A 56,120-nucleotide genomic window follows, 5' to 3' on the forward strand; every position below is an offset into this window, starting at 1 on the left:
GTCACCTTTTAGGCCTTGGATACCTTGTTCACCTTGGTCACCTTTGTCACCTTTTAGGCCTTGGATACCTTGTTCGCCTTGGTCACCTTTGTCACCTTTAGCACCGTCTTTACCGTTCTTGATGTCAAAGGTTTTTTCGCCAGTAGCATCAGTGATGGTGACGGTTGAGCCTGTGTCGTTGGTGTCAACGGTTACAGTTGGGCTAAAGCCGTCAGCACCTTTTTCACCTTGGATACCTTGTTCGCCTTGGTCACCTTTGTCACCTTTTAGGCCTTGGATACCTTGTTCGCCTTGGTCACCTTTGTCACCTTTAGCACCGTCTTTACCGTTCTTGATGTCAAAGGTTTTTTCGCCAGTAGCATCAGTGATGGTGACGGTTGAGCCTGTGTCGTTGGTGTCAACGGTTACAGTTGGGCTAAAGCCGTCAGCACCTTTTTCACCTTGGTCACCTTTGTCACCTTTTAGGCCTTGGATACCTTGTTCACCTTGGTCACCTTTGTCACCTTTTAGGCCTTGGATACCTTGTTCGCCTTGGTCACCTTTGTCACCTTTAGCACCGTCTTTACCGTTCTTGATGTCAAAGGTTTTTTCGCCAGTAGCATCAGTGATGGTGACGGTTGAGCCTGTGTCGTTGGTGTCAACGGTTACAGTTGGGCTAAAGCCGTCAGCACCTTTTTCACCTTGGATACCTTGTTCGCCTTGGTCACCTTTGTCACCTTTTAGGCCTTGGATACCTTGTTCGCCTTGGTCACCTTTGTCACCTTTAGCACCGTCTTTACCGTTCTTGATGTCAAAGGTTTTTTCGCCAGTAGCATCAGTGATGGTGACGGTTGAGCCTGTGTCGTTGGTGTCAACGGTTACAGTTGGGCTAAAGCCGTCAGCACCTTTTTCACCTTGGTCACCTTTGTCACCTTTTAGGCCTTGGATACCTTTTTCACCTTGGTCACCTTTGTCACCTTTTAGGCCTTGGATACCTTGTTCACCTTTGTCACCTTTTAGGCCTTGGATACCTTGTTCGCCTTGGTCACCTTTGTCACCTTTAGCACCGTCTTTACCGTTCTTGATGTCAAAGGTTTTTTCGCCAGTAGCATCAGTGATGGTGACGGTTGAGCCTGTGTCGTTGGTGTCAACGGTTACAGTTGGGCTAAAGCCGTCAGCACCTTTTTCACCTTGGATACCTTGTTCGCCTTGGTCACCTTTGTCACCTTTTAGGCCTTGGATACCTTGTTCACCTTGGTCACCTTTGTCACCTTTTAGGCCTTGGATACCTTGTTCGCCTTGGTCACCTTTGTCACCTTTAGCACCGTCTTTACCGTTCTTGATGTCAAAGGTTTTTTCGCCAGTAGCATCAGTGATGGTGACGGTTGAGCCTGTGTCGTTGGTGTCAACGGTTACAGTTGGGCTAAAGCCGTCAGCACCTTTTTCACCTTGGTCACCTTTGTCACCTTTTAGGCCTTGGATACCTTGTTCGCCTTGGTCACCTTTGTCACCTTTAGCACCGTCTTTACCGTTCTTGATGTCAAAGGTTTTTTCGCCAGTAGCATCAGTGATGGTGACGGTTGAGCCTGTGTCGTTGGTGTCAACGGTTACAGTTGGGCTAAAGCCGTCAGCACCTTTTTCACCTTGGATACCTTGTTCACCTTTTAGGCCTTGGATACCTTGTTCGCCTTGGTCACCTTTGTCACCTTTTAGGCCTTGGATACCTTGTTCGCCTTGGTCACCTTTGTCACCTTTAGCACCGTCTTTACCGTTCTTGATGTCAAAGGTTTTTTCGCCAGTAGCATCAGTGATGGTGACGGTTGAGCCTGTGTCGTTGGTGTCAACGGTTACAGTTGGGCTAAAGCCGTCAGCACCTTTTTCACCTTGGATACCTTGTTCGCCTTGGTCACCTTTGTCACCTTTTAGGCCTTGGATACCTTGTTCGCCTTGGTCACCTTTGTCACCTTTAGCACCGTCTTTACCGTTCTTGATGTCAAAGGTTTTTTCGCCAGTAGCATCAGTGATGGTGACGGTTGAGCCTGTGTCGTTGGTGTCAACGGTTACAGTTGGGCTAAAGCCGTCAGCACCTTTTTCACCTTGGATACCTTGTTCACCTTTTAGGCCTTGGATACCTTGTTCACCTTGGTCACCTTTGTCACCTTTTAGGCCTTGGATACCTTGTTCGCCTTGGTCACCTTTGTCACCTTTAGCACCGTCTTTACCGTTCTTGATGTCAAAGGTTTTTTCGCCAGTAGCATCAGTGATGGTGACGGTTGAGCCTGTGTCGTTGGTGTCAACGGTTACAGTTGGGCTAAAGCCGTCAGCACCTTTTTCACCTTGGATACCTTGTTCGCCTTGGTCACCTTTGTCACCTTTTAGGCCTTGGATACCTTGTTCGCCTTGGTCACCTTTGTCACCTTTAGCACCGTCTTTACCGTTCTTGATGTCAAAGGTTTTTTCGCCAGTAGCATCAGTGATGGTGACGGTTGAGCCTGTGTCGTTGGTGTCAACGGTTACAGTTGGGCTAAAGCCGTCAGCACCTTTTTCACCTTGGTCACCTTTGTCACCTTTTAGGCCTTGGATACCTTGTTCACCTTGGTCACCTTTGTCACCTTTTAGGCCTTGGATACCTTGTTCGCCTTGGTCACCTTTGTCACCTTTAGCACCGTCTTTACCGTTCTTGATGTCAAAGGTTTTTTCGCCAGTAGCATCAGTGATGGTGACGGTTGAGCCTGTGTCGTTGGTGTCAACGGTTACAGTTGGGCTAAAGCCGTCAGCACCTTTTTCACCTTGGATACCTTGTTCGCCTTGGTCACCTTTGTCACCTTTTAGGCCTTGGATACCTTGTTCGCCTTGGTCACCTTTGTCACCTTTAGCACCGTCTTTACCGTTCTTGATGTCAAAGGTTTTTTCGCCAGTAGCATCAGTGATGGTGACGGTTGAGCCTGTGTCGTTGGTGTCAACGGTTACAGTTGGGCTAAAGCCGTCAGCACCTTTTTCACCTTGGTCACCTTTGTCACCTTTTAGGCCTTGGATACCTTTTTCACCTTGGTCACCTTTGTCACCTTTTAGGCCTTGGATACCTTGTTCACCTTTGTCACCTTTTAGGCCTTGGATACCTTGTTCGCCTTGGTCACCTTTGTCACCTTTAGCACCGTCTTTACCGTTCTTGATGTCAAAGGTTTTTTCGCCAGTAGCATCAGTGATGGTGACGGTTGAGCCTGTGTCGTTGGTGTCAACGGTTACAGTTGGGCTAAAGCCGTCAGCACCTTTTTCACCTTGGATACCTTGTTCACCTTTTAGGCCTTGGATACCTTGTTCGCCTTGGTCACCTTTGTCACCTTTTAGGCCTTGGATACCTTGTTCGCCTTGGTCACCTTTGTCACCTTTAGCACCGTCTTTACCGTTCTTGATGTCAAAGGTTTTTTCGCCAGTAGCATCAGTGATGGTGACGGTTGAGCCTGTGTCGTTGGTGTCAACGGTTACAGTTGGGCTAAAGCCGTCTTTACCATTTTTGATGTTTAGTTCCTTTTGACTACCATCTGGCTGAGTGATAGTAATAATGTACCCATCATCAGTTTCTTTGGTTTCAAACAATGTACCTTTGATGGTAATTTCACGCACATTATCTTTGGTTTCGCCATTTACAATGATGCCTTGCTCACCGATGAATTTGACTTCATTGGCATTTTTGACCACATCGTTGTAACGGTTACCAGAAGCAGAAACAACCCAACCCATATTACGCAAGTCACCCACAGTGGCAACAGTACTGTCCACAACACTAGTGTTAGCTAAGTTAAGTAGTGGTGCAGTGCCTCCTGTTATACTGATTGGATTGATTGATACATGATTGATGCCAAGTCCGCTTTGTACATTACTAATACTAATCGGATTGCCGATGGTATTTGGTTTGGCATTTGGATTGATAGCATTGACAACAATGTTGTCTTTTTCAATTTTCTGATCGGTTGGGTTGCCATTTTCGTCTAACACATAGTATTCATCACCCACTTTGGCAACTGGCTTACCATCTTTGGTGGTGTAAGAGACTGGCAGACCAATCACATTGACCTTGATATCACTTGAATTTTTGTCAGAATTAGTGGCGATGGTAACTTTGGTATTAGCACCATCAACAAAATTAACTTTATCACCAAACTTCACATCATCTTTATCAGTGGCATTTTCTTGTAGTTTCCAGCTGCCATTTTGAAGCACAGAATAAATCTGCGAGCCATTGATGGCGTCAGTAGAGCGAGCAGAAATCTCACCTGCGGCCACATTAATCAGGCGGCGTTCGCCATCTAAGCCATCACCATAGACATGGTCGGCTTTATCACGACCGATTGATACCACGCCCGCTGCCCTTTCGCCAGCAAATCCGCCATAGGTAATATCACCAATCGTTGCTTGGTTAATCTTGTCTTTGATTTGACCATCAGCATCATAACTGTCATTGTTGATGGTTGCCGAGTATTCAGACGCACGAGAACCCAAAATCACATTGTCCGACTTAGTCAGCGTATCAATTTCACGACCCAATACCACTGTACGGTCAGCCGTGTTACTGATTTGAACTGCATCGCCAATTGCCACTGAGCCACTACCTGCGTTGATGGTATTACGACCAATAGAGATTGCGGTAACATCGGTCGCCTGTGAATTTGTACCAATAGCAATGGCGTCATTCGCCAACGCTTTGGCAGTATGACCGATGGCGGTTGAGCGGTAGCCTGCATTTGCCAAATCGCCTGCTTGGGCTTGATAGCCCATTGCTACGCCAAACTGGGTATTTGCTTTACTTTCTGTACCGATGGCAACTGTATTGGCAGCGTTAGTGGTCGCACCTGTACCTACCGCAAAGCTGTTTGTGCCTGTTGAATTGGCTCTTGTACCAATGGCATAACCGCTTGTACCATTTGCGATTGCAGTCGTACCGATGGCAGTGCTGTCCACGCCTTTGGCATTGGCTTTATTGCCCAATGCCAATGAGCGGGCAAGCTCGGTACTTGCATTATGACCAATGGCGATTGCACTAGCACCCTGTGAGTTTGCATCAAGACCCACCGCCAAAGAACGGTTGCCAATTGCATTAGCACGATTACCGATGGCAATTTCAGCATATCCGCCCTGTTTGCCTGCGGTTGCAGATTCGCCCAATGCCACTGCATTTTGACTCAAAGCTTTGGCTTTATAAGCAATGGCAGTACTGCCATAGCCTTGGGCTTTGGCAGTAGTACCGATGGCAGCGGCATACTGGTTGGTGGTCTCAGCTTGGTCGCCAATCGCCATTGCTGAACCTTGACCTGCCACTTTGGTTTTTGCTCTATGACCCAAAGCAATGGAGTTTTTACCCCTGACGGTTGCTTCATCGCCTAATGCAATTCCTGATGCTGCATTGTAATTATCGGCTGACACATCCGCCTTAAAACCAATAGCAACTGATTTTTGACCATTTACAATAGCATTTGTACCCATTGCAATACTGTTAGAAGACTGCTGTGCATTGGCGACACCTGTTTTGGTGACAGCATTATAACCCACTGCAATGGCATTCTCGCCCAATGCTCGGGCATGGACGCCCGCCGCCAAAGCTTTTGCACCTGATGCACCACCTGTGCTATCAACAGTATCTTTGTTGGTTGCGATAGGTGTTGCTGTTTTGTTTGTATCATTAACGTGGAAGTAGTTTCGTTTTGCTGTTGTTGCATCTATCGTGGGAAGATGAGCATTTACAACCGGCAAGCCGGTATTCACATCAACAAGCTGCTTTGCATCCAGATTATAGGCATAGCGATCGTCATTTATAGTTCTAAGGGCATTTAGGTACAGGTCCCCAAAATTTCTAGGATCTGAAGGAATGTATTGAAGATTATTTGTAATCCAGTTATGCGCCACTTCAATTCTCTGTGTCGTCGATAGCGAAGAGATAGGAACTAAATTTGGTTGTGCACCAGGAAAGAACTGAGCCTGTGCCACAGAGGCAGTTAATACCACTGCGGTGGCAATGGTGGCTACCTTGATGGATTTGGTCTTGCCTTTGGCTTTGGCGTACTCGGCAACTGCTGTCCATGTTTGTGTAGCATGATTAAATACAACACGATAAAACTTGTTCATAAATTCCTACCTTGGTTAATGAAACAATCAATCAAAAAGTGCACATAAATAATACAAATATACTATGTGATGTCATAAATATGACCCATATTTCCCCATTATAACTATCTTTTGCTAAAAAATAAATAAACTAACAGGCATTTTTTTATATTTTATTTTTACATCAAATAATTTATATAAGTATTGAAATTACTTATTTTAATTAAGAATATATATAATGATTGTTTTTATTTATCGATATAACCATTAGTTTTATTAAATTGTATATAATTTACCCATCAAATATATAAGAAAATCACCTAGAAAAATTAGATAATCCAATGATTGTCATCAAAAATAAATATTATAAATATTTTCTTAATTATAAAAAAATAATAAAATTTTGATAATATCATGATAATTGTATATATATTAAGCACTTAGCTCAAAATTTGACCATAGGGGGGTAGAAAGGACTTTTATTTTTGGATAAAAAATTGATGAATGATTTTTAATGATTGTGATATAAAATGTATAAAATTTATACAAAAAAATGGCGAAATTATCGCCATTGTCGCCAGCCAAATCGCTCCATCACTTGCCCAAATTGCTCATCAATGGGGGCGGTGATGCACATCTGATTGCCTGATATAGGATGCTCAAATGATAAAGTGCGTGCGTGTAACAACAATCGCTGCACCCCCAGATTGGCGGTGATGGCACGATTTTGGACTTTATCACCATAGGTGGTGTCGCCCACGATTGGGTGAAAGATGTGCTTCATATGCCGCCTAAGCTGGTGCTTGCGTCCTGTGATGGGTGTCAGCTGTCCCAACGAATACCGAGAAGTCAAAAAGCGTTGGCATGACACAAAGGGCTGTTCGGTGGTCGCAAGACAACGATAGTCTGTGATGGCATCTTGGGCAGGCTTCTCACTACTGGCGAACTTATCGGCTATCTTATCAAGGCGTGGTTTGAGCGGATAATCAATCCGTCCACACTCTGGCAAATGCCCACGAAGCACCGCCCAATAGGTTTTTTGTACATCATGACGCTCAAACTGCAACGATAATGTGTGTGCCGTTTGGCTATCCAAAGCCATGAGTAGCACCCCTGAGGTTGGGCGGTCAAGTCGATGTACGGGATAGACCAGTTGTCCGATTTGGTCTCGCAGGGTTTGCATCACAAAAACACTTTCGTGCTTATCCAGCCAAGAACGATGCACCAACATACCCGCAGGCTTGTTGATGGCGACAATGTGTTCGTCTTGATATAAAATAGGCAAGACTGTCATAAACGCACCAAATATAGTAAATTAAGCTCAAAACACATGATATTAAGTTTTCCGTTCGCCCTGAGCCTGTCGAAGGGTAGGAAAACTTTCACCCGCAGGCAAACTCGGGGCGAACGGTTTTGATGATTTTTGAAGTTAAATCACTATAATACCTATCTACAAAAAAACCAAGCATAAAAACCACTCGCAACAAACCAACCATCACGGTGGCGATTACTTTTATAAAAACTTAGTTTTGCAGAAGATTGATTGATTTAAAAAAATCACCTCATGCAGCCACTCAATCCCATCAATCATCATAATTGACATAATCATCATCAATTAGGATTGTCTTAATAATATTTTTATGCTACATTAGTGATTATCCACTAAGGGATTAGCATAGCATTTTTTGGCAATCATTACACCAAAAAATCAAGTCATCATAAGGAAATCATATGGCTTTAACAGACAAAACCCCCTACAAATCCTACACCCCAGACGATACAGGTCTCATCAACTGGACCTGTGATGAAAATCATGTTTGGCATGACCTCATCACTCGTCAGCAACAAAGCATCATCGGCAAAGCTTATCAAGGCTATCTGGACGGGCTAGACACACTTGCCCTACCAACCAAGTGTGTGCCACAACTGCCTGCATTAGACACCATCTTGCAACAAGCGACAGGTTGGCAAACAGCTGCCGTCCCTGCCTTGATTTCTTTTGGCAAGTTTTTTGACCTGCTGGCAAATCAACGCTTTCCTGTGGCGACTTTCATTCGCACTCGTGAGGATTTTGACTATATCCAAGAACCTGATATTTTTCATGAGATTGTTGGTCACTTGCCACTATTGACACACCCAGAGTTTGCCAATTTTACCCATATTTATGGCAAATTGGGTCAAAAAGCAGACAAAGCGGCACGGGTATTTTTGGCTCGTTTGTACTGGTTTACGATGGAGTTTGGACTCATCAACACCCAAGATGGACTGCGTATCTATGGTGGTGGTATTCTTAGCTCGCCTGCCGAGACTGATTATGCGGTCAGCGGTCAGCCTGAATATCGTCCATTTGTGCTTAACGATGTACTACGCACCCCTTATCGCATCGACAAAATCCAGCCGATTTATTATGTCATTGATAATCCAGAACAGCTATTTTGTCTGGACGAGCATACATTGATGAACGCTGTCAATCAAGCGATGGAGCAAGGGTTATTTGCCCCGCATCCAAGCCTAATCGACCCTGTCTAATCTATCAAAAAAAATCATCATCAAGGAGTAAACCGATGAGCGACTTAAAAAATGCCTTTTGTGAAGCCTGTCAAGCAGACGCACCCAAAGTCACTGACGAAGAACTTGCCGAATTTATGAAACAGCTACCAGATTGGGCGGTTATTTCCGAACCCTTGAAAGACGCTTATGTTTTGCAATTAAAACGAGTATTTAAATTCAAAAATTTCAAAGAAGCAATGGCATTTAGCAATCGCTTGGCAGAGTTGGCAGAAGCAGAAGGTCATCACCCTGGTATTTTTACCGAATGGGGCAAAGTGACTGTCACTTGGTGGTCGCACAGCATCAAAGGCTTGCACAAAAATGACTTTGTGATGGCGGTCAAAACAGACGAATTATTTGCTTAATCTGCTCAATCAAACACGCCCAATCTGATGATGGATTGGGTGCAAAAAAACCCAAGCATCTCTCATCACTAGTATGATGGGGGATTTTTTTATACATCAATTCTCTTAACATCACAAAAAACGACATATCCCAAACCCATCACAGGACAATGATGAGTTTGGATTTTTCAAATTCATCAAAAAATGGCTTTTGATGAGATTTTTGGGCAATCTTGTCATGCCTGAACAGCCATTGCATTCGCTCAAATAAAATCAAATCCCATAAAAAACCGCCCTTATCCGAGCGGTTTTTTTATCCAGTCCAATCAACCTGTAAACACAGGCACCAGACCAAAATACACACCAAGCTGAGCCAAGATATTGATGACACCAAAAATGATGACAAAATAAATCATGAATGAGCCACCAAATGCTCGATAATCACTTTGTCCACCATGTTTAATACGGCTGGCACGGGCAAGCATCGCAGGAACAATCACGCCCCACACCGTCAAGGCAAGACCTGCAAACGCAATGGCGGTCACAAAGCCAAACGGTGCAATCAGACTGGCAACCAATGGCGGTAAAAAGACCAATGCCACCGTCTTGGTGCGTCCTGCCTTATCATTGCCAAATCCCAAAGCATCTGCCAAAAAGTCAAACAAGCCCAATGCCACGCCCAAAAATGAGCTGGTCAATGCCATATAAGCAAATGCTGATAGCGTCGTACCAATGATACCTGACTTGCCAATCACTGCCAGCAAAGTCGCCACATCGCCATCTTTGGCAATCACAGGCAAAAAGTCTGCTCGTGCCAAATTGCCCTGCACCACCACCTGCCAAATCAGATAGAACACCAACGCAAGCATAGTACCAATCAAGACCGCTTTGGCAACTTTTTGGTTATCGCCCTCAAAATACTTAACCATACTTGGTACAGCAATCTGATAGCCAAACGAAGTCAATAGTGTCGATAACGCCACCCAAATATAAGGTGTATAGCTGGTATTGGCGATGGGGTTGGCGTCAATCAGATGGTCAATCGAAACCGTCCCAGCCAAACCAAATGCCGACACAAAAAAGCTGACAATCATGCCAATCATCAAAATCGTCGCCACTCTATCCACAGCACGAGTCGATAGCCAGACAAACACACCAAACAAGCCTGTCAACACCAACGAACCGACTGGCGTACCAACCTCAGCTCCCGTCAAAGTGCTTAGGTGATTAGCCGTCAGACCGCCACCACTGGTGATGTACGCATACAACAAGATATACATCACAAAGATGAGCGACAAGCTGTTCACGAAGTTCCAGCCTTTGCCAAGCAGCTCTTTGGTTAGCGTTGATAAGTTTGCCCCACTTGGAAAATGCGTACTGGCTTCCAAAATCATCAAACCTGATGCGTAAGTACACAACCAAGTATAAAACAACACAGGCAATGACCATAAAAACCACAAACCAGCCGTTGCTGTGGGATTGGCGAGCATACCTGCTCCAATGGCAGTACCAGCGATAATCATCGCTCCGCCAAATACTGTTGGTTTTGAATGAGCCATATCCAATATACCTTGTGCTTAATCAAAATGGACAATGGGCGGTAGTATTGACAAGCACGCCCAACAAAAAAAACATTCGTGGATAAGACAAACCAAGTCGCCATCATGTCAATCTTCTTGATTTAACCAAAAGCAAACTATCTGGACTTGTCACACTTGATACAAACCACCGCCAAAATAAAAGTAAAGCACATTGGCTTATTGACACCATTGTACCCACCTGTTTTGCGATTGTATGCCAAATAATCCACAAAAATCAATAGAAATCTTGGTATAATTTGGATAAATTTATCAATATATCGGTAAATACCATCAATCTGATGGCACTACTGAGTATGTTTTGAGCAATTTTTATCACAAAGAGGCTTGCCTGAATAGATTTTTTCATCACGATACGCCAAATTATGCTACAATAAAATAAATCCTTCCACATAATACTTATCATATGATTTATGATATTATCGGCGACATACACGGACAAGCAGATAAACTCATCGGACTACTTCGCCATCTTGGTTATCAGGACAATGGTCGATTTTGGCAAGCACCACAAGGTCATCAAGCGATTTTTATCGGAGATTTGATTGACCGTGGACATCGCCAACTTGATACACTAAATATCGTCTTTAATATGATTGATGGCGGTTCGGCATTGGCGGTGATGGGCAATCATGAATACAACGCCATCGCTTATGCCACACCACACCCAGATGGTGGTTTTTGTCGCCCACACACCGAGCGAAATACAGGACAGCACCAAGCATTTTTGGACGAAGTCGGCTTTGGTACAGACCTGCACCACTTTTGGCTAAATAGACTATATCAGCTGCCCTTATGGCTGGATTTGCCAGAAGCTCACATCATACACGCCTGCTATGATGCAGCATCAATGGCTGTGTTACGCCCCATCTTGACCAATAAAAATACCCTAACCCCCCAAGCGGTCATCGCCAGCAGCATGGACAATACACCAGAATTTCATGCCCTAGAAAGACTACTCAAAGGCATCGAATGCCCACTACCAGAGGGTGTGCTTTTGACCGATGGGCATGGCATTATCCGTACTCGTACTCGCATCAAATGGTGGATTGACGATTGGCAACACCAGCCACTTGCCAAAATCGCTCAGCTTGGCAGTCATGCCAGCATTAATCTGGCTGATGACTCGCCTGTTTTGCCCACGCCATGCTCGTTTGCACTCACCACCGACAAGCCAATTTTTATTGGGCATTATTGGCTGGACGGAACGCCTGCTCTGCTTTGTCATCAGGTGGCTTGTACGGATTATTCGGCAGGCAAAGATGGCTTTTTGACCGCTTATCAATTTGATACTAACAAACCTGCATTAACGAACGCAGGCTTTGTTCAATACCATCATCATCATGATACTTTGTGTAGATTTGATTCGTTTTTTATGGAAAACAAATAAGGAATAACCATGTCAAACCACCCTCAACCAGCTCCCATCGCCTCGCCTGCTGGCACGCCAAAAGTCGGCATCATCATGGGCAGCCAGTCTGATTGGGCAACGATGAGTGAAGCTGCCAATCTTTTGGCACAATTTGGCGTACCCTTTGAATGCGAAGTTGTCTCGGCACATCGCACACCTGACAAGCTCTTTGACTATGCCAAATCCGCCAAAGATAAAGGACTTGCCATCATCATCGCAGGGGCAGGAGGGGCAGCCCATCTGCCTGGTATGTGTGCCAGTCAAACCCCCTTGCCTGTGCTGGGCGTGCCTGTCAAATCCAGCACGCTAAGTGGTTGGGATAGCCTGCTTTCTATCGTGCAGATGCCCAAAGGTGTGGCGGTGGGGACGCTTGCCATTGGCACGGCGGGTGCATTTAACGCTGGACTTTTGGCGGTGCAAATCCTTTCTTTGCACGATGAGACTTTGGCAGCAAAATTAGACAACTTTCGCCAAACACAGACTGATGGCGTGCTTGCCAATCCAACACCAGGCTTGATTGGCTGACATTCATCTTGATAGTTAAGATGATTTTTTGATAATTTTTTGGCTAAGGGATTTTTTATGACAACAACCATCAACACCATTGGCATCTTAGGCGGTGGGCAACTGGGCATGATGCTGGCACAATCCGCCTTAAATTTGGGTCTGCAATGCGTATTTTTGGAAGATGCTGACAATCCGCCAGCGTCTTTTTATGGCAAAGTATTCAAAAGCAGTCAGCTTGATGAATTCATCAACGCTGCCGATGTATTTACCCTAGAATTTGAAAACACACCTGTCGATACCGCTCAATCTTTGGGCGAGATTACCAATAAAGCAGGCATTTATCCACCTGCCATCGCTCTACGCACCACCCAAGACCGCCTACACGAAAAGGCACTATTTAACCAACTTGACATCGATACCGTGCCTTTTTTGGCGGTCAATGACTTTGATGAATTGCAACACGCCTGTCAGCATCTAGGCTTGCCTTTGGTGCTTAAAACCAGCCGTGGTGGTTATGACGGTAAAGGTCAGTTTGTCATCAAAAATCAAGCCGACATCCATACCGCTTGGGACGAGCTGGGTCAAGCGTGCCAAACTGCACCGCTGATTGCCGAAGGTTTTATCCAGTTTAGCCGTGAAGTCTCCATCATTGCCGTGCGTGGCAAAGATGGACAAATTGGCTACTATCCTTTGGTAGAAAACACCCATCATCATGGCATTCTTGCCAAGACCGTTGCTCCTGCACCTGATGCCAACCATCTGACCGAGCAAGCCCAAAACAACATCAAAAAACTCTTGGAGCATTTTGATTATGTGGGCGTGATGGCACTAGAATTATTCGTCACCGAAACAGGGGTGCTTGCCAACGAAATCGCCCCACGAGTGCATAATTCTGGGCATTGGACGATTGAAGGGGCGGTGTGTAGCCAATTTGAAAACCACATCAGGGCGGTGGCAGGTTTACCGCTTGGCGACACCCGTATCGTCAAGCCGTCAGTGATGCTCAATGTCATTGGTACCTATCCAGTCATCAAAGACATTTTGGCGGTCGATGGTGTGCATTATCACAGCTATCATAAAGAGGAGCGAGACGGTCGCAAAATCGCTCACATCACCGTGATGCCAGCAGACAGCAACACATTGGACGAGACGGTCGAAAAAGTGGTGAAACTACTGCCCAATAAACTTGGCATGTAGGCTGCCGACCACAAGGGTTTGTCAAAATGCGTTTTCTTTTAATAATGGGATTTTAATAAGTGGTATGGTGTTTTCTACCACTTGGGCAAATGAAGTTAATCGGCTTGATTTTATTTATTTTAAGCCAATTAACCAAGCCCAAAGAACCGATTTTGACAATCCTGTCAATATCATCAAATATCACGGCATTTATGACACGACTTATACGCCAACTTATACAGGATTATTTAAGCCGTATGAGCCATCTGATGAATGGGTGCTGACTTTGGCGGACAATCACGAAAGTCTAAAAATCAGATATGGCAACAATACGGCAGGTAAATTCGCCAATGCCAACATTACGCCCTTAGACAATGGCGACTATATTGTCAGTTATGAAAAAGTGCCTTTAAAGTCCAATCAAAGTCCATTAATTATGAAGCATTACATTCAGACATTTGATATTGCGGGAGAATTTTTACGGACAGAAGCTGATGGCAAGCCCAAAACCTTGTTTACCTCCTTTACCAATTATCATGCTTTGCCAAAAATATTAAATTTCCCCAAAGGCTCAAAATGCTATCAATGGCAATTACACGAAAGTACGCCAGAGTTTTATGAATTTTCTCGCAGGGCATCATTTGAGTTATTTAATTTAGACAATAATATGCCAGAATATTGGAGTGATAGAACTCCAAGCGAATATTTGGGCGAAAATAATCAGGTAGCAATTTATCCATTGGAAAATGAAGCAGAAATGCTTACTGATTATGAATTGACTTTTTATTTTGACACCATTTATCAAAACAAATACTATTCTGATGGCATTAAGTTCACTCCCAAAAATGCAATGAAAATTGATGGGCAATCTTGCACCTATTTAAATCCCATTGCGTCTGATTATATTGAAAGCTTATTAAAAACTCATCAAGATAAGATTATTAAAAAAGACACCACCCAATGATTATCTATGCTGACGCTGACGCTCTACCCACCATCGCCAAAGACCTCATCGTCAAAACTGTGGGTCGCACGCAAGTTCAAGCGGTTTTTGTGGCAAACAAACCCATCAAGCTACCGCCATCGCCTTATCTACGCATGATGGTCGTGGCACAAGGTTTTGATGTGGCAGACAACTTTATCGCAACCCAAGTACGCATGGGCGATTTGGTGATTACAAGCGACATTCCTCTTGCTGATGAAGTGCTGGCAAAAGGAGCAAAAGTCTTAACGCCACGAGGCGAGGAGTTTACCGCCAGCAACATCAAGGCAAAACTGAATGCCCGTGATTTTATGGAAAGTTTGCGTGGTACAGGCGTCCTAGACCCCAATCAAATGGGCGGTCAAAAACCTTATGGCGACAAAGACAAACAAGCCTTTGCCAATGGGCTAAATCGTCTGGTTCGCCCTAATTTATCGCCTAATAACAGCCCATCTTAAATCAGGCAATCCATCTTTTGATGATATAAATCATAAAAAATCATCAAAACTGACGAGCTATTTTTTCAAAATTGGTGCATAATAAGACACCTATCACAAAAAATCGGTCAAGCCCCTATGATTGAGCATTGGACAAAAGAACTGGTACTACAACGCCTGCTGTCGGCAGTACTGCTGACGGTGTTGGTGATTTTATGTTTTCAAATCGTGCAATTTTTTATCTCGCCTGCGATTTGGGCGGCGATTTTGGCTTATGTTACCTTTCCTTTGTATCGATTTTTTCATCACAAGGTTCATCTTAGCCCAACGCTCAGTGCTTTAATTATGACGGCAGCGGTGTCTTTGACCATTGGCGTGCCATTGATTATCGGTGTGCTTTTTCTGCAACAAGAAGTCATCAGTTTCTATGGCACGATGGTGCATCGCTTACAAGCAGGCTATGTGGATTTGCCAGAAAGCATCAAAAATCTACCCATCATCGGTCAGCAGATTCGAGATACACTCTGGGAAATCAACAAAGACCCTGAAAGCTCTATGGCAGCCGCTCGTGCATGGGTGCAATCACATCTGTACTATGGCAAGCTGGCGTTGGACGCTGTCCTAAAAAATTTGACCAAACTGGGTATGGCGTTGATGACGCTGTTTTTCTTTTATCGTGATGGCATGAGTCTGATGAAACAGATTCGCCAAGCCATGAAAAACATCATTGGCGACCGTATCGACCACTACATCAACTCAGTGGCAGCCACTACTCAGGCGGTGGTGTATGGCATCGGACTGACCGCACTTGCCCAAGCGTTGCTGGCGGGTCTGGGCTATGCTGTGGCAAATGCACCCAACCCCATTTTATTGACCATCATTACCTTTATGGTGGCGTTAGTGCCTTTTGGTACGCCATTTGCTTGGGGTGGTGTGTCGCTGTGGTTATTGTCTCAGGGATACACCACGCAAGGCATTGGCTTAGGCTTATGGGGAATCTTGGTCATCAGCTGGGTGGATAATCTGATTCGCCCCATCGTCATTAGTGGTGCAACCAAAATTCCATTTATCCTGATTTTTATTGGCGTGCTTGGAGGTCTGACTGCTTTTGGCTTTGTAGGATTATTCATCGGTCCTGTGGTGCTTGCCATCGTGCTGGCAGTCTGGCGTGAATGGATTAGCCAGCATAGAAGTGAAATTTTTGCCAACCAAAATGCTCAAACCACCGCAAACCAGCAAGCCCTACCTTGCGACACCAATAAGACATCATCATGCTAACCATCATTGCTGACGAAAACATCGCCAATATTGATGACTATCTTGGTCATCATCAGGCAAACATCATTAAAATGCACGGACGAGACATCACAGGAGGGCTCGTCAAGGCACATCAAGCAGACGCTTTGTTTGTGCGTTCAGTAACCCCCATCAACGCCCACACCTTTGGCGATTTAAGCAAGACCTCACTAAAATTTGTGGGTTCGGCAACGATTGGCACAGACCATATTGACCAAGCATTTTTGGCAAAACATCACATCAGCTTTGCCAATGCAGCAGGTTGTAGCAAGCATTCAGTTGCTCAATATGTCATCTCAGCCATCTTGCATTTACGCCCAAATGCTCGCCATCAAGCCATCAAACTTGGCATCATTGGACTGGGCAATATCGGTCGAACGCTGGCAACTTATGCCAAAAAATTTGGCTGGCAAGTCATCGGCTATGACCCCCATTTGCCCATCAATGCCATCAATCAACACGATTTTGACACCTTATTATCAGACAGTGATGTCGTCAGCATTCATACGCCTTTGGTCAAAGATGGCAATTACCCAACCTTTGGGCTGTTTGATAAACAAACTCTCGCCAAGCTCAATCCAGCCGCCCTGCTCATCAATACCGCACGAGGCGAAATCATTGATGAACAAGCACTGCTCGATGACATTGCCCACACCAAGCGTCAAGTGGTGCTTGATGTCTTTCCAAGCGAGCCAGTCATCAGCGATGCTCTCATGCGTGCCATCACGCTTGCCACACCACACATCGCAGGCTATACTTTGGAGGGTAAATTGCGTGGTACGGACATGATTTATCAGGCGTTTTGTACGCATTTTGGGCTGGTAGTTTCTCAGGACTTAAACAGCTTACTGCCTGACAACGCTCATCATTTTGATGAATTTTATCGACTATCAGGCGATGATGTTGCCCATGCCATCGCAAGCTACTATCCCATCAATGCCGACCACCAAAGATTATCTTTGGTCAATCATCATGGCGTGCTGGGCGATGATTTTGACAAACTTCGCAAGACCTACCCGTTACGCCGTGAATGGCTAAGTGAATGATGATGACTGATTTTGCCCCCACGCTAAGCCTACCACTTGCCATTGCTCGTGGACAAATGCTTGCTCAAATTCGCCATTTTTTTGCCCAAAAAAATGTGCTTGAAATCCAAACGCCCATTTTGTCGCACGCTGGCAACACCGATGTCTATATCCAATCTGTACAAACTTGGTTTCATCAAGCAGGCAAACCCACCACAGGCTATCTGCACACCTCGCCAGAGTTTGCCATGAAACGGGTGCTGGCTGATTATCGAGTGCCGATTTATCAGCTTTGTCAGGTGTTTCGTGATGACGAAAAAGGCAAAAAACACAACATTGAATTTACGATGCTAGAATGGTATCGTCCTGATTTTGACCTAGACATGCTGGCTGATGAACTGCATGAGCTGTTGTGCGTGGTGCTCAATCGCCCTTTGACCTTACACAGACTAAGCTATGCCCAAAGTTTTTTGGACAAACTACACATTCACCCTTTTTCAGCCAGCATACAGACATTAAAAGACACCGCCTTAACACACGGCATCACGCTGGATATGGGCGATGATAGACAAGGTTGGCTTGATTTATTATTTAGTCACTTGATAGAACCTGACTTAGGGTTTGACGCTCCAACTTTGGTGGTGGACTATCCTGTTGCCACCGCAGCCCTTGCCAAAACCGCCATTGACGCTGATGGTCATGTGGTTGCCAGACGCTTTGAGTTGTATATCAACGGCATCGAAATCGCCAATGCCTATGACGAACTTGCTGATGGCAATGAGCTTGCCAAACGCTTTATGGACGACAATGCCAAGCGAACACAATTAGGCTTGCCTGCCATGCCCATTGATACACGCCTGCTGTCAGCCTGTCAGCATTTACCTGCTTGTAGTGGTATTGCTCTTGGTGTGGATAGGCTCTTTATGGTGCGTGAGTGTTTGGCAGACATCAGCGAGGCGATGATGTTTACGACCGATAAAGCGTGAATCAGATTAAGTGGCTGGCATGGTTTTGCCCAGCACGCCAGCCGCCCAAATGATGAGTGGTAAATCCACCATTTGACCATCGCAAGCAAACACCATTTGCCCTGTTTCTTCAAAGATTTGCCAAATGGCGGTCGCTTTTTTCCAATCATCTTGTTTGGCGATGGCTTGTTTGGCGATGTTGATTTGTTTTGGGTGAATCAGTAGCTGTCCGCCAAACCCAAAATCCAGCCAATGTTGCACACACGCCATCATGCCAGATTCATCATCAAATCTAGGATAAATCGTCTCAATCGGCGGGTGTAGTCCATGAATCGCTGAATGAATCACAAGGTCGGTGCGAATTTTATCAAACATCACGCCTGCTGCCTGTGAGTTGAGCCGTACACCAAGCCCTTTCATCAAATCCAAACAGCCAAAACTTAATGCAAACAAACCCTTGCTTTGGGCAATTTGTGCAATATTTGCCACACCCAGCGGTGTCTCAATCATCGCAATGATGGGTAGGTGGGTTTGCTGGCTTAACATTTGCACTTGCAGATGATTCTCGCATTTGGGCAACAGCAACCCAGATACGCCAGTCAGCTTGGACAGCATTGATACATCATCAGCAAAATCAGCACTGGACACGCCATTGATACGAAGCCAATACGAGCATTCATGCTCATCATCAAACTGTATCAATGACTGGCGAATGGCATCTTTTTGGTCGCAGGCAACGGTATCTTCAAGGTCAATGATGACAGCACTTGCCCCAGCATCAATGGCTTTTTGTACTCTATCTAGACGACTGGCTGGCACAAATAAAAATAGTAACTGCTCCATCATACTTTATCCTTGCTGATGATTGATGACATTGCTAATGTAGCATGATTTGGCGATTTGGGCAATCTTTGCAAGGTTTGCACTTTTTGGCACTTAGCGATACAATAAATTTACTTTTATCATCAGTCAAAAAATTTTATGAATGTACCAAATATTTTAAACAATCCGTCCTTATGGCAACACCAAAGTTTCATCAATAATCAGTGGGTAGATGGCAAGGCAAGCAAATTTGATGTCGTCAATCCCTTTGATGGTCAAGTTTTGACCAGCATTCAAGGGCTTGATTTGGCACAAGTTCACACCGCCATTGATACCGCTCATACCGCTTGGCAGGCTTGGGCAAAAACCAGTGCCAAACATCGTGCCACACTATTGCATCGCTGGGCAGATTTGATTGATGAACACACTGATGACCTTGCCAAAATCATGACCTTAGAACAAGGTAAGCCACTGAGCGAATCAACTGGCGAGATGGGCTATGCCAATAGTTTTATTCGCTGGTTTGCCGAAGAAGGCAGACGAGTGTATGGCGACATCATCGCTGCCAATCAGCCTAATTTACGCCATCAAGTACTCAAACAGCCCATCGGTGTCTGTGCTGCCATCACGCCATGGAATTTTCCAGCGGCAATGATTACCCGAAAAGTCGCTCCTGCGTTGGCGGCAGGCTGCACCATCATCGTCAAGCCAGACAGCCAAACACCGCTGACCGCTTTGGCTCTGGCATATCTGGCACAACAGGCGGGATTGCCGGCAGGTGTCTTTCAAGTCGTACTGGGCGATGCTCAAATGATTGGCGAGGTTTTGTGTCAGCATCCAACCATTCGCAAACTAAGTTTTACAGGCTCAACCCGTGTGGGTAAAATTCTGATGGCAAATAGTGCCAGCACCCTCAAAAAACTATCACTAGAACTGGGCGGTAATGCACCTTTTATCGTGTTTGATGATGCCAATTTAGAACAAGCCGTTGATGGCTTGATTGCCTCAAAATATCGCAATGCTGGACAAACTTGTGTCTGTGCCAATCGTATTTTTGTCCAAAATAACATCAAAGAACAATTTGTTCAACTGCTTGCCAGTAAGGTCGCCACGCTAAGGGTTGGTAATGGCTTGGATAAAGGGGTGCAAATTGGACCAATGATTCATCAAGATGCCCTACAAAAAGCCCAAAAACTGCTCAACACCACCGTCAATCAAGGAGCAAAAATCATCACAGGTGGCGCCGTGCATCACAGTTCTGCTTTGGCTTTGATGCCAACCATCATTGATGGCGTGCGACATGACATGGATATTGCTCAGACGGAGATTTTTGCACCGATTTTACCAATTTTTGGGTTTGATAACGAAAATGAAGTCATCAACCTTGCCAATGACACCCCTTATGGTTTGGCGGCATATTTTTATACCAACAACATGGCTCGTTCATGGCGTGTGTGCGAGGCATTGGAATATGGTATGGTTGCCCAAAATACAGGGCTGCTTTCCACCGAAGTTGCTCCCTTTGGTGGTGTCAAAGAGTCAGGCTTTGGGCGAGAGGGTTCCAAATACGGCATCGATGAATATTTAACCATCAAATATTGGTGCTTGCACATCGATGACTGACCAGCTGTTTTGCTGAAAAACTCACCAAATCTTGCTAGAATATCCCATTTTGCCCAAACATAAGAAATCATTTGTCATGTTTTTTGATTTACGCCAACACAGCTGGCACAGTTACAAAAAAGAACTGTCCGCCTTGACCACCCTAACCCTACCCATGCTACTTGCCCAAATCGCCCAAGTTGGCACAGGCTTTGTCGATACCATCATGGCAGGCGGGGCTGGCAAAGAACACTTAGCTGCGGTGGCGTTGGGCAGTAGTCTATTTTTTACAATCTATGTGACCTTGATGGGTGTGATGACGGCAGTCAATCCCATGCTTGCCCAGCTCTACGGAGCAAATCACACCACCCAAATTGGTGTGCTGGGACGACAGGGCATTTGGTTTGGGTTATTTTGTGGGCTTGTGGGCATGGGTTTGGTGTGGCTTGCCATCGCTCCTTTTCAGGCATGGCTTGATGTCAGCCAGACCACGCTAGGCATCACCGCAGAATATCTATGGTTCATTGGGCTTGCCATGCCTGCTGCAATGGTTCATCGAGCATTGCACGCCTATGCGTCTAGCCTCAATCGACCACGCACCATCATGTGGGTCAGTTGGCTGTGTTTCTTTTTGAACATTCCGCTCAACTATATTTTTGTTTATGGCAAATTTGGCATGCCTTCTCTGGGTGGGGCTGGCTGTGGGCTGGCTACGGCAGTGGTCTTTTGGGTCAATGCCATCGTACTGTGGATATACATCGCCAAAGACCGCTATTTTGCTCCTTTTGGTCTGATGCAGCGATTTGATTTGCCAGACCTTAGGCAGTTTGCAGCGATGCTCAAACTGGGTGTACCCATTGGATTTTCATTCTTTTTGGAAGTCAGCTTATTTACCTGCATCATGTTTTTGCTTGCCAAATTAGATGGCAATAGCGAGGATTTTGTTGCTGCTCAGCAGATTGTGATGAGCTTGACCAGTTTGATTTTTATGATACCATCAAGTCTTGGCAATGCCTCCACCGTGCGTGTCGGTCAAGCCTTAGGTGCTAACCAACCTGCTCAGGCTCGCTACAATGCAGGGGTTGCTATTTCGTTATCAATGGTGCTGTCTGTGGTAACTGCCATTGGTCTGATTGTACTAAGAACGCCTGTTGCACGAATGTACACCGATGATGTTGCTGTATTAGACATCGCCACCACGCTCTTGCTGTTCTCGGCAGCATTTCAGCTGGTCGATGCGGTACAATGTGTGTCTAGTTGTGCTTTGCGTGGCTACAAGGTATCAACCATGCCCATGATTATCCACATCATTTCTTTTTGGGGCTGTGGGCTGATTCCTGGTTACTATCTGGCATTTCATCAGCAAATGGGCATTTATGGTTTTTGGACAGCCTTGGTCATCTCGCTTGGTGTGGCGGCGGTGTGGCTGACTTGGTATCTAGAAATTCATAGCAAAAAAAATTCTGCTGGCAATCAAAGAATGCCATTAGCACAAGAATAAAAAAACCTGCACTTACTGGCTAATTTTAAAAATAACCAAGTCGCTGATGCGGTGTAGGCAAAATCATCGGACGGCAACGCTAGCCACCCTTGTTTTAGTTGTCCATACAGCATAAAAATTTACGGTGGTGGTCTAAAAAGTAACCAAACTGGGTTTTTTCGTTCGCCCTAATCTTGTCAAAGAGCAGGAAAACAATGGCGGCTTGACAAGCTTGCCACGAACGGTTTTCTTTGTAGCATACTTTTTTAAGCCAGAACCAAATTTACTTGTGCTTTTTTTTGACAAGTACTTGCTTTTTTAAACCATACAATCCATAAAAAACACCGCCAATCTGACGGTGTTTTTTGCTTAAATCTTTTCGATTTGTTCGGCTTGTGGTCCTTTTTGACCTTCACCCAAGATGAAAGCAACTTTTTGACCTTCGCTTAATGTTTTAAAGCCAGAACCTGTGATGGCACTATAATGAGCGAACACATCAGGACCGCCAGCATCTTGGGCGATGAAGCCAAAGCCTTTTGATTCGTTAAACCACTTAACCGTGCCGAAAACTTTATTTGACATAAGTATTCCTATCTAAAATGAATAAAAAAATCATGCTATTTATGCCTACTTGCAAAACGAGAGATAACAACGCTGAGCAAGCCCATTTTTATTCAATCAATCAAATAAGAACTTATTAGGATTTTTTAAATATTGCCTTGTATCACTGCCTAGATTTCGCAGTTTTTAAAAAACCAAACCATCAATCTGATTTTCTAACGGTACAAATACCATGGGTGCAGTATAGCAAACTTTTGCCAAATAAAGTATGCTTTTTTATCAAAAAAGCTGATTTTTACCAAAAATTAATCAATCCAAGCACCTGTGCCAACGCAAGTACGCTTGCCAAGCCATACACTTGGGCAAAAGACTGACAAAACGATAAATATTTGGCAGGCACAACCATATCCATTGGGTCATCTGGCAAGTCTTCGCTTTTAATCAAACTGCCACTATAAAAAAAGCCAATCAACGCATATAAAGGATATGCCACCGCCACCGCACTGCCAAACTGAGCGAAGTCCAAAAAATACCACGCCACCGCCGACACCAGCACCCAAACGCTGGTCATCAAGCTGATGATGGCAAAAAAGTTACTTTGGGGCATTTTGCCTTGATTTTTGAGCAGTAGTGCTGCCTCAACATAAACCAAGCACGCCATCAGCAGGCTAAGCACCAAAAAACAAGTTACTAAGTCAAATTTCATCACGATTTATCAAGCATATCTTATTGGTTTTGGCATTATACACCATTTGAGCGGTTTGCCAAAATTGCTTTTATACAAAAAAATTGACACAAAAAACAACCGCCCCAAAAGGACGGTTGTTGGCATATCAAAGAAAAAATTAGTTTTTCTCTTTGTCGATGATTTTGTTACCACCAATCCAAGGCATCATCGCACGCAATTTTGCCCCTGTGGTTTCGATTGGGTGGGCGGCATTATTGCGACGACGAGCGGTCATTGAAGGATAGTTTAGCTGACCCTCAGCGATGAACATCTTCGCATATTCGCCATCTTGAATGCGTTTTAGTGCATGACGCATGGCTTTGCGAGATTCTTCATTGATGACCTCAGGACCTGTCACATATTCGCCAAATTCAGCGTTGTTAGAGATTGAGTAATTCATGTCAGCGATACCGCCTTCATACATCAAATCAACAATCAATTTTAATTCGTGCAAGCATTCAAAGTATGCCATTTCTGGGGCATAGCCAGCTTCCACCAAGGTCTCAAAGCCCATCTTAACAAGCTCAACCGCACCACCGCACAGAACGGCTTGTTCGCCAAATAGGTCAGTTTCGGTTTCATCTTTAAAAGTGGTTTCGATGATGCCAGAACGACCACCACCAACACCAGAGGCATAAGACAAGGCAACATTTTTGGCATTGCCAGAAGCATCACGCCAGATGGCGATTAAATCAGGGATACCACCGCCTTTGACAAATTCAGAACGCACGGTGTGACCTGGTGCTTTTGGTGCAACCATGATGACATCAAGGTCGGCACGAGGTTCGATTTGGTTGTAGTGAATGGCAAAACCATGAGCAAAGGCAAGCGTTGCACCTTGTTTGATGTTTGGTTCAATCACTTCTTTGTATAGCTCACGCTGAAACTCATCAGGAGTCAAAATCATCACCAAATCAGCACCAGCAACGGCAGCGGCAGTTTCAGCAACTTTTAGACCAGCATTTTCTGCCTTTTTCCAAGAAGCAGAACCTTCACGCAGACCAACGGTAACATCAACACCAGAATCTTTTAGGTTCAAGGCATGAGCATGACCTTGTGAACCATAACCGATGATGGCAACTTTTTTGCCTTGAATGATAGACAAATCACAATCTTTGTCGTAATAGATGTTTAAACTCATAAAGGTTTCCTTAAAATAATGCCCAAAATGGGCGTTGGGTTGAATAACATATCATGTAAAAATTATTTTGATGATTTCATCATCATGATGATACCAATAAAAATCAATAATGAGCCAATATACCCAGTGGCACTTAACACATCACCAAAAACTATTAACGCCAATAGTGTGGCGAATAATGGGTCGCTGGTTTCAATAATCTGAACCTTGCTTGCCTCGCCATATTCAATGGCTTTGGTGGTCAAGTAAAATCCCCCAATGGTTGGTAATAGCACAAGGCAAATAATCATCAGCCACGCCATGCCGTTTGGTAAATAAAAATCCCAAAAATAAGGCACTGACAGATAAAGACTGCCAAAAGCAAATAACCAAAAAAGCTGGGCGACACCACCACCGACTTTTAATAACTTTGAGATGAATATAAATAACGCATAGCCAAGACCACCAAGCAACGCCAAAATAAAGCCCAGATAACCGCCATGCACATCGCTTTCAAATAACAGCAAACAACAGACGCCAGCCATGATACTAAAAAACGCTGCTACTTTATTGAGGGTGAGCCGTTCTTTTAAAAAAACCGATAAAAAGACCGTTACCCCGCCTGCTGCATAAGTTAAAAACGACACCAAAGGGATAGAAGCGTGATAAAATGCCCAAGTTTCAAAGAAATACAGGCAAAAAATCCCCAAAAATCCCAATAAAGCAAATTGATACCAGTGCTTTGAATGGCGTATGATTTCTTGCTTTGTCTGTCGATTGCCAAAACCAATCAAACATATGATTAAAAAAGCAAGAAAGCATTTCCAAAAAGCCAAGGCAACAGGGGATAATTTATCATCAAACTCAAAGGCAAGTCTGGTAAATATGCCAATAGACCCATTGATAATCGCTGCCAAAAGAGCAAAAATTTCTGGTCTTACCAATGCCTTCACATCAATCCCCAACGCCCTATCCATTAACTCTTTGGCTTAGCTGGCATTAAATCTTCATTGACGCATTTTGGCAAACTTATAGGCTTAGCGTTCGCTCGCCTCGTGCAATGCCAATCACGCCACTTCGCACCACTTCCAAGATTTTATCTCGACCAATCACATCGATAAAACCGTCCAATTTGGCAGCATCGCCTGTGATGAGAATGGTATAGATATTTGGACCGACATCAACGATTTGGGCACGGAAAATATCAGCACTGCGTTTGATTTCTTCACGACCTGACCCTGTGGCTCGCACTTTGACCAGCATAAGTTCACGCTCGATTTGCTTGCCATCGCTCAGCTCTGATAGATTTTGTACTTTTACCACCTCAATCAGCTTATGCAGCTGCTTGGTGATTTGCTCGATTTTATCATTGGTGGTGATGGTGGTCAAAGTCAATCGAGAAATGGTTGGGTCATCAGTGGCTGCCACATTCAGCGTGTCAATGTTATAGCCCCTTTGAGAAAATAGACCAACCACACGAGACAGCGAACCTGCTTCATTTTCCATCAAAACAGAAATCAAATGTTTATGTTGTTGATTTGCCATTAGGTACGCTCCCCTTTTGATAGCCACATATCACGCATTGACTGTCCTGCTACTTGCATTGGATAGACATGCTCTCCTTTATCCACATACACATCGATGAACACCAAGCCGTCCATTGCCAACGCTTCTTTTAGCTCCTCCTCCATCGTATCAGGATTGGTAATCTTAACACCTTTATGCCCATAACTTTCAGCAAGTTTGACAAAATCAGGCAGTGATTTCATATAACTTTGGGCATGACGACCTTCATACAGCATATCTTGCCACTGTTTGACCATGCCAAGCTGAGCATTGTTTAGGTTTAGGATTTTGACAGGCAAATTGTACTGCAAGCAGGTTGATAACTCTTGGATATTCATCTGAATCGAACCCTCGCCCGTGATACACACCACGGTTTTTTCAGGGCGAGCCAGTTTTGCCGCCATCGCATACGGCAAGCCCACACCCATCGTGCCAAGACCACCAGAATTGAGCCATTGGCGTGGTTCATCATATTTATAATACAAAGCGGCAAACATCTGGTGCTGACCAACATCTGAGGTAATGATGGCTTTACCATCTGTCAATTTGCACAAAGTCTCCACCACATGTTGTGGTTTGATGGCGTGAATTTCTTCGCCATTGCTGATATCGCCATAACGCAATCCGTGGCGTTTTCGCCATTCGTTAATCTGTTGCCACCAATCACTAAGTGCATGTTCATCGATTCGTTTCTCAATTTGGGCAAGTTGAGACAGCATCTCGGTCAAGACCAGTTTGACATCGCCAACAATCGGAATGTGTGCCGTGATGGTTTTTGAAATGCTGGCTGGGTCAACATCAATGTGAATGATGGTTGCATTGGGGCAGAATTTTTTGACATTATTGGTTACACGGTCATCAAATCTAGCACCAATCGCCAAAATCACATCAGCATGATGCATGGTCATGTTGGCTTCATAAGTGCCATGCATGCCCAACATACCAATAAACTGCTCGCCTGAGCCAGGATAAGCCCCCAGCCCCATCAGCGTATTCGTAACAGGTAGTTTGAGCATGTCTGCCAATGTGCGAAGCTCTTGGCTGGCATTGCCCAAAATCACGCCACCGCCAGAATATAGCACAGGGCGTTTGGCAGCCAATAGTGTCTCGATGGCTTTTTTGATTTGACCGCCATGACCTTTATTGGTTGGCTGATATGAACGCATATTGACGCTTTGTGGCATCACATATTCAAACTTTTCGCTTGGATTAGTCGTGTCTTTTGGAATATCCACCACCACAGGTCCAGGTCTGCCAGAGCCTGCGATATAAAATGCTTTTTTGATGACAGCTGGAATTTCAGCAGCGTGGCGAACCTGAAAACTATGCTTAACAATCGGACGAGAAATACCGACCATATCGCACTCTTGGAACGCATCATCGCCAATCAAATGCGATGGCACTTGTCCAGACAGCACCACCATCGGAATTGAATCCATATAAGCTGTGGCAATGGCAGTAACCGTATTGGTTGCACCAGGACCTGAGGTTGCCAGCACCACGCCAGTCTTGCCAGTGGTACGACTGTATGCGTCCGCCATATGCCCTGCGGCTTGCTCATGACGCACCAAAATATGCTCAATCTTATCTTGCTTAAACAACGCATCATAAATGTGCAAAACCGCACCGCCTGGATAACCAAAAATATATTCAACTTCTTGGTCAATGAGTGCCTGAACCAGCATCTCAGCACCAGACATCATGACAGTTTCGCCACGAGCTAGGCGTGCTTGGGTTTCATGAAAATGCGAAGTGGCATCTTTTGTTGGAGTGGTTTGGGTCATAAGTTACATCCTTTTTTGTCCAAATCAATCAGACAATTCACAGACGAATGGCATACCAAAATCGAAGTCAGCGACAGATGTAGCAAGGCAAGAAGCTAGAAAATCCAGCTTTGACAGGAAGTAAAAAGATGATTTTCTGTCGTCTTGCAAGCCGATAAGCTCTGGCAATGAACTGCTTTAAATCAACAAACGGTAATTTGGCGATGTCCACAGTCCAAGCGCAACATCTGATAAATGATTACGCCGACTTTGTTTTTTGATAAACCACAGATGGATTATCAACGCCAACTATCTTACCCCAAAAAACCTTTCTTGCCAAGATGTTTTGAAAAATTTTTGTAACCAAACAATTTTTTATATAAAATGGGCAAATTTAACGACTGCTTGATGGCATCTTTTGCTAAAATACACGCAACTTGACCAAAAAATTCATTCATGCACACGCCATTATCCAAATTTTTAATCACGCTTTTGCCTGCCATGCTATTTTGTCACGCTGGCAATACCGACAATCTGACCATCTACCAAAGCCTTGGAAAGTTTGGCGAGGCTCGCTATACGCAGACACCGCCCATTGGCACAGCTTTTGAACCGATGACGATTTTTTTACCCAAGCAGGCAAATCAACACGCCAATCAAGCGTTTTGTCAAAATTTAAACAAACAGCTTGCCACTCTCTCATCGGGCGGGCAAATCCATGAGATTGACGCACAAGGCAATCAAAAACTGCTCAATGCTGCCCAAATCGAACAAGCCAAACATCAAATCCGCCAAACTCTATCCGCTCAGTGCCAATCCCAATGAATCGCATTCCTGTACAACATCTGCCAGACGAAGTATCAGCAGTCAGGGCTTGGATTCATCAAAAAGCGATTGAGCTTGGATTTTCTGATTGTGGTTTTATCAGCGTACATCACCCTATTTTTGCTGAGCAAACTGCTGCCCTAAAAGCATGGCTGGACAAAGGACTTCATGGCACACTTGATTTTATGCACGACAATCACGAACTGCGTGCCAATCCACATAAGCTGGTCGATGGTGCCAAAACCATCATCAGCGTGCGTATGGACTATCTGACCAGCACACCCAAAAGACGCAGCATCGAGGATAATGAACGCCCCAATCACGCCATCATCGCTCGCTATGCTCGTGGGCGAGATTATCACAAAACATTAAGACAAAAGCTCAAACAACTTGCCAAAGCCATCGAACAAGAACTGCCCAACTGGCAACATCTTAACATCGGAGCGGACAAGCCTTTCATCTTTCGACCATTTAGTGATTCAGCTCCGATTTTTGAACGCTCGTTGGCAGAAAAAGCAGGACTTGGCTGGACAGGCAAGCATACTTTGCTCATCAATCGTCAAGGGGGTTCTTTTTTTAATCTGGGCGAGCTGTTCATCAGCTTAGACTTAGCCGAGCCTAACAAAAGCACACTCACTAAGGCTCATTGCGGTAGCTGTACTGCTTGCATTGATGTCTGCCCCACCAAAGCCATCATTGAACCCCATGTATTGGATGCAGGGGCTTGTATTTCTTATTTGACCATTGAGCATAAAGGCAGTATCGATGTCAAATATCGCAAAGCCATCGGCAATCGTATCTTTGGGTGTGATGACTGCCAGCTGATTTGCCCATGGAATCGCTATGCCAAGCTGGCTGTTGTGCCAGATTATGCACCCAGACACGGGCTTGATGACATCACTTTGTTAGATGTTTGGCAGTGGGACGAAGCCACTTTTTTAAACAACACCGAAGGGTCGCCACTAAGACGCACAGGCTATCTAAATTTACTTCGCAACACCGCCATCGCTTTGGGCAATAGTCAGCCTAATGATAAATCCAAATTAGTCCTAAGCCTACAAAATAGGCTTGGCATCAGCGAGATGCTTGATGAACATATCATCTGGGCAATCAATGAGCTAAACCATGAACAATAAAAAATCCCCAAGATAGTTTGGGGATTTTTTTGTCAATCATTAGGCAGGAATGCGAAGCACTTGACCTACATAGATTTTATCAGGGTGGCTTAGCATTGGCTTATTAGCATCAAAAATCTTCATGTATTGATTGGCATCGCCATACATTTCTTTGGAGATTTTTGATAGGTTGTCGCCCGCCTTGACTGTATAGAAACGGGATTCGTCCGCAGGAGTCTCTACTTCGATGTCATCAACCACAGTCGCCACATGCTGCACATTACCCACTGCCAATCTGGCACGCTCACGGTCTTCTTGGGTCTTGGCAACACCTGCCAAAGTGGCAGTATCTGTCTGACCATCGTAGCTGACTTTTAGACCGCTGATGTTCACATTTTGCTCTTGGATACGAGCAAGTAGTAGGTTGGCAATCTCCTGAGCGGTAGGCTCAGTAGAAGCAGGGGTTGCAGTTGGTTGCTCAGCAGGGGCTTGTTCTGATTTGTTGCGATTAAAAATCTTATCGCCAATGTCTTTGGCAAAACTAAAAATACCCATCTGTATCTCCTTTTTGGTAAATCATCTTGTAAATGCCCGATGCCCATCATCAAGCAACATCAATCATCATAAAGAAAAAATCTGCACAATCATAGATGGGTTTGATGGTAAAAATGTTATGATTTGTCGCTTTTTATCACACAATTCTACAACCAGTTATCCTTGTGTTCACTCGCTGACTGGCAAGCCCTGCCCCACCAGACGAATATCTTGAACAAAATCAAGCCCTGCCATTGCTTGCTTGGCAATATCGTATTTTTCAGGCGATACAGAAATATGAAAAACCTGCATTTGCACATCAAATCCACCAGCAAAATCCACACCAGCTTGCATAAGCTGACCAGATATTTGGTTCATGCCTTTGTCGGCAGTTGCTATACTGTATTTACTTGTCTTTAACACGGCTTGTTTTTTGAGCTTGGTGGGTAATCTAGCAAACCACGCTTGACGCTTGGGCGTGTCTGCATCTGTGAACAGCACCACGATACGATACGGCTTGTGCGTGATATACATATCGCCATAATTGGGGTCGTTATGCTGATTAAGAGCTTCGGATAAGCCAATGGCATTTTCTTGCGTGATGACAAGCTCCACATCGTACAAAGGCTGTTGCTCGACTGGATTTTTTGACAAATCCTGTGTTGCTTGCTGTGATTTTTGCCCATCTGTTGTGGTCGCATCGCCTAACAATGCTTGCTCTTGATTGCTATTGACTTGCTTGGTGTTGTTTTGGATAGTCTTACCAACATTTGCTTGGGCTGGCTCATCTGCTGGCGACTGGCAGGCAAACAACGCACAGCTGGTCGCCAATACCACAAAAGAGTTTAAACAGTATTTCATAGGTACATTAAAATTTTACCAAAGAAAAGCCATTTTAATTACTTAAAATGGCTTATGGACTAGTAAAAATCTATTAGATTTTTTTCGATACATAGTCGATGGCTTTTTGAACGGTAGTCAATTCTGCTGAATCTTCATCAGGAATGGTGATGCCAAAGCTGCTTTCAAAAGCCATAACCAGCTCAACCAAATCCAATGAATCTGCACCCAAATCGTCCATAAAAGACGCTTCGTTTTTGATTTCATCAACACTTAGACCCAATTGCTCTGCTACTGCGTCTTTTACTTTTGCTTCGATGTCGCTCATGATGTTTCCTTAAAAGTATTAGCCCTAGCATTATGCTCATGTTGGGCGTGGTAAAAATTGATGGCTGTATCATATACCATTTGCCCATGAATAGCAAGTTTTATGATACAGGTGTACACTTTTTTATAATGATAATCACAAAATACGGCTTTGTCAATGATTTTTGTAATGCCAAAAATCACATATACATACCGCCATTGACCGCAAGCACCGTGCCTGTGATGTAGCTTGCTTCATCACTTGCCAAAAATGATGCAGCAGCAGCAATCTCTTCTGGCTGACCCATGCGACCCATTGGTACAGCATCAAGCATGGAATTTAGCAAGCGTTCATCAAGCTCTTCGGTCATGTCTGTTTCGATGAAACCAGGTGCGATACAGTTGACGGTAATGCCACGAGAACCAATCTCACGAGCCAATGCACGACTAAATCCTTCCACACCAGCCTTAGTGGCAGCGTAGTTGGTCTGACCTGCATTGCCCATTTGACCAACCACCGAAGTGATGTTGATGATACGACCATAGCGAGCTTTCATCATGGCACGAATGGCTTTTTTGCTCATGCGATAAATGGCACTAAGATTGGTATCAATCACACTATCCCAGTCCTCATCTTTCATACGCATTAGCAAACCATCTTTGGTGATGCCTGCATTATTGACCAAAATATTGATACCGCCATACACGCTATCAATCTCTTCAAATAATTTATCAATGTCTTCCATGCTACAAACATCAAGCACTCGCCCAATGCCGCCAGACTCGCTCAGATATTCGCTGATGGCTTCTGCACCTTTTTCGCTGGTGGCTGTACCAATCACAAAATGCCCTTCATCGGCAAAACGCTGAGCAATCGCCTTGCCAATACCACGACTTGCACCCGTGACCAAAACAATCTTTCTACTCATACCAAATTCTCCAATTTTTCAAGTCGTGCTACTTTGTCCGTTGGCAATGCCGTTAATGGCGTGGCTTGGCGTTTTGCCAGATTTGATAAGACATTACCAGGTCCACACTCAATGATGACTTCGATTTTTTGTTCTGCCAATTTTTGCATGGTCTTTGCCCATTGTACTGGCATTGATAATTGTTCTGTCAAAGCAGTTTTAATCTCGGCAAGGTCTTGATGTGCCTTAGCGTGACGGTTTTGAATGACAGCAATCTGTGGTTTGCCAAACTGTGTTTGCGATAAAAGCTCGCCCAATTTTTCGCTGGCAGGCGTCATCAATTCGCAATGTGACGGTACAGAGACTTTAAGTGGCACAGCCTTTTTGCCCAACCCTTCTACCGCTGACAATACACTCGACACACCCAACGCCGTGCCTGCAATCACTACCTGACCTGGACTGTTAAAATTGGCAGCATTGACACTACCAACATCGCTTTTTACTTCTTCGCATAGGCTTGATACTTGCTCATCTTCCAATCCAAGCACCGCCGCCATCTGCGTATCCATGCCAGCAACTGCATCGGTCATCAAACGACCTCGCTCATGCACGAGCTTAGCAGCATCTTGTAGCGATAATGAGCCAGCCGCCACCAAAGCACTATATTCACCCAAAGAATGTCCAGCCAGATACAAAGGTTTGATGTGCTGTGCTGCCAAGATTGGCTCGATGATTCGCCAAATCGCAACACTTGCCACCAATAAAGCAGGCTGTGTATATTGGGTTAAATTCAGCTTGCTTTCATCATGCGTGATTGCCCACAAGTCAAAGCCTAACGCCTCACTTGCCTCATCAAAAGTCTCTTTCACCACAGGATAATGCTCAGCAAGCTCATCCATCATGCCAATACTTTGTGAACCCTGTCCAGGGAACACGACTGCCACTCTTTTGGCGACATCAATCATATCTTCTGCCATAAATCACCTGATGATTATTTTAAATCCGATAAAAAGCAAATAAAACTGCTCGCCATTCTATCACAAAAATAAACATTTGTTTACCTAAATTATTTGCTTTCCAAAAAATCTTCATCGCACAGACAATAAAAAAACCAAGCAACAAGGCTTGGTTTTTTGCAACAATTCAAATTAGCTGTCTTGGCTAACTTTGAATAGCTGACGACCACGGTAAAAACCGTCTTTGGTCGCGTGGTGGCGAAGGTGTTTTTCGCCAGTAGTAGAATCAATGCTTAGCTCAGCAATAGCGATATGGTCGTGTGAACGACGCATGTCACGGCGTGAGCGACTCTTGCGGTTTTGTTGAACTGCCATGATAGCTCCTAAATAACATCAGCTGGGCGAAACTGCCCATTACAAAAAACTGAAAAAGTGCGTCTTGTGTCAATGCGATTAAGCATCAATCGCCGTCCATCATCAGACCTATGCACAATAAACGCTGTATTATACGCAAAAACTTCACAAATTTCAAAGCCTAAAATGAAAAATTTACAAAACTTTTCACAATTTGCTTGAATTTTTTCACAAAGTTTACCAAAAATCAGGTCGTTTTATCAATTTTTAGGAAAGACGACCTTTTAATGCTGCCAAAGCGGCGAACGGATTATCGCTTACTTCTTCCTCGATTTCCTCACCAACATGGTCCACATACAGCTCACAATCATCGTGGCGTGGCGATAATGGCAATGCCAAAATCAATTCATCTTCTAACAAATCCTTGATGGGCAATAATCTACGCCCTTCGCCAGTCAGCACTTCATCAACCAGCACATACTCTGCACCATTGATTTTGGCAACATCATCTTCGCTCCAAAGTAAAGCCAAACGATATTCGCCAGCAACAGTGTCAGCCTGTGGTTCAAGACATCGCTGACAAGCCAGCTGAACTTCACCATCCACTTGATATTGCAGCCAAAGCACTTGCTCGGCACGATACAGACGGCAAGTCACTTGCAAAAGGCTACTTTGTATCAACTGGGCGGACAATCTACTTAATTCATCAGTCGATAGCTCGCCACGCCACTCAAAACCAATATCTGCCCATTTTTCAAACATGATATTGGCTGGCATTGTTGAATTTTCTGGATAATCGGTCATCATTCGTATCGCATTTTTAAAACATCATTATTTCATATCTTGCCCAAAATTTAAAGCAATTTTATCCATCATTAAGCAATAAATTGGCAAAATTAGCACCATTGGTTATAATAATATCTTTTTTATCATCTCAATACCCATGCAATCCGTAGATTTTCGCCATTTATCGCCCAACGCTCAAATCAATAATGCACCAGCACCGACACATCGGCAGCATTTGCTGGCTTGGCATCATTTTCATCAACACCCTGACATACTTACAGCTGTTACGCCCTTATTGCAGGATAATTTTTGTCAATATCGACAAGAGTGGCAGCAGATTAAGCAACATGACGATGAAAAAGCCTTGACTGACTGGCTGATTCGTTTATTTAACCAATTATTTGGCGATACAAAACTTGCCCAAATGCCCACCATTTTGGTGCGTGGTCACGATGAACCAGAATATTTTCCTGCAACAAGCAATCAACCTGCTCGCATTGAATTTGCACATGGATTTTTTGCCAGCTGCCTACATGAAATCAGTCATTGGTGTGTGGCAGGAAAACGCAGACGCACCTTAAATGATTTTGGCTATTGGTATGAGGCGGACGGACGCAATCAAGACACTCAACGACTTTTTGAGCAAGTAGAAATCAAGCCACAAGCCATCGAATGCTTGCTGACTTTGGCAACAGGTCGCTATTTTTATGTGTCACAAGATAATCTCAATGCCAACTTTGACACCAGTCAAAGCACCTTTGCACAAGATGTTTTTGAGCAAGCTTGCGATTATTTACATAACCCACACTCACTGCCCAGCGATGCCAAACGCCTACTTTGGTTCTTTTTAAACTTATGCCAACACCCTGATTATCAGCACACGAATTTTTGAAGGAATTATATGCAAACTCTATACATTCACCCAGAAAACCCACAGCCAAGATTGATAAAGCAAGCTGTCGAAGCCTTGCAAAATCATCAGTTGATTATCTGTCCAAATGGCCCCAATTATTGGTTGATTGCCAATCTGTCGTCCAATAAAGCACTAGAAAAGCTGACACAATTTGCCTCACAACAAATCAACAACCCACCTTGCTTGCTATGTCAAAACATCAGTCAGGCATCTGAATATGTGCAAATTGACAATCAACAACACAAAATCCTAAAAAACAACAGCAATCAATCCATGCGATTTGTTTTGCCTGCCAATAAAAACACACCCAAAAAACTCATTGACGATAAGCAAAAAAGTGTCGGTATTGCTTTTATTCAAGAGGCCATCATGCAAAACCTAGCAGATGAAGCAAACTTAGCATTGGCTGGCGTTATACTACTGATGGATAACCAAGAAGAATGCCTCATGCCTTATCAGATTGAGATGGCATTTGAACAACTAGCAGAGATTTTTATCAGCACTGATGAGCGGTCAAATCAAGCAAACACCCTAATAGATTTAACCTCAGAGGAATATACCATCGTTCATCAAGGCAAGGCAATACTAGAATAAACCAGCAGTACAAATAAAAATCCAAGTTATCATAACAAAAAACCCTGATTAAAATCAGGGTTTTTCATCATTGGATAGATTATGGGCGATCTACCAATTCTACATATGCCATAGGTGCATTATCGCCATCACGGAAACCGCACTTGATGATACGCAAGTAACCGCCTGGACGATTTTGGTAACGAGGTCCTAGTTCAGTAAATAGCTTACCAACGGTTGCCTTGTTACGAGTGCGGCTAAATGCCAAACGGCGATTAGCAACGCTATCTTCTTTTGCCAAAGTAATCAATGGCTCAGCTACACGGCGTAGCTCTTTTGCTTTTGGCAAAGTGGTTTTGATAAGTTCATGTTCAAACAATGAATTAGTCATGTTTTGGAACATGGCCTTACGATGGCTGCTGGTGCGACCCAGCTTGACTCCGCTTTTACGATGTCGCATGGTCAGTATCCTTAAAAATTAGCGGCTACGATAAGAAAAGCGATCATCAACACGCAAATCGCTTGGTGGCCAGTTGTCTAAACGCATACCAAGCTCCAAACCTTTCGATGCAAGCACATCTTTGATTTCGGTTAATGATTTCTTACCTAGATTTGGTGTTTTTAAGAGTTCAGTTTCTGAACGCTGTACCAAATCGCCGATGTAATAAATGTTTTCAGCTTTCAAACAGTTTGCCGAACGAACCGTCAATTCAAGATCATCTACTGGACGAAGCAGTATTGGATCAATCTCTTCTTTTTCTTTGATTGGCTCTGGTGTTTCTTCAGCTTCCAAATCCACAAAAATTGCAATTTGTTGTTGCAAGATAGTTGCAGCTTTACGAATTGCCTCTTCTGGGTCGATGGTACCGTTTGTTTCAAGCTCAATGATTAGCTTGTCCAAATCAGTACGCTGCTCAACACGAGCATTCTCAACATCGTACGCCACTCTTAGGATTGGGCTAAAACTTGCGTCAAGTTTTAAACGACCAATGGTTTTAGAGTTAGCATCTTCACGACGCTGATTTGCAGGCTCATAACCACGACCAGTCACCACACGCAAACGCATTTTTAGGTGTCCTCGCTCACTCAGTGTGCCAAGCACCAAATTTGGGTTTGCAATTTCAACATTGTGTGGCAATTCTAGGTCAGCAGCCGTTACTACGCCTGCACCTTTTTTATCCAAAGTCAGATAAGCTTCGGTTTGATCGTGCAGAATGATTGCCAAAGATTTTAGATTCAATAGCAAATCCAACACATCTTCTTGCAGACCTTCCAATGTTGAATACTCATGATCAACACCTTCAATCTCTGCTTCAACAACCGCAGCACCTGACAAAGAAGAAAGTAGAATACGGCGTAGGGCATTACCTAAAGTATGCCCAAAGCCTCTTTCTAACGGCTCGAGCGTGACCTTAGCAGTTGTTTCATTAACCGTATCCACATTGATTGCGTTCGGTGTAAGAAACTCAGTTGCATTTGTCATGGTTCACCTCGATTTAGTTCGGATTATTTAGAATATAGCTCAACAATCAAGTTTTCGTTGATTTCAGCAGGCAATTCGCTACGCTCTGGTGCGGTTTTGAAAGTACCTTGTAGTTTGCTGTGATCAACTTCCAACCATGCTGGAATACCGCGTTGTACTGCCAATTCAACTGCGTTTTTAATACGAAGTTGTTCTTTTGACTTTTCGTGTACAGCAATCACATCACCATCTTGAACTTGGATTGATGGAATGTTTACACGAACAAATTCATCACGACCTGCTTTTTTAAGCAAGATTGCACGGTGGCTAACCAACTGACGTGCTTCTGCACGAGTTGAGCCAAAGCCCATACGATAAACAACGTTATCCAAACGACGCTCCAATGTAACAAGCAAGTTTTCGCCTGTTGCACCTTTTTGACGAGCAGCTTCTTTATAGTAGTTTGAGAATTGACGCTCTAACACACCATACATGCGTTTGACTTTTTGTTTCTCACGAAGCTGTGATGCGTATTCAGAAGTTTTGTTTTGGCTGTTGCCATGCTGACCAGGTACACGACCTGCTTTCTTTGTCTTGACATCAAAAGGTTTTACGCCTGATTTTAATTGCAGGTCAGTACCTTCACGGCGAGACAATTTTAATTTTGGACCAATATAACGGGCCATAAGTCTATCTCCTTAAACGCGGCGCTTCTTCGGTGGGCGGCAGCCGTTGTGTGGAATTGGTGTGACATCGCTGATGCTGTTAATTTTATAACCCAATGCACCTAATGCACGAACCGCAGACTCACGACCTGGTCCTGGACCTTTAACCAAGACATCAAGATTCTTCACACCGTAAGCTTCTTGTGCTGCTTTACCAGCAACTTCAGCAGCAACCTGTGCTGCAAACGGCGTAGACTTGCGTGAACCACGGAAGCCTTGTCCACCAGAAGTGGCCCAAGCCAATGCATTACCTTGACGATCAGTAATCGTTACAATGGTGTTATTAAAAGACGCATGAATATGGGCGATACCTTCAGATACCGAACGACGAGCCACTTTTTTGCGGCTACGAGTGTCTTTTGCCATCTTTTAGCTTCCTAAGTTAGTTACTTTTTAATTGCTTTGCGTGGACCTTTACGGGTACGCGCGTTAGTTTTAGTGCGTTGGCCATTAACAGGCAGACCACGACGGTGACGAAGACCGCGATAGCAACCCAAATCTACCAAACGCTTAATGTTCATTGAAACTTCACGACGAAGGTCACCTTCAACAGTGTAGTTTGCAACTTCTGCACGAACAGCATCCAGTTGTGAATCATCTAACTGACCAATTTTGGTAGTTTCGGCGATACCAACAGTTGCTAAGATTTTCTTAGCAGTGGTACGACCGATACCAAAAATATAAGTTAGCGAAATCACAGCGTGTTTGTTGTCCGGAATGTTTACACCGGCAATACGAGCCATTGATTTCTCTCCATTAGCACAAATGTACAATCATTTGCTAAGTTTAACCACTATCAAAACGATAGTATGGCAAGAAGCGGATAATACATTATCCGCTACCAAATATCAAGTATTAATTTGTAAATATTAACCTTGACGCTGTTTATGACGAGGCTCTGAGCTGCAAATTACTAGAACCTTGCCTTTGCGGCGTACAATTTTGCAGCTACCGCAGATTTTTTTTACAGATGCTTGAACTTTCATGTCATGCTCCTAAAATTCATCAATGAGTTGATGATTTGATTAAAGTCTGATCATGGTATTGATGTGTCATCAAATGGGCTTGAATTTGAGCAATGAAGTCCATCAAGACTACCACCATAATCAATAAAGATGCACCGCTACTAAATGCTGGATTGATGGTCATTGGCAAAACGCAAATGACGGTCATATAAATCGCACCAATAAAAGTCAAACGGTTTAAAACAAAATCCAAATAACGCTTCGTTTGCTGACCTGGACGAATACCTGGGATATAGGCACCGCTACGCTTCAAATTTTCTGCCACTTCATTAGGATTGAACATCAATGCTGTATAAAAATAACAGAAAAAGATAATCATCACGCCAAATAGTAGCAAATACAGAGGTTCGCCTGGATGCAAAACAAGGGATATGTTTTGCAAAATCTCTTGGGTTGTGGTTGGGTTTGCATTACCACTTGTCCACTGACCCAAACTGGCTGGCAACAACAATAAAGAACTGGCAAAAATTGCCGGAATTACACCTGCCATATTCAGTTTTAATGGCAAATGAGATTGTTGTTGTGCATAAATTTTGCGACCTTGTTGTTGTTTTTGAGCATAATTTACTGGCACTTTACGCTGAGCTCGTTCGATATAAACAATGCCTGCAATAACAGCTAACGCCAATACAGCAAACAAGAACATCACAATCAAATTTGTGCCTTGTGATAAAGCTGTGCCAATCATGCCTGGAGCACCAGCAAGAATACTTGCCAAAATAAGAATGGAAATACCATTGCCAATGCCACGCTCAGTGATTTGCTCACCAAGCCACATCAAAAACATTGCACCAGCAACCAGCGAGGTCACTGCTGGAATATAAAACCCCAATCCAGTCGTAACGGTCAATCCCCCAGCCAATAGACCAGTAGACATACCAACCGCTTGAACAAAAGCCAATGCCAATGCACCTTGACGAGTGTATTTACTAAGCTGTCTGCGTCCTGACTCACCTTCTTTTTTGAGAGCTTCTAAAGATGGTACAATCGTAGACATCATCTGCACAACAATAGATGCAGAAATGTAAGGCATAATACCCAATGCCATGATTGACATTCTTTCTAAAGCCCCACCAGAAAATAGGTTAAACATACCCAAAAAGGTATTGCTATTTCTTTGGAAGAAATTCGCCAGTTCAATTGGATTCATTCCTGGTACAGGAATATGAGAACCTAGACGGTAAACAATCAACGCTCCCAATAAAAACAAAAGACGATTCCATAGCTCATCATATTTTTTGATGAAAGCCAAAGGATTCAATGGAATACCTGAAGTCGTTGACTGTTTTGCCATAGATTACTCCTCGACGCTACCACCAGCAGCTTCGATTGCTTGTTTTGCACCTTTGGTAACTTTTACACCTTTGAAAGTCAATGCACGAGTTAATTCGCCTGACAAAATGACACGAGCACGCTTCATATCGCCACGAATGATATTTGCAGCTTTCAAAGTTTCAACACTGACCACATCGCCTTCAATTTTGTTCAATTCAGACAAACGCACTTCTGCTGTTGTCATGGCAATTTTTGAAGTGAAGCCGAATTTTGGTAGGCGACGGTAGATAGGCATTTGACCGCCTTCAAAACCTGCTGGAATGCTAGAACCAGAACGAGAAGTCTGACCCTTGATACCACGACCACCAGTTTTACCAATGCCTGAACCAATACCACGACCACGGCGTAGAGCTTTTTTCTTAGCACCTAATGCTGGAGCTAGTTCGTTTAGTTTAAGACCCATTACGCTTCCTCCACTTTAACCATGTAGATAACACGATTGACCATGCCACGAGTTGATGGAGTATCTTCAACTTCGACAGTATGACCAATACGACGCAGTCCCAAACCTTTTAGACAAGCTTTATGGCTTGCCAAACGATGGGCACTCGATTTTACTTGAGTAACTTTCATTTTTTTCATCGTAACTCACCTATTTCTTAGCCCAAAATTTCTTCAACAGTTTTGCCACGCTTAGCAGCGATTGCTTCTGGTGAAGTCATGTCACGCAAACCTTTAAAAGTTGCTTGTACTACGTTGGCGGCATTGGTTGAACCATAGCACTTTGCCAATACGTTTTGAACACCAGCAACTTCAAGTACTGCACGCATTGCACCACCAGCAATAACACCTGTACCTTCAGAAGCAGGTTGCATATAAACTTTTGAGGCACCATGACGAGCATTGATTGGGTGTTGTAGGGTGTGACCTGCAAGCTCAACAGTAATCATATTGCGTTTAGCAGCTTCAAGAGCCTTTTGGATAGCAGCAGGCACTTCACGAGCTTTGCCACGACCAAAGCCAACACGGCCATTGCCATCGCCCACAACAGTCAATGCTGTGAAAGAGAAAATACGACCACCTTTGACCACTTTTGCAACACGATCAACAGCAACCAAGCGTTCTACCAAACCGTCTGTTTGTTCTACTTTTGCCATGATTAAAACTCCAATCCGTTCTCACGAGCAGCATCAGCAAGTGCTTTTACGCGGCCATGATATTTAAAACCACTACGATCAAATGCAACTTTTGTAATACCAGCTGCTTTTGCACGCTCAGCAATCAAAGCACCAACAGCTTTGGCTGCTTCAATATTACCAGTAGCACCAGCACGCAAAGAAGCGTCCAAAGTAGAAGCTTGTGCCAATACTTGACCACCTGTTGCAGAGATGATTTGAGCATAGATATGGCGTGGAGTACGGTTTACAGTCAAACGAACGGCACCCAACTGACGGATATGCGCACGAGTCTTTTTTGCACGACGCAGACGAGCTGTTTTCTTATCAAACATTTTTACCCACCCTTACTTTTTCTTAGCTTCTTTACGAAGAACAACTTCATCGCTATAACGAACACCTTTACCTTTATAAGGCTCTGGTGGACGGAAGCTACGAATTTTTGCAGCAGCTTGACCAAGTTTTTGCTTATCGCTTGATTTCAAAACGATTTCAGTTTGGCTTGGGCTTTCTGCACTAACACCTTCTGGAAGAGTGTATTCGATTGGGTGAGAGAAACCAAGGCTTAGATTTACTTTGTTGCCAGCAACTTGAGCACGGTAACCAACACCGATTAGTTGTAGACGACGCTCAAAGCCTTCGCTAACACCTTTAACCATGTTGTTAATCAATGCACGCACAGTACCAGTGTGCATCCACGCTTCTTTTGTATCTTTAGCAGGAGAAAGTGTTACCACACCATCTGCTTGATTTAGCTCGACCAATTCATGCAGGTTTAAAGACAAAGAACCGTTTTTGCCTTTAACTTCTACCTGCCGATCGTTCAAAGTAACACTAGTACCAGCTGGTAGTGTTACTGGGGCTTTAGCCACACGAGACATAGAAATTTTCCTTTCAATGAAAAACAAACTATCTAAAATTTAGATAGCAATAAAAAACTAACAGGCATTTAGCCTGCTAGTTTAACATATTTAAGAGACAGTGTAAACCGCTATCTTAAATTTTCTTGGAACGATGCGATTAAGCAACCAATGCAATCACTTCGCCACCAATGCCTGCCGCACGAGCAGCACGATCGCTCATGATACCCTTGCTGGTAGAGATGATTGCAACACCCAAGCCTTTTTTCACGCTTGGAAGTTCATCTTTACCACGATATTGGCGTAGACCTGGACGGCTGTAACGCTTCAATTGCTCAATAACGCCTTTGCCTTGATAGTATTTTAGTTCTACAGTTAGAACTTTTTTACCATTTTCGATGTCGCTTACTTCTGCAGAAGCTAGATAGCCTTCAGCAACCAACAAATCAGCGATTGATTTGCGTAGCTTAGAAGCTGGCATCGTAACAGATGGCTTATTTCTTGATTGTGCGTTGCGAATGCGAGTTAGCATATCTGCAACTGGATCTTGCATACTCATAGCTCAACTCCTTACCAGCTTGCTTTGCGAACGCCAGGCACATCGCCTTGCATTACATATAGACGCAACATATTGCGAGATAGACCGAACTTACGGAAATAACCGTGCGGACGACCAGTCACGCCACAGCGATTGCGTAGACGAACAGGAGAAGCGTTGCGTGGCAATGCCTGCAATGCCAACATCGCATCTAGACGCTCTTCTTCGCTTGCGTTTACATCACTGATGATAGCTTTTAGCTTAGCACGCTTTTCGGCATACTTAGCCACTGTTTTTTCGCGTTTTAGTTCGCGATTAATCATGCTTTTCTTAGCCATATCGTTTTAACCTTATCTGAATGGGAAGCCAAATGCTTTTAGCAATGCACGACCTTGATCATCGTCTGCCGCAGTCGTTGTGATGGTGATATCCAAGCCACGAATACGATCAATCTTATCAAAGTCAACTTCAGGGAAAACGATTTGCTCTTTGATACCTAGTGAGTAGTTACCACGACCATCAAAAGCTTTTGCTGAAAAACCACGGAAGTCACGAATACGAGGAATTGCAATGGCAATTAGACGATCTAGGAATTCGTACATCTGTTCGCCACGCAAAGTAACTTTACAGCCAATCGGCCATTCTTCACGAATCTTAAAGCCTGCAACTGACTTGCGAGCTTTGGTTACAACAGGTTTTTGACCTGCAATAGCGGTCATATCCGCCAAAGCACCTTCAAGTAATTTTTTATCTTGTGCTGCACCACCAACACCCATGTTTAGAGTGATTTTGGTAATTTTTGGCACTTGCATGACATTTTCTAAGCCCAGCTCTTCTTTGATTTGCTGTTTTAGCTTGTCATTGTATAAAGATTTTAATCTTGCCATTACGATATACCCTTAGTCTCTTATGCAGTCGCCACTACTTCACCAGTAGAACGGTAGATGCGCTCTTTTTTGCCATCTGCGTTTACTTGGTAAGCAACACGATCTGCTTTTTGGGTTGCTGCATTAAAGATTGCAACATTTGAAATATGTAGAAAAGCTTCTTGTTTAACGATACCACCCTCTTTGCCCAACATAGCGTTAGGTTTTTGGTGTTTGGTAACAATGTTAATACCTTCAACTTTTACACGGTCTGCTTTAACCGCCAAAATTGTGCCTTGCTTGCCTTTGTCTTTGCCTGCAATCACAACCACGGTGTCGCCTTTGCGTAACTTTGCCATAAGATTTCTCTCAAATAATTACAATACTTCGGGAGCTAGGGAAACAATTTTCATAAATTGTTCGCCACGCAACTCACGAGTTACCGGTCCAAAAATACGAGTTGCAATCGGTGCTTTGTTGTTGTTAAGCAACACAGCAGCATTGTCATCAAAACGCAATACAGAACCGTCTGGACGGCGTACGCCTTTTTTGGTACGTACGACCACAGCATTCATCACGTCGCCTTTCTTAACACGGCCACGGGGAATTGCTTCTTTTACCGTTACCTTGATAATATCGCCAACTGATGCATAACGACGATGCGAGCCACCCAGCACTTTGATACACTGAACGCGTCTTGCACCACTGTTATCTGCAACTTCCAGCATTGTTTCAGTCTGAATCATCGCATTACTCCATATAATAAAGCAATAAAAGCCATTTGCCGCCTAAAATCGGCAGATGAACATCTAAAAGATGTACATTATACTAGCAAATGGCTTCTAATGCAAATAGCTTAAATTTTTACCGCAGCTTCAACCACATCTACCAAAGCCCAAGTTTTGGTCTTTGAGAATGGACGGGTTTCTTTGATGCGTACGATATCGCCTTCTTGACAAACATTATTCTCGTCATGAGCTTTTAGTTTGGTAGAACGACGAACTTGTTTACCATACATTGGGTGACGAATTTGGCGTTCCACCAGCACAACGATAGACTTGTCCATCTTGTTGCTGACTACTTTGCCAGTTACCACGCCAACTTCTTGAGTTTGGGTGTTCTCGCTCATGCGTCACCTCTTTGTTTTTCGTTAATCAGAGTCAAAATCTTAGCAATCGTACGACGATTGGCTTTGATTTCATGAGTATTAGCTAGCTGACCCGTGGCTTTTGCCATACGCAGACGAAATGCATCAAGTTGCTTTTCGTCAAGCAATTGAGCCAACTCTTCTACTGATTTTTCGCGTAATTCGTTGGTTTTCATTACATAATCGTCCGTTTAACAATGGTGGTCTTAAATGGTAGCTTGGCTGCCGCTAGCGTTAATGCTTCACGAGCTAGCTCTTCGCTAACACCTTGGATTTCATACAGCATTTTGCCTGGCTTGATTTCGGCTACCCAGTACTCAACAGGACCTTTACCTTTACCCATACGAACTTCCAATGGTTTTTCGGTAATTGGTTTGTCTGGGAATACACGAATCCAGATTTTACCGCCACGCTTAATGCGACGAGTAATGGTACGACGAGCAGCTTCGATTTGACGAGCAGTCATACGACCACGACCAGTTGATTTTAGACCGATTTCGCCAAAAGCAACTGTGTTACCACGCTGGGCAAGACCTGTGTTACGCCCTTTGTGCATTTTGCGAAACTTCGTTCTTTTTGGTTGTAACATAGCTTAACCTCTGTCTGTGTTGCGGCGGTTTGTACGGCCACGGCGTTTTGGTGCACGAGCTTTATCTTCAACAACTGGGTTGTAAGCACTGTTCATGCCATCAAGGATTTCGCCACGGAAAATCCAAACTTTCACACCGATAGTACCATAAGTGGTTTCTGCACGCACTGATGCATAATCAATGTCAGCACGAAGAGTATGTAGAGGTACACGACCTTCACGATACCATTCTGTACGAGCAATCTCAGCACCACCTAAACGACCTGATAGTTCTACTTTGATACCTTGTGCACCTGAACGCATACTGTTTTGAACAGCACGCTTCATCGCACGACGGAACATCACACGACGCTCAAGTTGGCTAGAAATACCTTCTGCAACCAGACGAGCATCTAGGTCAGGAGAAGCGATTTCTTGAATGTTTACTTGAGCTGGAACACCCATCAATTTGGTAAGTTCTTTTTGTAGGCTTTCGATATCTTCGCCTTTTTTACCAATGATGATGCCAGGACGAGCACTATGAATAGTGATTTTGGCTGCACCAGTAGGGCGTTCAATATTGATATGGCTAACCATCGCACCTTCTAGCTTCTTGCGAAGGAATGCACGAACTTGGAAGTCATTCAATAGATATTCAGAGTATTGCTTTGGATTGGCATACCAATTTGCATTGTGCTTTTTGATAACACCTAAGCGGATACCAATTGGATGTACTTTTTGACCCATGATTATTCCCCTACTTTAACAGTGATATGGCAAGTGCGTTTGCTGATACGGTCAGCACGACCCTTGGCACGGGGCATAATACGCTTCAAAGTAATACCTTCATCAACATAAATGGTAGAGACACGCAATTTATCGATGTCAAGACCGTTGTTATGCTCAGCGTTAGCAATCGCTGATTGTAGGCATTTCTTAACCAGTTTAGCACCTTTTTTGTTGCTAAAAGTTAGAATGTCCAAAGCACGCTCGATTGACTTACCACGAACTTCGTCCGCAACCAATCTCACTTTTTGTGCCGAAATGGCGGCACCACGCAATTTTGCAGTTACTTCCATGGTAGCACCTTATCTCTTAGACTTCTTATCAACGCCATGACCACGATATGAACGAGTCGGGGCGAATTCACCTAGTTTGTGACCAACCATTTGTTCATTCACAATCACAGGTACATGAGTACGACCATTGTGAACAGAGATGGTTAGACCTACCATTTGTGGTAGAATCATCGAGCGACGAGACCAAGTTTTGATCGGTTTGCGGCTGTTGCTTTCTAGAGCATCTTCAACCTTGGCAAACAAATGCGCATCGATAAATGGACCTTTTTTCAATGAACGAGGCATGAAATTTATTCCTTATTTCTTGGCACGACGGCGACGGATGATCATACTGTCAGTACGCTTATTAGAACGAGTCTTAAGACCCTTAGCTTTCTGACCCCATGGGCTGGTTGGGTGTTTACCGAAGTTACGGCCTTCACCACCACCGTGTGGGTGGTCAATCGGGTTCATCGCAGTACCACGAACGGTAGGACGAACACCACGCCAGCGTGCTGCACCTGCTTTACCAAGTGATTTTAGGTTGTTTTCAGTATTTGATACTTCACCGATAACCGCACGGCAATTTGCGTGGATACGGCGAGTTTCACCTGAACGCAAGCGAACGATGACATAAGCACCATCACGACCTAACAATTGAACCGCTGCACCAGCTGAACGAGCAATTTGAGCACCTTTGCCGATTTTTAGTTCAATGTTGTGAATCACTGTACCAACAGGGATATTTTTTAGTGGCAAGCAGTTACCTGGACGGATTGGAGCTGCTTCACCTGATTGTACTTGGTCGCCAACGCTCAATTTCTTAGGAGCGATGATGTAGCGACGCTCACCATCAGCATACTTCAATAGTGCGATGTGTGCAGTACGGTTTGGATCGTATTCAATACGCTCAACAACTGCTGGGATACCGTCTTTGTTGCGTTTGAAGTCAATTAGACGATAGTGTTGCTTGTGACCACCACCGATGTGACGGGTAGTGATACGGCCATTGTTGTTACGACCACCAGTTTTTGCTTTTGATTCAACAAGCGGTGCATAAGGACGACCTTTATAAAGGTGTGGATGCACTACTTTTTCAACAAAGCGGCGACCTGGTGATGTAGGTTTTGCTTTTACGATAGGCATTTTTTTAATCCTTATTCGTTAGTCGCTGTTTCGCTAGTGTCTTCACCAGCACCGATTTGTACGTCTGAACCAGCTTTTAGAGTAACATACGCTTTTTTGATGTCATTGCGTTTACCAACAACACGACCAAAGCGTCTGGTTTTGCCTTTGATGTTCAGTGTGTTTACTTTTACAACTTCAACACCTTCGAACATTAGTTCAACCGCTTGTTTGATTTCACGCTTGGTAGCATTGGTATCAACTTTGAAAACCTGAACACCAAGTGAATCGCCCAGTCTTTGAGATTTTTCTGAAAATACAGGTGCTTTTAGTACCTGATATAGTCTTGCGTTGCTCATGCAAGTGTCTCCTCAAATTGTTTTGCGGCTTCAACAGACATGATAACTTTGTCAAAAGAAACCAAGCTTACTGGATCAACTTCACGAGTACCCAATACATTCACATATGGGATATTGCGTGCAGCCAAGTACAAGTTCTCGTCAACTTCGTTAGTCACGATCAATGCACGAGGGGCGTTCAATTCAGCCAACTTAGCGATAAGCTCTTTGGTTTTTGGTGCAGAAACAGAAATTTCATCAACCAAAATCAAACGATCTTGACGCACAAGCTCAGCTAGAATGCATTGCATTGCACCACGATACATCTTACGGTTTACTTTTTGTGACCAATCTTGTGGCTTAGCAGCGAATGCACGACCACCACCAACCCAAATTGGGCTACGAATTGAGCCAGCACGAGCACGACCTGTGCCTTTTTGACGCCATGGTTTTTTACCACCGCCAGACACTTCGCCACGAGTTTTTTGAGCGCGAGTACCTTGACGAGCACCAGCTAGGTATGCAGTTACGACTTGGTGTACCAAGGCTTCATTGAACTCACGACCAAAAGTGATCTCAGATAGTTCAACCGCCGCACCTGTAACAGTTTTTAAATTCACGTTAATCCCCTTTACTAGGCTTTCACTGACGGACGGACGATAACATCGCCACCATTAGCACCTGGAAGTGCACCTTTGATGACCAGTACGCCTTTTTCAGCATCAACAGACACAATTTCCAAGCCTTGAACAGTAACTTGTTTGTTACCCATTTGACCTGGCATTTTTTTGCCTTTGAATACACGACCTGGGGTTTGGTTTTGACCAGTAGAACCAAGCACACGGTGAGAAACAGAGTTACCGTGAGTTGCGTCTTGAGTGCGGAAGTTATGACGCTTCACACCACCTTGGAAACCTTTACCCTTTGATTGACCAGTAACATCAACCAATTGACCCACTTCAAATAGGTCAGCTAGGATAGTACCGCCAAGTTCACGACCTTCTAGATCGCTTGCTTCTGCGCGGAATTCCCAAACACCACGACCAGCGGCTACGCCAGCTTTTGCGAAGTGTCCTTTTTGTGCAGCAGTCACACGGCTGTCACGACGCTCACCTGTGGTGATTTGAATCGCATTATAGCCGTCGGTGTCTACTGTTTTGATTTGCGAGATGCGGTTGGCATCAACCTCAACTACTGTTACAGGGATAGAAACACCTGCCTCAGTAAAGACTCGGGTCATGCCGCATTTTTTACCGACTAAACCAATCGCCATTTTAGACCTCTTTATATTAATAGTTTAATAGTTAAACCAGACTTATGTTCATTAGCCTAACGCGATTTGAACATCTACACCAGCAGCTAGATCTAGCTTCATCAGTGCATCAACAGTTTTATCAGTTGGTTGCACGATGTCGATCATACGCTTATGGGTGCGAATTTCGTACTGGTCACGAGCGTCTTTGTTGACGTGTGGTGATGTCAATACGTTGAACCGCTCAATACGAGTCGGCAACGGAACAGGGCCGCAAACTTGTGCACCTGTACGCTTTGCAGTATCGACAATCTCTTGTGCCGACTGATCGATCAAACGATGGTCGAAAGATTTTAGTCGGATACGGATTCTCTGGTTAGCCATGCCAACAAGCTCCTAATTAAGTGCTTTATAAAACTTTCATCTGATAAGTCGATGTCAGTTTACCATTCTTAAATTTTTGCCTTTTAAAAAGCAAAATAATCCAATCCCTACCAACCATAGACAAAAGTCAGGTAGCAGGGGTGTCTTGTTCATAGTGCCAAAAACGATGCTTCGGCTGTGGCGTTGTCTTACTACTTCTTATTACTTGAACAATGGTTCATTTTGCGAAGTAAACTTTTTTCGTTTTACAAAAGCAAAGTGCAACGCTATACAAAAAATGATGGGCATATAGTAACACTCTTTCCCCATATTTGCAAGTGCTTATTTGGATTATTTTTGGTTTTTTGCAAATTTTTACACGCCATATTAGCTTGGCTGCACAGCAAATTGATTGGGGCGATATTGATTATTTTTTCTAAATTCAATCTGTTTATTGATTGAATTTTTTAGGTCATCAAATACCATCTTTAAATCAGATGACAACCATGGTAACACGCTTTCATGAACCATCACCACAAATCCTGATGTCTTAGGGTGCTGTCGATGCAGTCGCAAAATCTCTCGCATTATTTCAAAACCCAATGTATGCGGGCTTTTTTGCCAGCCCATACCTTGACACGCCTTGCACGGCTGGCATAATTGTTTTAATAATGATTTTGTACTGCGTTCACGAGTCAGTACCACCAAATCAGGTCGCTTGACCTGAGTTATCTGAGTCTTAGCACTATCTGACGATAATGCCTGCTGCAATCTTTGATATAGATTTGTCCGATGCTCTTGCTCTTTCATGTCAATAAAATCAATCACAATAATGCCGCCTAAATTTCGCAAAATCAACTGGCTGGCAATGGCATCAACTGCTTCAAGATTGGTCTGATAAATCAACTGGCTGGGCGATGAATGACCCACAAATGACCCTGTATTCACATCAATACTGACCATCGCTTCGGTTTCTTCAATCACCAAATAACCGCCCGATTTTAGTGATACTTGGCGACTTAAAGCGTTTTGTATTGCCTGCTCCACCTGATGAGCGATAAAAATTGGCACATCATCGGTATGATGCACAATACTGTGGGATAAATCAGGAGCAAGGTATTGACAAGCCTCCGATAGACGATGATACAGCTGACCATCATCGACAATGATGGTTTGGGTCTTTGCCCCAACAAACTCAGCGATGATTCGCACCGATAAAGGCTTTTGGTAAAGCAATGCTGTTTTTTGATGAGCCAGCTTAGCAGCGGTAAGATTGGCTGTTAGTTGTTGCTGACATTGTCCAAGATAGCCCAGATGACCTTGCAAATCATCATCACTGGCATCATTAGCCAATGTTCTTGCCATCAAGCCGCCTTGCATCTGCTCTTGTGTAAGCCAATCGCTCAATGATGCTTGCAGATGTTGTCGTCTATGCTTATCACGAATTTTGTGTGAGACTTTGACTTGGCATACATCATCAGGTCGATAGACCAATAGATGTGTTGAGATGGCAAGATTGGCAGTCAAGCGTACACCCTTCTCTCCCAGCTCGTCCCGCACCACTTGCACCAGCACCTGCTCGCCTTGACGCAAACGATGCTCAATCAAAGGGTTGTTTGTGACTGGCACGCCATTAAGCTGGCTAAGTGTTTTTGTGGAGACTGGCAAATCATCGGCGTGCAAAAATCCCATTTTTTCTCGCCCAATATCCACAAAAGCCGCTTGCATCGCTGGCAAAACTCGCACCACCGTACCCAGATAGATGTCATCAACCAAACTTCGTTGGCAAGCATGCTCCACTGACAATCGGCTGACCACACCATCGGTCAATACCGCAAGGCGGCATTCATCTGCTGATTGGTTGATAATGATTTGTTGCATCAAGCTAATCCTGTGTTGTATCGGTTTGCATCTTATCAATCAATGCCACAGTCTGAGCCAACGGCAAACCTACAACATTGGTATAACTGCCACGAATCTGACTGACCCAAGCCATCGCCCCGCCCTGAATTGCGTAAGCACCTGCCTTATCCAAAGGTTCGCCAGTCGCCCAATAACGCTGTTTCATCGATTCGGTCAATGGCACAAAATCCACTTCGGTACACACACAGATTTGTTCTCGTTGTTGCACGCCTGCCGACATTCGACTGACACAAACTGCCGTCCAAATCTGATGGGTCGCACCAGATAAACAATCCCACATACGATACGCATCTGCTTGATTGATTGGCTTGGTCAGCACCGTGCCATCATCAAGCACACCTATGGTATCAGCAGTAATCACAAGGCAATCTTGATTACCAGCAAGTTTGGCAATGGCTTGATTTGCTTTTTGATTGACCATACGACTGATGTAGTCGGTTGCAGACTCGTCATCTTGCCAACTTTCATCAATCTCAACCGACAAAATATCATGTGCCACGCCTGCTTGATGCAACAACTGTGTGCGTCGTGGCGATGTTGAAGCCAAAATAATGGGTAACTGCATTGATGTCATCACAACTTATTATTATCAAAAATTCACGCAATTATCCATCAAATCATCACTTGGGTCAATCCCGACCAATCCATGATTACTCATCAATATTTTTGGGCAAGTGATACAGATACTTTGCTGATTGCTTGGGCTTGTGGTACAATGGGGATAATTTTTGCTTTATTTGGGCGGATTGTTCAAATAAGATAAAAATGACATCATGTTGTCGATGATTTTTTATTGAAAAATTTTAGGAAATATTATGAGTGCAACTTTATCTTGTGAAGATATTTTGGCGGTTGCCAAGCTCTCTCGCCTGTCGATGGACGAGAAACTTGCTGGCGATTATGCCAAAGATATCAGTAAGATTCTATCAATGATGGACATTCTTAATGGCGTTAATACCGATGGCGTAGAACCGCTTGCCAATATCCATGCAAGCTGCCAAACCCTGCGTCAAGACATTCCAACCAATAACATTGACCGCACCGCCAACCAATCGGTTGCACCAAGCGTGCAAGATGGTCTGTATCTGGTTCCACAAGTCATTGAATGATAATTAGGATAAGCTCATGAGTCAATTACACACTTTATCTACCCAGCAGATAATTCAAGGCTTGGCAAACAAAGAATTTAGCAGTCTTGAACTGACCAATCATCTACTTAATCGCATTGAAAAATATGACGGTCAAATCAACAGTTTCATCACCGTCACTGCTGATTTGGCTCGCCAAAATGCCAAATTGGCTGACGAACTGCGTGCCAAAGGCGACACTCGTCCACTACTTGGCGTACCAATGGCACACAAGGATATTTTTTGCACACAAGGGGTTTTGACCACTTGTGGCTCAAAAATGCTGCACAACTTCATCTCGCCTTATGATGCCACCATCGTCAGCAAAATCAATGAAGCTGGCATGGTCAGTCTTGGTAAACTGAACATGGACGAGTTTGCCATGGGTTCGGATAACGAAAAATCCTACTATGGGGCGGTCAAAAACCCTTGGGATACCACCCGAGTACCAGGTGGTTCGTCTGGTGGTAGTGCAGCAGCGGTGGCAGCAGGCTTTGTACCAATGTCCACAGGCTCTGATACAGGTGGCTCAATTCGACAGCCAGCCAGCTTTTGTGGGGTAACAGGCATTAAGCCTACCTATGGGCGAGTGTCTCGCTTTGGTATGGTGGCGTATGCGTCTAGCTTTGACCAAGCAGGGGCGTTTGGGCGGTCAGCACAAGACTGTGCCTATCTTTTGCAGGCGATGAGCGGTTATGACCCCAAAGACAGTACAAGTGTAAACAAAGATGTGCCAAACTGGGTGGGTGAACTTGACAAAGTAAGTGGCGACAAACCGCTTGCAGGGCTAAAAGTGGGCGTACCGCAAGAATATTTTGGCACAGGGTTAAATGCTGATGTTAAAGCCAAAATTGAAGACGCTCTAAAAGTCTATCAAGAGCTTGGGGCAACGCTCGTGGATGTGCATTTGACCGACCCACAAATTACCCTTGCCACTTATTATTTGCTTGCCCCTGCCGAAGCCAGCTCCAATTTGTCTCGCTTTGACGGGGTGCGTTATGGCTATCGCTGTGAAAATCCTGCCGATTTGCACGATTTGTACACACGCAGTCGCTCGGAAGGCTTTGGGGCGGAAGTGCAACGCCGTATCATTATGGGGACTTATGCCCTGAGTGCAGGCTATTTTGATGCCTATTATGTCAAGGCTCAAAAGGTACGCCGTTTGATTTTAAACGACTTTTTAAAAGCCTTTGAAACCTGCGACATCATCGCCACACCAACCGCCCCAACGGTTGCCTATAAATTGGGCGAAAATCTCTCCCCTGCCGAAATCTATATGGGCGATGTCTATACCATTGGCGTAAACTTAGCAGGCTTGCCAAGTTTGTCGCACCCTGTGGGCTTTGTTGGTGGCTTGCCTGTGGGCTTGCAACTGATTGGCAAACATTGGGCGGAAAGCGAACTTCTAAAAACCGCTCATGTGTATCAGGCGAATACCAAGTTTCATCAAGAGATGCCGGATTTGGTGAAGTGATTTTGGATTTGGGATAAATGATAAATTTATCCCAAGCAATAAAATGATAAATTTATCCCAAGCAATAAAAGGAGATAATGATGCAACGCCGTCATTTTTTACAAAAAACCTTATTGGCACTACCTATTATTTTTTCTGGCAATTTATTAACTGGATGCAAAACGAGTTTATCCAATAACCATTTACCTAATGACAAGATAACAAAAAATCCAAATTTATTACAAAATAAATTAAAAGAAATATTGCCAATTTGGGAAAATAAATTTAATGCCAAAATTGGTATGACGATTATTGCTGACAGTGGTGAAATATCCAGCCATCGTGGTGATGAATATTTTCCTGTTAATAGCACCATTAAAGCCTTTATCGCAAGCCATATATTATTACTTGTAGATAAAGGAAAATTGGATTTAAATGAAAAAATCATCATTAAAGAAAGCGATTTGATAGAATATTCTCCTGTCTGTAAAAAATACTTTGATGAGAATAAACCAATTTCTATTAGTGAATTGTGCGAAGCTACCATAACACTGAGTGATAATGGTTCTGCTAATATCTTGTTGGATAAAATTGGGGGTTTGACTGCATTCAATCAATTTTTGAAAGAGATTGGGGCGGATATGGTGTTAGCAAATAATGAACCTTTACTAAATCACTCACATTATGGTGAAACCAGTGATACCGCAAAACCAATTCCTTATACAAGAAGCCTAAAAGCATTGATTACAGACAATATCCTATCCAATCAAAGCAAAGAACAGTTGATAACTTGGCTTATCAATGATAAAGTTGCTGATAATTTATTGAGAAAATATTTACCAAAAAATTGGCGAATTGGCGACAAAACAGGCACAGGTAGTGAATCAAAAAATATCATTGCTGTGATTTGGAATGAAAATAATAAATCTTATTTTGTCAGCTTATTTATCACTCAGCCACATGATGGTAAATCCCTTGATTTTAAAAATCAAAAAGATGAAATAATGGCACAAATTGGTAAAGAAATTTATCCATTTTTATAACCCATTAAATTTTTATAGTTAATAGGAAAATTTATGACTAACCAAGCCCCCCTAATTGACGGCTATGAAGTTGTTATCGGCATTGAAATCCATTGCCAATTAAACACCGCCACCAAAATTTTCTCGCCCGCCAGTACCGAATTTGGGCAAGAACCCAACACACAAGCCAACATCATTGATTTGGCAATGCCGGGGGTTTTGCCTGTCCTAAATGCCGAAGTTGGGGTAAATTTCAAATAAAGGATTTTGGTGTTTTTGTAATGGGCGTTAAAAATGGGTGCGTGGTACGCACCTTACGCTCTTACAATAATACCCATTGATAAGGAAAAAATAATGAACGTTTTAATTGTCCGCACCGAACAAAAACATTCAGATGGAATGCAAAAACTTTATAGCAATCCTAGCGTTTTTGCTCAAACTTTGCATTTACCCAGTCAATCAAACGATAATTGGAAAAAGTGGCTTGGTAATATTCCTGATAATGTCCATTCTTTTGTGGCGATTATCCAAAAAGACGATACCGACATTGTTGCTGGTAATATCGCTCTAAGAATAGAAACCAATGAACGCAGAAAACATATTGGTAATTTTGTCATTGCCGTCAGTGATGAATTTCAAGGGCAAGGCATTGGTAAAGCACTTTTAAATACCGTTGTTGATTTGGCGGATAATTGGCT

At 43.8% G+C, this 56,120-nt stretch carries 67 protein-coding genes and 1 pseudogene (2 of these 68 only partly in view); 21 read left to right on the top strand and 47 right to left on the bottom strand.

The window, feature by feature from the left end:
• Positions 1–6,099, bottom strand: the 5' portion of a protein-coding gene (locus tag LU297_RS03210; RefSeq protein WP_263076970.1) for a YadA-like family protein. 1,677 nt of this gene lie to the left of the window's left edge; only the first 6,099 of its 7,776 coding nucleotides appear in the window; the start codon lies at positions 6,097–6,099; its stop codon lies beyond the left edge, outside the window.
• A gap of 541 nt (positions 6,100–6,640) precedes the next feature.
• Positions 6,641–7,372 (bottom strand): tRNA pseudouridine(65) synthase TruC, encoded by a 732-nt coding sequence (gene truC / locus LU297_RS03215; protein WP_263076971.1) that lies wholly within the window; start codon positions 7,370–7,372, stop codon positions 6,641–6,643.
• Positions 7,373–7,809: 437 nt separating this feature from the next.
• Between truC and phhA the strand changes: the two genes are divergently transcribed.
• Entirely contained in the window at positions 7,810–8,607 is a 798-nt protein-coding gene (phhA, locus tag LU297_RS03220; RefSeq protein ID WP_263076972.1) for a phenylalanine 4-monooxygenase, read from the top strand.
• A gap of 35 nt (positions 8,608–8,642) precedes the next feature.
• On the top strand, positions 8,643–8,993 hold the full coding sequence (locus LU297_RS03225; protein ID WP_263076973.1) for a 4a-hydroxytetrahydrobiopterin dehydratase: 351 nt from the start codon (positions 8,643–8,645) through the stop codon (positions 8,991–8,993).
• 305 nt (positions 8,994–9,298) lie between these two features.
• Here the strand turns inward: LU297_RS03225 and LU297_RS03230 are convergent, their stop codons facing one another.
• On the bottom strand, positions 9,299–10,531 hold the full coding sequence (locus LU297_RS03230; RefSeq protein ID WP_263076974.1) for an amino acid permease: 1,233 nt from the start codon (positions 10,529–10,531) through the stop codon (positions 9,299–9,301).
• Between the two features lie 445 nt (positions 10,532–10,976).
• Here LU297_RS03230 and LU297_RS03235 point away from each other — a divergent pair, with 445 nt between their 5' ends.
• The 8 genes from LU297_RS03235 to epmA all read left to right on the top strand — a co-directional run bounded on the left by LU297_RS03235 (position 10,977) and on the right by epmA (position 18,390).
• Positions 10,977–11,960 carry a metallophosphoesterase gene (locus LU297_RS03235; protein ID WP_263076975.1) on the top strand — a complete coding sequence of 328 codons (984 nt, stop codon included), beginning with the start codon at positions 10,977–10,979 and terminating at the stop codon, positions 11,958–11,960.
• A 9-nt stretch (positions 11,961–11,969) separates the two neighbouring features.
• The gene (purE, locus tag LU297_RS03240; protein WP_263076976.1) at positions 11,970–12,506 is read left to right on the top strand and encodes a 5-(carboxyamino)imidazole ribonucleotide mutase; all 537 of its coding nucleotides are present in this window, start codon (positions 11,970–11,972) and stop codon (positions 12,504–12,506) included.
• Between the two features lie 57 nt (positions 12,507–12,563).
• The gene (locus LU297_RS03245; RefSeq protein WP_263076977.1) at positions 12,564–13,685 is read left to right on the top strand and encodes a 5-(carboxyamino)imidazole ribonucleotide synthase; all 1,122 of its coding nucleotides are present in this window, start codon (positions 12,564–12,566) and stop codon (positions 13,683–13,685) included.
• 64 nt (positions 13,686–13,749) lie between these two features.
• Positions 13,750–14,628 carry a hypothetical protein gene (locus LU297_RS03250; protein WP_263076978.1) on the top strand — a complete coding sequence of 293 codons (879 nt, stop codon included), beginning with the start codon at positions 13,750–13,752 and terminating at the stop codon, positions 14,626–14,628.
• Entirely contained in the window at positions 14,625–15,104 is a 480-nt protein-coding gene (locus tag LU297_RS03255; protein WP_263076979.1) for a YaiI/YqxD family protein, read from the top strand. The genes LU297_RS03250 and LU297_RS03255 overlap by 4 nt, the downstream gene beginning before the upstream one ends.
• Positions 15,105–15,221: 117 nt before the next feature.
• Positions 15,222–16,361 (top strand): AI-2E family transporter, encoded by a 1,140-nt coding sequence (locus LU297_RS03260; protein WP_263076980.1) that lies wholly within the window; start codon positions 15,222–15,224, stop codon positions 16,359–16,361.
• The gene (locus LU297_RS03265; protein ID WP_263076981.1) at positions 16,355–17,425 is read left to right on the top strand and encodes a 4-phosphoerythronate dehydrogenase; all 1,071 of its coding nucleotides are present in this window, start codon (positions 16,355–16,357) and stop codon (positions 17,423–17,425) included. Before LU297_RS03260 ends, LU297_RS03265 begins: the two co-directional genes overlap by 7 nt.
• On the top strand, positions 17,422–18,390 hold the full coding sequence (gene epmA / locus LU297_RS03270) for an EF-P lysine aminoacylase EpmA (RefSeq protein WP_263076982.1): 969 nt from the start codon (positions 17,422–17,424) through the stop codon (positions 18,388–18,390). The genes LU297_RS03265 and epmA overlap by 4 nt, the downstream gene beginning before the upstream one ends.
• A gap of 6 nt (positions 18,391–18,396) precedes the next feature.
• Here the strand turns inward: epmA and LU297_RS03275 are convergent, their stop codons facing one another.
• Positions 18,397–19,215, bottom strand: coding sequence for an HpcH/HpaI aldolase/citrate lyase family protein (locus LU297_RS03275; protein WP_263076983.1), 819 nt, complete (start codon positions 19,213–19,215; stop codon positions 18,397–18,399).
• Positions 19,216–19,350: 135 nt separating this feature from the next.
• Between LU297_RS03275 and LU297_RS03280 the strand changes: the two genes are divergently transcribed.
• Positions 19,351–20,814 carry an NAD-dependent succinate-semialdehyde dehydrogenase gene (locus tag LU297_RS03280; RefSeq protein ID WP_263076984.1) on the top strand — a complete coding sequence of 488 codons (1,464 nt, stop codon included), beginning with the start codon at positions 19,351–19,353 and terminating at the stop codon, positions 20,812–20,814.
• A gap of 76 nt (positions 20,815–20,890) precedes the next feature.
• On the top strand, positions 20,891–22,294 hold the full coding sequence (locus LU297_RS03285) for an MATE family efflux transporter (RefSeq protein WP_263076985.1): 1,404 nt from the start codon (positions 20,891–20,893) through the stop codon (positions 22,292–22,294).
• 348 nt (positions 22,295–22,642) lie between these two features.
• Here LU297_RS03285 and LU297_RS03290 read toward each other — a convergent pair whose 3' ends face one another.
• The 6 genes from LU297_RS03290 to LU297_RS03315 all read right to left on the bottom strand — a co-directional run bounded on the left by LU297_RS03290 (position 22,643) and on the right by LU297_RS03315 (position 27,950).
• Positions 22,643–22,855 carry a cold-shock protein gene (locus LU297_RS03290; RefSeq protein ID WP_263076986.1) on the bottom strand — a complete coding sequence of 71 codons (213 nt, stop codon included), beginning with the start codon at positions 22,853–22,855 and terminating at the stop codon, positions 22,643–22,645.
• A 274-nt stretch (positions 22,856–23,129) separates the two neighbouring features.
• Positions 23,130–23,540 carry a hypothetical protein gene (locus LU297_RS03295; RefSeq protein WP_263076987.1) on the bottom strand — a complete coding sequence of 137 codons (411 nt, stop codon included), beginning with the start codon at positions 23,538–23,540 and terminating at the stop codon, positions 23,130–23,132.
• A gap of 139 nt (positions 23,541–23,679) precedes the next feature.
• The gene (gene ilvC / locus LU297_RS03300) at positions 23,680–24,702 is read right to left on the bottom strand and encodes a ketol-acid reductoisomerase (RefSeq protein WP_263076988.1); all 1,023 of its coding nucleotides are present in this window, start codon (positions 24,700–24,702) and stop codon (positions 23,680–23,682) included.
• 62 nt (positions 24,703–24,764) lie between these two features.
• A complete protein-coding gene (locus LU297_RS03305; RefSeq protein ID WP_263076989.1) occupies positions 24,765–25,658 on the bottom strand; it encodes a DMT family transporter in 894 nt (297 codons plus the stop codon).
• Between the two features lie 52 nt (positions 25,659–25,710).
• Positions 25,711–26,226, bottom strand: coding sequence for an acetolactate synthase small subunit (ilvN, locus tag LU297_RS03310; protein WP_263076990.1), 516 nt, complete (start codon positions 26,224–26,226; stop codon positions 25,711–25,713).
• Positions 26,226–27,950 (bottom strand): acetolactate synthase 3 large subunit, encoded by a 1,725-nt coding sequence (locus tag LU297_RS03315; RefSeq protein ID WP_263077318.1) that lies wholly within the window; start codon positions 27,948–27,950, stop codon positions 26,226–26,228. The genes ilvN and LU297_RS03315 overlap by 1 nt, the downstream gene beginning before the upstream one ends.
• A 516-nt stretch (positions 27,951–28,466) precedes the next feature.
• Here LU297_RS03315 and LU297_RS03320 point away from each other — a divergent pair.
• Both LU297_RS03320 and queG read left to right on the top strand, forming a co-directional pair.
• Entirely contained in the window at positions 28,467–28,835 is a 369-nt protein-coding gene (locus tag LU297_RS03320) for a hypothetical protein (protein WP_263076991.1), read from the top strand.
• Complete coding sequence (queG, locus tag LU297_RS03325) at positions 28,832–29,971, top strand: tRNA epoxyqueuosine(34) reductase QueG (RefSeq protein ID WP_263076992.1); 1,140 nt, start codon at positions 28,832–28,834, stop codon at positions 29,969–29,971. Before LU297_RS03320 ends, queG begins: the two co-directional genes overlap by 4 nt.
• A gap of 39 nt (positions 29,972–30,010) precedes the next feature.
• On the opposite strand, the gene lysM is transcribed toward queG, so the two are convergent.
• The 7 genes from lysM to LU297_RS03360 all read right to left on the bottom strand — a co-directional run bounded on the left by lysM (position 30,011) and on the right by LU297_RS03360 (position 34,655).
• Positions 30,011–30,505, bottom strand: coding sequence for a peptidoglycan-binding protein LysM (gene lysM / locus LU297_RS03330; protein ID WP_263076994.1), 495 nt, complete (start codon positions 30,503–30,505; stop codon positions 30,011–30,013).
• Between the two features lie 168 nt (positions 30,506–30,673).
• The gene (locus tag LU297_RS03335; RefSeq protein ID WP_263076995.1) at positions 30,674–31,345 is read right to left on the bottom strand and encodes a hypothetical protein; all 672 of its coding nucleotides are present in this window, start codon (positions 31,343–31,345) and stop codon (positions 30,674–30,676) included.
• A gap of 73 nt (positions 31,346–31,418) precedes the next feature.
• Positions 31,419–31,652, bottom strand: coding sequence for an acyl carrier protein (gene acpP, locus LU297_RS03340; RefSeq protein ID WP_263076996.1), 234 nt, complete (start codon positions 31,650–31,652; stop codon positions 31,419–31,421).
• A gap of 178 nt (positions 31,653–31,830) precedes the next feature.
• Complete coding sequence (gene fabG / locus LU297_RS03345; RefSeq protein WP_263076997.1) at positions 31,831–32,559, bottom strand: 3-oxoacyl-ACP reductase FabG; 729 nt, start codon at positions 32,557–32,559, stop codon at positions 31,831–31,833.
• Positions 32,556–33,515 (bottom strand): ACP S-malonyltransferase, encoded by a 960-nt coding sequence (fabD, locus tag LU297_RS03350; protein WP_263076998.1) that lies wholly within the window; start codon positions 33,513–33,515, stop codon positions 32,556–32,558. The genes fabG and fabD overlap by 4 nt, the downstream gene beginning before the upstream one ends.
• 171 nt (positions 33,516–33,686) lie before the next feature.
• Positions 33,687–33,869, bottom strand: a complete 183-nt coding sequence (rpmF, locus tag LU297_RS03355; protein ID WP_003656952.1) for a 50S ribosomal protein L32 — start codon at positions 33,867–33,869, stop codon at positions 33,687–33,689.
• Between the two features lie 246 nt (positions 33,870–34,115).
• Positions 34,116–34,655 carry a YceD family protein gene (locus LU297_RS03360; protein WP_263077010.1) on the bottom strand — a complete coding sequence of 180 codons (540 nt, stop codon included), beginning with the start codon at positions 34,653–34,655 and terminating at the stop codon, positions 34,116–34,118.
• A gap of 136 nt (positions 34,656–34,791) precedes the next feature.
• Here LU297_RS03360 and LU297_RS03365 point away from each other — a divergent pair, with 136 nt between their 5' ends.
• Together LU297_RS03365 and LU297_RS03370 are read left to right on the top strand one after the other, a co-directional pair.
• Positions 34,792–35,526, top strand: a complete 735-nt coding sequence (locus LU297_RS03365) for an elongation factor P hydroxylase (RefSeq protein WP_349773720.1) — start codon at positions 34,792–34,794, stop codon at positions 35,524–35,526.
• A 9-nt stretch (positions 35,527–35,535) separates the two neighbouring features.
• Positions 35,536–36,141, top strand: coding sequence for a Sua5/YciO/YrdC/YwlC family protein (locus LU297_RS03370; protein WP_263077011.1), 606 nt, complete (start codon positions 35,536–35,538; stop codon positions 36,139–36,141).
• 79 nt (positions 36,142–36,220) lie between these two features.
• Here the strand turns inward: LU297_RS03370 and rplQ are convergent, their stop codons facing one another.
• The 30 genes from rplQ to LU297_RS03520 all read right to left on the bottom strand — a co-directional run bounded on the left by rplQ (position 36,221) and on the right by LU297_RS03520 (position 52,385).
• Positions 36,221–36,580 (bottom strand): 50S ribosomal protein L17, encoded by a 360-nt coding sequence (rplQ, locus tag LU297_RS03375; RefSeq protein WP_263077012.1) that lies wholly within the window; start codon positions 36,578–36,580, stop codon positions 36,221–36,223.
• A gap of 18 nt (positions 36,581–36,598) precedes the next feature.
• On the bottom strand, positions 36,599–37,603 hold the full coding sequence (locus tag LU297_RS03380) for a DNA-directed RNA polymerase subunit alpha (protein WP_263077014.1): 1,005 nt from the start codon (positions 37,601–37,603) through the stop codon (positions 36,599–36,601).
• Positions 37,604–37,626: 23 nt separating this feature from the next.
• On the bottom strand, positions 37,627–38,268 hold the full coding sequence (gene rpsD, locus LU297_RS03385; RefSeq protein ID WP_263077015.1) for a 30S ribosomal protein S4: 642 nt from the start codon (positions 38,266–38,268) through the stop codon (positions 37,627–37,629).
• Between the two features lie 12 nt (positions 38,269–38,280).
• Complete coding sequence (rpsK, locus tag LU297_RS03390; RefSeq protein ID WP_263077016.1) at positions 38,281–38,673, bottom strand: 30S ribosomal protein S11; 393 nt, start codon at positions 38,671–38,673, stop codon at positions 38,281–38,283.
• A 20-nt stretch (positions 38,674–38,693) separates the two neighbouring features.
• Positions 38,694–39,050: a 30S ribosomal protein S13 gene (gene rpsM, locus LU297_RS03395; protein WP_263077017.1), complete on the bottom strand. Its 357-nt coding sequence runs from the start codon at positions 39,048–39,050 to the stop codon at positions 38,694–38,696.
• Positions 39,051–39,176: 126 nt separating this feature from the next.
• Positions 39,177–39,293, bottom strand: a complete 117-nt coding sequence (gene rpmJ / locus LU297_RS03400; protein WP_036364264.1) for a 50S ribosomal protein L36 — start codon at positions 39,291–39,293, stop codon at positions 39,177–39,179.
• Positions 39,294–39,312: 19 nt separating this feature from the next.
• The gene (gene secY, locus LU297_RS03405) at positions 39,313–40,626 is read right to left on the bottom strand and encodes a preprotein translocase subunit SecY (protein ID WP_263077018.1); all 1,314 of its coding nucleotides are present in this window, start codon (positions 40,624–40,626) and stop codon (positions 39,313–39,315) included.
• A gap of 3 nt (positions 40,627–40,629) precedes the next feature.
• Positions 40,630–41,070 carry a 50S ribosomal protein L15 gene (gene rplO, locus LU297_RS03410; RefSeq protein ID WP_263077019.1) on the bottom strand — a complete coding sequence of 147 codons (441 nt, stop codon included), beginning with the start codon at positions 41,068–41,070 and terminating at the stop codon, positions 40,630–40,632.
• On the bottom strand, positions 41,070–41,249 hold the full coding sequence (rpmD, locus tag LU297_RS03415) for a 50S ribosomal protein L30 (RefSeq protein WP_049236829.1): 180 nt from the start codon (positions 41,247–41,249) through the stop codon (positions 41,070–41,072). Before rpmD ends, rplO begins: the two co-directional genes overlap by 1 nt.
• Before the next feature lie 17 nt (positions 41,250–41,266).
• On the bottom strand, positions 41,267–41,764 hold the full coding sequence (gene rpsE / locus LU297_RS03420) for a 30S ribosomal protein S5 (protein WP_263077021.1): 498 nt from the start codon (positions 41,762–41,764) through the stop codon (positions 41,267–41,269).
• Between the two features lie 2 nt (positions 41,765–41,766).
• Positions 41,767–42,117, bottom strand: coding sequence for a 50S ribosomal protein L18 (gene rplR / locus LU297_RS03425; RefSeq protein ID WP_263077022.1), 351 nt, complete (start codon positions 42,115–42,117; stop codon positions 41,767–41,769).
• A 12-nt stretch (positions 42,118–42,129) separates the two neighbouring features.
• Positions 42,130–42,663 (bottom strand): 50S ribosomal protein L6, encoded by a 534-nt coding sequence (rplF, locus tag LU297_RS03430; protein WP_263077023.1) that lies wholly within the window; start codon positions 42,661–42,663, stop codon positions 42,130–42,132.
• A gap of 139 nt (positions 42,664–42,802) precedes the next feature.
• Positions 42,803–43,201, bottom strand: a complete 399-nt coding sequence (rpsH, locus tag LU297_RS03435) for a 30S ribosomal protein S8 (RefSeq protein WP_263077024.1) — start codon at positions 43,199–43,201, stop codon at positions 42,803–42,805.
• A gap of 11 nt (positions 43,202–43,212) precedes the next feature.
• Positions 43,213–43,518, bottom strand: coding sequence for a 30S ribosomal protein S14 (gene rpsN / locus LU297_RS03440; protein ID WP_078254902.1), 306 nt, complete (start codon positions 43,516–43,518; stop codon positions 43,213–43,215).
• Between the two features lie 12 nt (positions 43,519–43,530).
• Entirely contained in the window at positions 43,531–44,067 is a 537-nt protein-coding gene (gene rplE / locus LU297_RS03445) for a 50S ribosomal protein L5 (protein ID WP_263077025.1), read from the bottom strand.
• A 20-nt stretch (positions 44,068–44,087) separates the two neighbouring features.
• Positions 44,088–44,405 (bottom strand): 50S ribosomal protein L24, encoded by a 318-nt coding sequence (gene rplX / locus LU297_RS03450; protein WP_263077026.1) that lies wholly within the window; start codon positions 44,403–44,405, stop codon positions 44,088–44,090.
• 18 nt (positions 44,406–44,423) lie between these two features.
• Positions 44,424–44,792: a 50S ribosomal protein L14 gene (rplN, locus tag LU297_RS03455; protein WP_049236821.1), complete on the bottom strand. Its 369-nt coding sequence runs from the start codon at positions 44,790–44,792 to the stop codon at positions 44,424–44,426.
• Between the two features lie 110 nt (positions 44,793–44,902).
• Positions 44,903–45,175 carry a 30S ribosomal protein S17 gene (gene rpsQ, locus LU297_RS03460; protein ID WP_263077027.1) on the bottom strand — a complete coding sequence of 91 codons (273 nt, stop codon included), beginning with the start codon at positions 45,173–45,175 and terminating at the stop codon, positions 44,903–44,905.
• Positions 45,172–45,369, bottom strand: a complete 198-nt coding sequence (rpmC, locus tag LU297_RS03465) for a 50S ribosomal protein L29 (RefSeq protein ID WP_263077029.1) — start codon at positions 45,367–45,369, stop codon at positions 45,172–45,174. Before rpmC ends, rpsQ begins: the two co-directional genes overlap by 4 nt.
• A complete protein-coding gene (rplP, locus tag LU297_RS03470; protein WP_263077030.1) occupies positions 45,369–45,782 on the bottom strand; it encodes a 50S ribosomal protein L16 in 414 nt (137 codons plus the stop codon). Before rplP ends, rpmC begins: the two co-directional genes overlap by 1 nt.
• A 3-nt stretch (positions 45,783–45,785) precedes the next feature.
• Positions 45,786–46,508, bottom strand: coding sequence for a 30S ribosomal protein S3 (gene rpsC, locus LU297_RS03475; RefSeq protein WP_263077031.1), 723 nt, complete (start codon positions 46,506–46,508; stop codon positions 45,786–45,788).
• 2 nt (positions 46,509–46,510) lie between these two features.
• A complete protein-coding gene (rplV, locus tag LU297_RS03480; RefSeq protein WP_263077032.1) occupies positions 46,511–46,840 on the bottom strand; it encodes a 50S ribosomal protein L22 in 330 nt (109 codons plus the stop codon).
• Between the two features lie 9 nt (positions 46,841–46,849).
• Positions 46,850–47,125 (bottom strand): 30S ribosomal protein S19, encoded by a 276-nt coding sequence (gene rpsS, locus LU297_RS03485; RefSeq protein WP_263077034.1) that lies wholly within the window; start codon positions 47,123–47,125, stop codon positions 46,850–46,852.
• Positions 47,126–47,137: 12 nt separating this feature from the next.
• Entirely contained in the window at positions 47,138–47,965 is an 828-nt protein-coding gene (gene rplB, locus LU297_RS03490; protein ID WP_049236813.1) for a 50S ribosomal protein L2, read from the bottom strand.
• A gap of 11 nt (positions 47,966–47,976) precedes the next feature.
• Complete coding sequence (gene rplW, locus LU297_RS03495; protein WP_263077036.1) at positions 47,977–48,303, bottom strand: 50S ribosomal protein L23; 327 nt, start codon at positions 48,301–48,303, stop codon at positions 47,977–47,979.
• Positions 48,300–48,902, bottom strand: a complete 603-nt coding sequence (gene rplD, locus LU297_RS03500; RefSeq protein WP_263077038.1) for a 50S ribosomal protein L4 — start codon at positions 48,900–48,902, stop codon at positions 48,300–48,302. Before rplD ends, rplW begins: the two co-directional genes overlap by 4 nt.
• 14 nt (positions 48,903–48,916) lie before the next feature.
• Complete coding sequence (rplC, locus tag LU297_RS03505; RefSeq protein ID WP_263077039.1) at positions 48,917–49,555, bottom strand: 50S ribosomal protein L3; 639 nt, start codon at positions 49,553–49,555, stop codon at positions 48,917–48,919.
• Between the two features lie 51 nt (positions 49,556–49,606).
• Positions 49,607–49,918 (bottom strand): 30S ribosomal protein S10, encoded by a 312-nt coding sequence (gene rpsJ / locus LU297_RS03510; RefSeq protein ID WP_003656991.1) that lies wholly within the window; start codon positions 49,916–49,918, stop codon positions 49,607–49,609.
• A 366-nt stretch (positions 49,919–50,284) separates the two neighbouring features.
• Positions 50,285–51,778, bottom strand: coding sequence for an Rne/Rng family ribonuclease (locus LU297_RS03515; RefSeq protein ID WP_263077040.1), 1,494 nt, complete (start codon positions 51,776–51,778; stop codon positions 50,285–50,287).
• Positions 51,779–51,782: 4 nt separating this feature from the next.
• A complete protein-coding gene (locus LU297_RS03520) occupies positions 51,783–52,385 on the bottom strand; it encodes a Maf family protein (protein ID WP_432806269.1) in 603 nt (200 codons plus the stop codon).
• Between the two features lie 250 nt (positions 52,386–52,635).
• Here LU297_RS03520 and gatC point away from each other — a divergent pair, with 250 nt between their 5' ends.
• The 5 genes and pseudogenes from gatC to LU297_RS03545 all read left to right on the top strand — a co-directional run.
• On the top strand, positions 52,636–52,929 hold the full coding sequence (gene gatC / locus LU297_RS03525) for an Asp-tRNA(Asn)/Glu-tRNA(Gln) amidotransferase subunit GatC (RefSeq protein WP_263077042.1): 294 nt from the start codon (positions 52,636–52,638) through the stop codon (positions 52,927–52,929).
• Positions 52,930–52,945: 16 nt separating this feature from the next.
• Entirely contained in the window at positions 52,946–54,421 is a 1,476-nt protein-coding gene (gene gatA / locus LU297_RS03530; protein WP_263077043.1) for an Asp-tRNA(Asn)/Glu-tRNA(Gln) amidotransferase subunit GatA, read from the top strand.
• A gap of 80 nt (positions 54,422–54,501) precedes the next feature.
• Positions 54,502–55,443 (top strand): class A beta-lactamase, encoded by a 942-nt coding sequence (gene bla, locus LU297_RS03535; protein ID WP_263077044.1) that lies wholly within the window; start codon positions 54,502–54,504, stop codon positions 55,441–55,443.
• A 33-nt stretch (positions 55,444–55,476) separates the two neighbouring features.
• Positions 55,477–55,665, top strand: a pseudogene (gene gatB / locus LU297_RS03540) (Asp-tRNA(Asn)/Glu-tRNA(Gln) amidotransferase subunit GatB); the annotation flags it as partial.
• Between the two features lie 111 nt (positions 55,666–55,776).
• A protein-coding gene (locus LU297_RS03545) for a GNAT family N-acetyltransferase (protein ID WP_263077045.1) crosses the window boundary here: on the top strand, positions 55,777–56,120 show its 5' portion. 160 nt of this gene lie beyond the right edge of the window; 344 of the gene's 504 nt are visible here — the first part of the coding sequence; it begins with the start codon at positions 55,777–55,779; its stop codon lies beyond the right edge, outside the window.

Source organism: Moraxella nasicaprae, from assembly GCF_025643275.1.
GTDB classification, from domain to species: Bacteria; Pseudomonadota; Gammaproteobacteria; order Pseudomonadales; family Moraxellaceae; genus Moraxella; species Moraxella nasicaprae.

Excerpts from the sequence above, each read along its gene's own strand:
- rplC (WP_263077039.1), bottom strand. The coding sequence starts at position 49,555 with ATGGCGATTGGTTTAGTCGGTAAAAAATGCGGCATGACCCGAGTCTTT.
- rpsQ (WP_263077027.1), bottom strand. The coding sequence starts at position 45,175 with ATGAGCGAGAACACCCAAACTCAAGAAGTTGGCGTGGTAACTGGCAAA.
- acpP (WP_263076996.1), bottom strand. The coding sequence starts at position 31,652 with ATGAGCGACATCGAAGCAAAAGTAAAAGACGCAGTAGCAGAGCAATTG.
- rpsE (WP_263077021.1), bottom strand. The coding sequence starts at position 41,764 with ATGGCAAAAGTAGAACAAACAGACGGTTTGGTAGAACGCTTGGTTGCT.
- LU297_RS03315 (WP_263077318.1), bottom strand. The coding sequence starts at position 27,950 with ATGATGTCTGGTGCTGAGATGCTGGTTCAGGCACTCATTGACCAAGAA.
- rplF (WP_263077023.1), bottom strand. The coding sequence starts at position 42,663 with ATGTCTCGTGTGGCTAAAGCCCCAGTAACACTACCAGCTGGTACTAGT.
- LU297_RS03290 (WP_263076986.1), bottom strand. The coding sequence starts at position 22,855 with ATGTCAAATAAAGTTTTCGGCACGGTTAAGTGGTTTAACGAATCAAAA.
- rpsH (WP_263077024.1), bottom strand. The coding sequence starts at position 43,201 with ATGAGTATGCAAGATCCAGTTGCAGATATGCTAACTCGCATTCGCAAC.
- rplQ (WP_263077012.1), bottom strand. The coding sequence starts at position 36,580 with ATGCGACATCGTAAAAGCGGAGTCAAGCTGGGTCGCACCAGCAGCCAT.
- LU297_RS03250 (WP_263076978.1), top strand. The coding sequence starts at position 13,750 with ATGGTGTTTTCTACCACTTGGGCAAATGAAGTTAATCGGCTTGATTTT.
- epmA (WP_263076982.1), top strand. The coding sequence starts at position 17,422 with ATGATGATGACTGATTTTGCCCCCACGCTAAGCCTACCACTTGCCATT.
- LU297_RS03265 (WP_263076981.1), top strand. The coding sequence starts at position 16,355 with ATGCTAACCATCATTGCTGACGAAAACATCGCCAATATTGATGACTAT.
- rplB (WP_049236813.1), bottom strand. The coding sequence starts at position 47,965 with ATGCCTATCGTAAAAGCAAAACCTACATCACCAGGTCGCCGCTTTGTT.
- LU297_RS03245 (WP_263076977.1), top strand. The coding sequence starts at position 12,564 with ATGACAACAACCATCAACACCATTGGCATCTTAGGCGGTGGGCAACTG.
- rpsC (WP_263077031.1), bottom strand. The coding sequence starts at position 46,508 with ATGGGTCAAAAAGTACATCCAATTGGTATCCGCTTAGGTGTTATCAAA.
- LU297_RS03275 (WP_263076983.1), bottom strand. The coding sequence starts at position 19,215 with ATGATGGAGCAGTTACTATTTTTATTTGTGCCAGCCAGTCGTCTAGAT.
- purE (WP_263076976.1), top strand. The coding sequence starts at position 11,970 with ATGTCAAACCACCCTCAACCAGCTCCCATCGCCTCGCCTGCTGGCACG.
- fabG (WP_263076997.1), bottom strand. The coding sequence starts at position 32,559 with ATGAGTAGAAAGATTGTTTTGGTCACGGGTGCAAGTCGTGGTATTGGC.
- rplE (WP_263077025.1), bottom strand. The coding sequence starts at position 44,067 with ATGGCAAGATTAAAATCTTTATACAATGACAAGCTAAAACAGCAAATC.
- LU297_RS03255 (WP_263076979.1), top strand. The coding sequence starts at position 14,625 with ATGATTATCTATGCTGACGCTGACGCTCTACCCACCATCGCCAAAGAC.
- bla (WP_263077044.1), top strand. The coding sequence starts at position 54,502 with ATGCAACGCCGTCATTTTTTACAAAAAACCTTATTGGCACTACCTATT.
- LU297_RS03360 (WP_263077010.1), bottom strand. The coding sequence starts at position 34,655 with ATGATGACCGATTATCCAGAAAATTCAACAATGCCAGCCAATATCATG.
- LU297_RS03280 (WP_263076984.1), top strand. The coding sequence starts at position 19,351 with ATGAATGTACCAAATATTTTAAACAATCCGTCCTTATGGCAACACCAA.
- rplO (WP_263077019.1), bottom strand. The coding sequence starts at position 41,070 with ATGGGTCTTAAACTAAACGAACTAGCTCCAGCATTAGGTGCTAAGAAA.
- rplW (WP_263077036.1), bottom strand. The coding sequence starts at position 48,303 with ATGAGCAACGCAAGACTATATCAGGTACTAAAAGCACCTGTATTTTCA.
- rpmD (WP_049236829.1), bottom strand. The coding sequence starts at position 41,249 with ATGAAAAAAATGAAAGTTACTCAAGTAAAATCGAGTGCCCATCGTTTG.
- secY (WP_263077018.1), bottom strand. The coding sequence starts at position 40,626 with ATGGCAAAACAGTCAACGACTTCAGGTATTCCATTGAATCCTTTGGCT.
- gatC (WP_263077042.1), top strand. The coding sequence starts at position 52,636 with ATGAGTGCAACTTTATCTTGTGAAGATATTTTGGCGGTTGCCAAGCTC.
- rpsS (WP_263077034.1), bottom strand. The coding sequence starts at position 47,125 with ATGCCTCGTTCATTGAAAAAAGGTCCATTTATCGATGCGCATTTGTTT.
- LU297_RS03335 (WP_263076995.1), bottom strand. The coding sequence starts at position 31,345 with ATGAAATACTGTTTAAACTCTTTTGTGGTATTGGCGACCAGCTGTGCG.
- rpsJ (WP_003656991.1), bottom strand. The coding sequence starts at position 49,918 with ATGGCTAACCAGAGAATCCGTATCCGACTAAAATCTTTCGACCATCGT.
- LU297_RS03515 (WP_263077040.1), bottom strand. The coding sequence starts at position 51,778 with ATGCAACAAATCATTATCAACCAATCAGCAGATGAATGCCGCCTTGCG.
- rplX (WP_263077026.1), bottom strand. The coding sequence starts at position 44,405 with ATGGCAAAGTTACGCAAAGGCGACACCGTGGTTGTGATTGCAGGCAAA.
- LU297_RS03285 (WP_263076985.1), top strand. The coding sequence starts at position 20,891 with ATGTTTTTTGATTTACGCCAACACAGCTGGCACAGTTACAAAAAAGAA.
- rpsM (WP_263077017.1), bottom strand. The coding sequence starts at position 39,050 with ATGGCTCGTATTGCCGGTGTAAACATTCCGGACAACAAACACGCTGTG.
- LU297_RS03260 (WP_263076980.1), top strand. The coding sequence starts at position 15,222 with ATGATTGAGCATTGGACAAAAGAACTGGTACTACAACGCCTGCTGTCG.
- gatA (WP_263077043.1), top strand. The coding sequence starts at position 52,946 with ATGAGTCAATTACACACTTTATCTACCCAGCAGATAATTCAAGGCTTG.
- rpmF (WP_003656952.1), bottom strand. The coding sequence starts at position 33,869 with ATGGCAGTTCAACAAAACCGCAAGAGTCGCTCACGCCGTGACATGCGT.
- rplR (WP_263077022.1), bottom strand. The coding sequence starts at position 42,117 with ATGTTTGATAAGAAAACAGCTCGTCTGCGTCGTGCAAAAAAGACTCGT.
- LU297_RS03305 (WP_263076989.1), bottom strand. The coding sequence starts at position 25,658 with ATGGATAGGGCGTTGGGGATTGATGTGAAGGCATTGGTAAGACCAGAA.
- rpsD (WP_263077015.1), bottom strand. The coding sequence starts at position 38,268 with ATGGCCCGTTATATTGGTCCAAAATTAAAATTGTCTCGCCGTGAAGGT.
- LU297_RS03380 (WP_263077014.1), bottom strand. The coding sequence starts at position 37,603 with ATGACAAATGCAACTGAGTTTCTTACACCGAACGCAATCAATGTGGAT.
- LU297_RS03295 (WP_263076987.1), bottom strand. The coding sequence starts at position 23,540 with ATGAAATTTGACTTAGTAACTTGTTTTTTGGTGCTTAGCCTGCTGATG.
- LU297_RS03365 (WP_349773720.1), top strand. The coding sequence starts at position 34,792 with ATGCAATCCGTAGATTTTCGCCATTTATCGCCCAACGCTCAAATCAAT.
- queG (WP_263076992.1), top strand. The coding sequence starts at position 28,832 with ATGAATCGCATTCCTGTACAACATCTGCCAGACGAAGTATCAGCAGTC.
- phhA (WP_263076972.1), top strand. The coding sequence starts at position 7,810 with ATGGCTTTAACAGACAAAACCCCCTACAAATCCTACACCCCAGACGAT.
- truC (WP_263076971.1), bottom strand. The coding sequence starts at position 7,372 with ATGACAGTCTTGCCTATTTTATATCAAGACGAACACATTGTCGCCATC.
- LU297_RS03225 (WP_263076973.1), top strand. The coding sequence starts at position 8,643 with ATGAGCGACTTAAAAAATGCCTTTTGTGAAGCCTGTCAAGCAGACGCA.
- ilvN (WP_263076990.1), bottom strand. The coding sequence starts at position 26,226 with ATGGCAAATCAACAACATAAACATTTGATTTCTGTTTTGATGGAAAAT.
- rpsK (WP_263077016.1), bottom strand. The coding sequence starts at position 38,673 with ATGGCAAAAGACACTCGTAGCCGCAAAAAAGTGGCTCGTCGTTCGGTA.
- LU297_RS03230 (WP_263076974.1), bottom strand. The coding sequence starts at position 10,531 with ATGGCTCATTCAAAACCAACAGTATTTGGCGGAGCGATGATTATCGCT.
- LU297_RS03520 (WP_432806269.1), bottom strand. The coding sequence starts at position 52,385 with ATGCAGTTACCCATTATTTTGGCTTCAACATCGCCACGACGCACACAG.
- LU297_RS03320 (WP_263076991.1), top strand. The coding sequence starts at position 28,467 with ATGCACACGCCATTATCCAAATTTTTAATCACGCTTTTGCCTGCCATG.
- rplP (WP_263077030.1), bottom strand. The coding sequence starts at position 45,782 with ATGTTACAACCAAAAAGAACGAAGTTTCGCAAAATGCACAAAGGGCGT.
- fabD (WP_263076998.1), bottom strand. The coding sequence starts at position 33,515 with ATGGCAGAAGATATGATTGATGTCGCCAAAAGAGTGGCAGTCGTGTTC.
- ilvC (WP_263076988.1), bottom strand. The coding sequence starts at position 24,702 with ATGAGTTTAAACATCTATTACGACAAAGATTGTGATTTGTCTATCATT.
- lysM (WP_263076994.1), bottom strand. The coding sequence starts at position 30,505 with ATGGGTATTTTTAGTTTTGCCAAAGACATTGGCGATAAGATTTTTAAT.
- rpmJ (WP_036364264.1), bottom strand. The coding sequence starts at position 39,293 with ATGAAAGTTCAAGCATCTGTAAAAAAAATCTGCGGTAGCTGCAAAATT.
- rplV (WP_263077032.1), bottom strand. The coding sequence starts at position 46,840 with ATGGAAGTAACTGCAAAATTGCGTGGTGCCGCCATTTCGGCACAAAAA.
- rpmC (WP_263077029.1), bottom strand. The coding sequence starts at position 45,369 with ATGAAAACCAACGAATTACGCGAAAAATCAGTAGAAGAGTTGGCTCAA.
- rplN (WP_049236821.1), bottom strand. The coding sequence starts at position 44,792 with ATGATTCAGACTGAAACAATGCTGGAAGTTGCAGATAACAGTGGTGCA.
- LU297_RS03235 (WP_263076975.1), top strand. The coding sequence starts at position 10,977 with ATGATTTATGATATTATCGGCGACATACACGGACAAGCAGATAAACTC.
- LU297_RS03370 (WP_263077011.1), top strand. The coding sequence starts at position 35,536 with ATGCAAACTCTATACATTCACCCAGAAAACCCACAGCCAAGATTGATA.
- rpsN (WP_078254902.1), bottom strand. The coding sequence starts at position 43,518 with ATGGCTAAGAAAAGCATGATTAATCGCGAACTAAAACGCGAAAAAACA.